The organism is Brucella pecoris, from assembly GCF_006376675.1.
GTDB lineage: Bacteria > Pseudomonadota > Alphaproteobacteria > Rhizobiales > Rhizobiaceae > Brucella > Brucella pecoris.
Genome location: NZ_VEWK01000001.1, coordinates 171521 through 229191 on the forward strand (window position 1 = coordinate 171521; position 57671 = coordinate 229191).

Below are 57671 nucleotides of genomic sequence, written 5' to 3' on the forward strand. Positions count from 1 at the left end.
ATGATCTATTTTTGTTATTTTCTTACATTATCGGCTTGATCGGTACTTTCAAGTGAAAAGTTTTGTTGCAAACTTACATTTTGACTTTTACGCTGGTGGGAATAAACAGGTGCAGAAAGCTGCCGCATAAAAGGGGAATAGCGTGGAGCAAGCAGGCGAATTTGCGGGAAAGTCGGTGCTGGTTACCGGGGCCGGTGGCGGTGTTGGAAGCGCGCTGGTCAAGCTGTTCTCTGAACGCGGCGCCCGCGTGATCGGTTGCGATACCACACTGGAGGCAATGACCGGCGATGATTTTCATGCGCGTCATGCCTTTGATCTGCTTGACCGTGAGGGACTGGAGCTGGCCGCAGAGCGGATCATAGCGGAATCGGGCCTGCCCGATATTGTCATCAACAATGCGGGCTGGACCCGTGCCGAGACCTTCGATGGGCTGGGGCAGGGCAATATCGACGCTGAGATCGACCTCAACCTGACTGCGGTTGCCGGATTTTCCAATGTCATGGCACAGGCCATGGCGGCGCGCGGACACGGCGTTTTTGTCTTCATTTCCTCGGTCAACGGTCTCCTGCATTTCGGAAACCCGGCTTATGCGGCTGCCAAAGCCGGAATCAATGCTTTTGCGCGCGGTATTGCGGTTGAGTTCGGAAGGAAGGGCGTGCGCGCCAATGTCGTCTGTCCGGGGTCGATAAGAACGCCTGCATGGGATCATCGTATCGCGCAGGATGTAAGCGTGCTGGACCGCCTGCAGCGCTTTTATCCGTTGGGGCGTATCGTTGACACGCGTGAAGTGGCGGAAACGGTCGCATTTTTGGCGTCGGATCGTGCTTCGGGCATTACCGGCGCGATCCTTCCGGTCGATGCCGGTCTGACTGCGGGCTGCCGTCCTTTCATCGAAGATATTCTCGGAGGCAACTGAGCGATGAAAGAGGTTTCGCTGCGCGGTATCACCAAAACCTTCGGACAATTGACCGTTCTCGACCGTGTCGATCTCGATATTCAAAGCGGGGAATTCCTTGTGCTGGTCGGTCCTTCCGGTTGCGGAAAATCCACGCTTTTACGGATGGTGGCCGGGCTTGAGCCCATTTCCGGCGGCGACCTTCTGATTGGTGGGGAACGCGCTAATGAGCTACCACCGCAAAAGCGCAATATCGCGATGGTGTTTCAATCCTATGCGCTGTTTCCGCATATGACGGCGCGTGAAAATATCGGTTTTGGCCCACGCATTCGCGGCGAGAAGTCGGAAGAAACAGCCGCGAAGGTCGACAGGGCGGCGTCCATCCTCAATCTCCATTCCTATCTTGATCGCTATCCGCGTCAGCTTTCGGGCGGGCAGCGCCAGCGCGTCGCCATGGGGCGTGCCATTGTTCGCGAACCATCGGTGTTTCTGTTCGACGAACCGCTTTCCAATCTCGATGCGCAGTTGCGTGTGCAGATGCGCACGGAGATCAAGGCCCTGCATCAGCGGCTGAAATCGACGGTGATCTATGTCACCCACGATCAGATCGAGGCCATGACCATGGCCGACCGGATCGTGGTTATGAACCAGGGCAAGATTCAACAGATCGGCGCACCGTTGGACATTTATGACCGCCCCGCCAACAAGTTTGTTGCAAGCTTTATCGGTTCACCGTCGATGAGCTTCATTCCCGGAACTGTGTCGGGAGGAATATTCCGCACAGGTGAAGGCGAAGAGATCGCCGTTTCAGCGGGGCCGTCAAATGCCCGGCAGGCGGAAGCGGGCATTCGGCCAGAAAACTTCACGGTCACGCAGGCTGGCAAGGGGCTGACGCTCACTGTGGAGGTGATCGAGCCGACAGGTCCCGAAACGCATATCTATGGCCGCATTGCGGGACAGCCCATACGAGCTGTGTTTCGCGAGCGCATTCACCTTGCGCCGGGCGAGCAAGTGCCTGTAACTGCAAAGAGCGAACATATACATCTTTTCGACAAGGATAGCGGTCTCCCGCTTTGAACTTCCCATGAGCAAGGTTGCCGACATCATCACGCGGCTGCATGTCGTGGCGCAGGACGGATCGAAATCCGACCGGCGGCTGGCGGCACTTGTGCTGGCCGATCCTGATTACGCCTCCAAGGCGGCAATCTCGGAAATCGCCGCCAGAGCCGGTGTCAGTGAACCCACTGTGACCCGCTTTTGTCGAGCACTCGGCTGTGATGGGATTCGTGATTTCAAGTTTTTTCTGGCGCAGGCGCTGGCCATTGGCGGCCAGTATCTGACAGCGGAAATTCCCGCTCGTGACGTTCGTGAGAGTCGTATAGCCACGGCTGTAACCGATGCGGCGGTTGCCGCTATCCAGCGTGCAAGCGACGGGCTCGATATGGGCGTATTGATGAAAGTGGCCGAACGACTTGCCGCCGGTGGTCCTGTTCTAAGCCTTGGGTCCGGCGGTATCTCGTCCATGCTGGCAACAGAGATGCAGAACCGTTTGTTCCGGCTGGGTATTCCGGTCAGCGCGCAAGTGGATGGGCAGTTGCAGCGCATGTATGCCGCCGTCACTACGCATGAAACGACGGTGATCGCTTTCTCAGTCTCCGGCTTCGCGCGTTCGGTGGTGGAGGCCGTGCTTGTCGCGCGGCAATATGGAGCGCAGACGGTAGCGATCACACCTGCCGGATCCGATCTCGCCAGGGCGACGGACGTACTCATTCCTTATCAGGCCAATGAAGATGGCAATATCTACAAGCCAACATCGTCGCGCTTTGCGCTGCTCGCCATTCTCGACATGATCGCCACGGCTACGGCGGAAGCGCGAGGGCCGAAGGTGTTGGAAAGCCTGCGTCGCATCAAGCATAGCCTCAATACGCTCACCATAGATGATCCGCGCTTGCCGCTGGGAGACTGATACATGACCAGACCGAAAACCGTGCACGAGGTGGATACACCCGCGATCCTCATCGACATTGATCGCGTGAAAGCGAACATCGCCAAGGCCCAAGCCCATGCGGATTCCGTGGGCGTGAAACTGCGCCCGCATATCAAGACGCATAAATTGCCATTCTTTGCCAAAATGCAGGTGGAAGCGGGCGCGACCGGGATTACTTGCCAGAAACTTGGTGAGGCGGAAGTCATGGCCGATGCGGGGCTGACGGACATTTTCCTGCCCTATAATATTCTGGGTCAGGAAAAGCTTGATCGCCTTCACGCCCTGCATCAACGCATCACGCTGTCGGTGACGGTTGATAATTCAACCTCCCTTGCAGGGCTTGCAGCGCGTTTCACCGATGAAAAACATCCGTTGAAAGTGCTTGTCGAATGCGACACCGGTATGGGGCGCTGTGGCGTGCAGACGCCAGCCGAAGCGTTGGAACTTGCACGGATTATCGATCAAAGTGCAGGGCTGCGTTTCGGCGGACTGATGACCTATCCCGCAGCGGGAAAACCGGACGAGGCTGAACAATGGCTTTGTTCGGCACGCGAACTGCTGGAAGCAAACGGTTTTCCGTGCGAGACGATTTCGAGCGGCGGTACGCCCGATATGTGGCGCAAACCCACTGACAGTGTTGTCACCGAGTATCGCCCTGGTACCTATATCTATTTCGACCGTTATCAGGTCGCCAAGGGAGCGGCGACAGTGGATGATTGCGCCTTGACGGTGCTTTCAACGGTCGTCAGTCACCCAACATCTGAGCGCGCAATCATTGATGCCGGTTCCAAGGCGCTATCCAGCGATACGTTGGGACTAAGCGATTATGGTGAGATAATGGGGCGTCCCGACGCCCGTCTGATCGGCTTGAGTGAGGAGCACGGCAAACTGACCGGCGACGTCGCCGACATGAAAGTTGGTGAGCGGGTCCGCGTTATTCCCGACCATGTCTGCGTCGTTTCCAATCTCTTCGACGAGGTTCATCTTGTTTCGGGCAAGGATGTCGTTGACATACTGCCGGTCGCCGCACGTGGAAAATTAGGATAATCAGGAGGATAGCATGAAAGGCGCGGTCAATCCGTTTGCTGGCGACAAGGATCGCGAACAGATTTGGGAAATGCTCGTGCGGCGCGATATCGAAGCTTTCGTGTCGCAAGACTGGTCCTTGGTGGCCGATGATTTCGACGAGTTGCGCTTCCTTGGCATTCATGCACACAATGATCGCGATCCCGACAAATGGGACGCGGGATTTCCGACGCTCATAAGTTATCGCGATGAATGGCTGCGGCAGGCGGCGGAAAGTGCGGCGGTTGAGTATGCCGAATCCTTGGCAGACGGTATCTTCCGTGCGACGAATCTGAGCGTGATCGATATTACCGGCGATGTCGCTTTTGCGCGGAAAAAATTCGATGGAACGATCGCAAAGAAGGACGGAACCGTCGATCGCCTCAACTGGCAGACGCTTTATTTTTGCCGTCGTGAAGGCGCGCGCTGGAAGATCACAGGCTTTGTCGGCTATATGGCTTACCGCTGAAAATCGAGACCTTTGAAACCTGTATATCACGGCGCGAATTGCTCAATTCGCGCCGTTTTTATGTATAGACTAGATAGTTTCAGCTTGCAGTATAATCACACTATTTTTCTGTAATTATAGTCGCTTTTATCATGAATTGTACTAATTCGGATGATGTCGCACCTGATAGCATATTTGTCGCAGGCCGTTCCGATAATTGACTGGAACGAGACTACTATTGCTTTCAGGCTGGTCGATTGTCTCCTGCTTTGAGCCGTGTCGATCAGCCCCCAAAACCCGCCGCGCAACCCTTCAAAAAAATCATTCAAGGGGACGGTTGCTGGACGGATCATTCAGATGAATTCACGGCTGTGGGTGGACATGTCGGGAAATGACCTATATAGAATCAGGAAATCTATCGATAATCATTCCATGCGGACCGTTCGCGGAACGCAGATCGCGTGTGAGCGATTTGCGTTGGAATGAAGTTCTATCATTGTAAAAAGGAGATTTAAGTCCGCCAGCACAGCGGGGTTAAACTTAATGCATGGTATTTTATACAAGGAAGAAAGTATGAAGTCGCCGGCTAAGACAAAAATAAGCTTGAAGAGCGTTTTTAAAGTCTTCGGCGATGACCCGCAGCGCGCAATGCAGGAACTGCGCGCAGGTAAGTCAAAAACCCAGATTCACAGCGAACTCGGCGCGACAATCGGCGTCGACAATGCCACCTTCGACATCTACGAAGGCGAAGTATTCGTTATTATGGGGCTCTCGGGCTCGGGCAAGTCTACGCTTCTGCGTCTGCTCAATCGCCTGATCGAACCGACTGCCGGTTCCATCGAAGTGGATGGTCGCGACATCGTCAAGATGAGCACGCGTGAGCTGATCGATCTTCGTCGCCGCGACATGAGCATGGTGTTCCAGTCTTTCGCCCTCCTGCCCAATCGTTCGGTCCTGAACAATGCCTCGTTCGGTCTTGAAGTGGCTGGAATGGGCGAAACTGAGCGCCATCAGAAAGCGCTGAATGCACTCGCTGCCGTCGGGCTTGAGCCTTATGCCCACAGCATGCCGGATCAGCTTTCCGGCGGCATGAAACAGCGTGTCGGGCTGGCACGTGCTCTGGCGAGCGAGCCGACCATTCTCCTGATGGACGAGGCTTTTTCCGCGCTCGATCCGCTGATCCGCACCGAAATGCAGGATGAACTCAAGCGGCTTCAGGCAGAACACACCCGAACGATCATTTTCGTCAGTCACGATCTGGACGAAGCCATGCGGATCGGCGACCGTATCTGCATCATGCAGCACGGCAAGGTCGTGCAGGTGGGAACGCCAAATGAAATCGTGTCCGCACCGGCCAACGATTATGTTCGTTCCTTCTTCCGCAATGTCGATGTGTCACGCGTTTTCAAGGCTGCCGATGTGGCTCGTGAGGATGAGCTGATCGTCTTCGAGCCCGAACAGCTTGCAACAGCGCTCGAACGTTTCGACGCGAGCGGCAAGACGTTTGGCGTATTGATCGATGCCGACCGCACTTATCGCGGAATGGTCAGCCGCGACGCGTTGGCAAAGGGTGCTGTAGCGCAAGATGGCGAGAGGCTGGATAGTGTTCCTGCTATCGAAGCCGAGGCGCCCCTTTCCGGATTGCTGACGCAGGTGGCGGAAAGCCCCTGGCCGGTTCCGGTTACTGACCGCCAGAACCGTTATGTCGGTGCCATCAGCAAATCGGCATTGCTCGAAACGCTTGGACGCGCGGGTTGAGACCAGCGCGCCAACGGACTTTTGCCCGATAAAGGCAGAATTGGTCCAATCCAGAAGAAATACGGAAATGGACGGTAAAACATGGATTTGAATTTTAGTGTCGGCGGATGGGCGGATGTTGTGGTCAATTACATTCTCGACCACTTTACGCCCGCGCTCGATATGATCGCAGCCGCCATCGGTTTTGTTACCGACGGCATCCAGAATGCTCTTCTTGTTGTTCCGCCGATAGGCGGGGTTGCAATTCTCACATTGCTCGCGCTGTGGCGTGTAGGGTGGAAATTCGCGATATTCGCGGCTCTTGCATTGGGACTCATCATCCACATGGAGTTGTGGACCGGTACGATGGAAAGCCTTTCTCTGGTGCTGGCATCTACGGTTATCGCTGTCGTGATCGGTATTCCGCTCGGCATCGCCATGGCGCGGAATGATACGGTCGCTTCGATCGTGCGTCCGGTGCTCGATCTCATGCAGACGATGCCCGCTTTTGTCTATCTCATTCCGGCAGCGATGTTTTTCGGCCTTGGCGCCGTGCCCGGAACGATTGCGACGGTGATCTTCGCCATGCCGCCGGTCGTGCGTCTGACCAATCTCGGTATCCGGCAGGTGCATGCGGAATTCGTCGAAGCCGGACTGGCCTTCGGCTGCACGTCGCGGCAGCTCCTGTTCAAGGTGCAGCTTCCGAACGCCATGCCCTCGATCATGGCCGGTATCAACCAGACAATCATGTTGTCGCTTTCGATGGTGGTTATCGCATCGATGATCGGCGCGGGCGGCCTCGGCAATACGGTTTTGACCGGCATTCAGCGCCTCAATGTGGGGCTTGGCTTCGAAGGTGGCCTTGCAGTGGTCATTCTGGCGGTCATTCTCGACCGCATTACCCAGAGCTTCGGCAAGGGCGGAGCGGGATTTTTCAAGAGGCTCGCATCTTTAAGAAAGGCGGCGGACAACCAGTCCGCCTCGTCCTTTCGCAAGCAGGAAGCATGAAGCAGACAAAAATAACTAAGAATAACCCAATAATAACCCAATAATAACAACGGGAACTGATACCAATCGAAAAGGAGAAACTATGTTAGGCAAACTAACCAAATTCGGTCTGGCGGCAGTTGTGGCGGGAACGATGAGCATGGGCGCAGCATTTGCGCAGGACGGCAAGCCGGTGAAAATCGGCTGGGCACCCTGGTCGGATGCTGAATTCGTCACCAAACTTGCCAAGAAGCTGATCGAAGACAATCTCGGCCAGAAGGTCGAGCTGGTTCAGACGGACGTGGCCCCACTCTACCAGGGCGTGAGCCGTGGCGACATCGATGCCATGATGATGGCCTGGCTGCCGGAAACGCATGCCGACTACTATGCGCGCGTGAAGGACAAGGTCGAAGATCTCGGCCCGCTCTATGAAGGCGCAAAGCTCGGCTGGATCGTTCCAGCTTACATCCCGGAAAGCGAGATCAGCTCTATTGAAGACCTGAAGAAGCCGGAAGTTCGCGAGAAGCTGAAGGGCGAAATTCAGGGCATCGACCCGGGTGCAGGCCTTACTCGCCTGTCACAGGAAGCGATCAAGAAATACGGGCTGGATTACAAGCTCAATATTTCGAGTGAAGCGGCTATGCTGACGACGGTCGACCGTGCTACGCGTTCTGACGGCTGGTTCGTGGCAACGTCGTGGAGCCCACACTGGATGTTCGGCAAGTACAAGCTGCGTTACATCGCCGATCCTGAAGGTGCTCTTGGCGGTGCAGAACATATCGACGCCATCGCACGCAAGGGCTTCAAGGAAGACAATCCGAAGGTCGCATCGCTGCTGACCAAGATGAGCATTCCGATCAGCGAGCTTGAAGCTGCGATGTTCGATGCGCAGGAGACGTCCTACGAGAAGGCCGTGGATAAATATATCGCGGACCATCCGGACCGCATCAAGGAATGGCTGGCCGAATAACTGGTTCCAGAAAAAATAAGCCCCGGTTATCCGGGGCTTTTTCATGTTCTAGCCTCTTCGAGCGATCAGAATACCTGATATCACGATGATGCCGCCCAGAGCCTGCAACATGCCGATAGGTTCCGATAAAATGGTCCAGGCAAGAAATGCCGCGACGACGGGTTGCAGAAGCAAGGTGAGCGACGAAAACGACGCTGGAAGATAGGCAAGGGCATAGGCAATCATGCTCTGACCTGCCGCGTGGGTTACCCATGCAAGACCTGCAAGAACAAGCCAGCCATAAAGCGTGGCAGGCAGGATCTGACCTTCCGTCACATAAGCGACAGGCAGCGAAAAGACAGCCGCAATTGCGCTGCTCCAAAGCATGATGCGCATAGTGGAAAAGCGGCTGCGCAAGCGTCCGACCGAAAGAATGTAACCGGCATAGAAGACTGCGGCCAAAAGGGCCATCGCATCGCCGGAGGATCGGGATTGGAGAAGCTCACCCGGTCCGCCCTTTAGAACAACAACGCCGATGACTGCGACGGCAAGCCCGACCATGAAGGAAGAGTTCACGCGCGACTTGAAAAGCAGCCATGCGCCGAGTGTAACGAAAATTGGTGCCATATTGGCAAGCAGCGTTGCATTGGCAACCGATGTCATGTGCAGCGACAAGTGCCAGGCACCCAGATCGAAAGCGATGAACAGGCCGGGCAGGGCGAGGCGCAGGCAGTCTGACAAAGTGAGTGGCGCTGCATCCTTCTCGTCGCGCCGCTCGCGGCCATCCATGAGCACCAGCGGTAAAACTGCCAGTGCAAGACGCCAGAAGCCTGTTGCCAGCGGACCTACCTCGGAAAGTCGGACGAAGATCGGCGAACTGCCGATAGCGATGCCGCCAACGATCAGGGCGGTCATCGCCAGACGTTGCGCATTGGTGGGGGCGGGGCTTGCGGCGGTGGTATGCGACATTTCCAAACTCAAAGTTACGCCGACATCGTTCTGCTACTCGCGCAATGCAGGCAGCTAAAGAGCGACAGTCGACTTTGGACTGAACTGGTCATGGAGAAAGTCGAGCACAATTCTTCCACTATCCACGTTCTGAATAATGTCTTTCATGTCGCAAAAGACTGGAAAAGGAGAAAATGTTGCCCGCGACATTGATATGACGCGGGCTTGCTTATTCCTCTTTGTGGAAGGCGTCCAGCATTGGGTTATGGCAGAAACCGAAAAATTCATCACGTTTCTGTTCAATACAACGCAAATTCCACGAAAAAAGCGCCCCGAAGGGCGCTTTTCCAATTATCAGCGAGAATAGGGCGAGTAGCATTGTTTGCGTGGCCCATTATAGGGCTGGAAGGTATTGTCCGAGGAGCGATAGGACCGATAACGGTTATAACACCACTGCACATGCGCGTTTGACATCCGCGGCGCGCGATAAACGGGGCGAGGCTGACTTATCGCGCCGCCAATGATCGCACCTGCGCCAAACGCCGCCAGTGGATACCACCACCCGTCGTTATGGCGACGATAGCCATGGCGATAATGACGATAGCCACGATGACCGTTCCAATGTCCTGGCCGGTTGGGTCTATGTCCATGATAGTGACGCGGCGGGCGGCGATGGTCACGCACCTGTTCGACGTTCTGATTGATGACAGGGCGTTCCAGATTCATAGGGGCAGCCATCGTCGGTGCGATGGAGGTTGCTCCAAAAATTACGGCGAACGCCCCGACACAGGTTTGTTTGAAGATATTCACGTGCAACCCTCCGTCTTAGATGATCAAAGTAAACGCTTGAAATATCGATTGGTTCCCATTTCTCTCCGGGCAAATATATGCTGGCAACTCAAGGTTTGCAGCTATGTGAAAATGCGTACAAAATGAAAGGGAGCAGGCTCCTCCCCAAGAACCCGCTCCCCAATGCATCGCCCCCCGCCATAGGTGGTGCGATGCTTACCTCTTATGGCCTTTGCCAAGCCTGAATTTAGCGTTTCAGACCTTACCTTCGAGTGCGGCATTTAGCAACTTCAACGCGCGTTCTTTTGTCAACTCAATTGGGTTGCCGCCAGCCGTCGGATCAACGATGGCCATCTCGGCAATCAGGTCCTTCCGGGTGTCGTTCATTTGGAGGCCTTTGATGAATTCAGGGAGTGTGTTGGGGACCCCCAGATCGCTGCGTAATTTCATGATGGCGGCCAAAAACCCATCAAAACCGCCCTTGATGCCGAGATAATCGGCAAGCCGTTCTATACGCTTTTCGACGGCGGATCGGTTCTGAAGCAGGACATAGGGCATGAAAACCGCATTCGTCATGCCATGATGGGTATCATAGAGGGCACCGATGGGATGCGACAGCGAATGAATCGCGCCAAGCCCTTTTTGGAAGGCTGTTGCACCCATCGCGGCCGCCGCCATCATGTTTGCCCGCGCTTCAATATTCTTGCCATCGGCATAGGCGGTGGGAAGGTTTTCAAAAACCAGACGGATACCTTCCACCGCGATGCCATCAGCCATCGGATGAAATCCCGGAGCGCAATAGGCTTCAAGGCAGTGCGCCAGCGCATCCATGCCTGTACCTGCGGTGATGAAAGGCGGCATTCCGGTGGAAAGCTCGGGATCGGCAATGACTGTGACCGGTAGCATCTTTGGGTGGAAAATGACCTTCTTGGTATGGGTCGCTTCGTTGGTTAAAACGCCCGCACGCCCCACTTCCGATCCGGTGCCAGCAGTGGTCGGTACGGCAATGATTGGCGCAATGGCATTGCTGTCGGCGCGGGTCCACCAGTCGCCGATGTCTTCGAAATCCCAAACCGGTCGTGTCTGCCCTGCCTGAAAGGCAATCAACTTGCCGAGGTCCAGCGCCGAACCGCCGCCGAAGGCGATCACGCCATCATGCTTACCGTTCTTGAAAACCTCAACGCCCGCATAGAGATTGCTTTCGACCGGGTTCGGTTTGACCTCGGAGAAAACACCGTATTCTACACCGGCTTCATCAAGAATAGCGAGCGTGGATGCCACAACAGGAAGCTTTGCCAGGCCGGGATCGGTCACAAAAAGCGGGTTCTGAATGCCAGCGCCTTTAAGGACGGCAGGCAATTCCTTGATACGGCCTGGGCCAAAAAGCACAGTGGTGGGGAAATTCCATTTGGCAGTCAAAGTGGTCATGTCGATTGCTTTCCAGAAACTCAAGTCAGATCAGATTTTCTCGCGCAGATGGAAGGATTTCGGTCGCGTGAGATTGCCGTAGCCGATGGGCGACAGGGCTGCGCCCTTGCCGGTGTCTTTCACCCCGGTCCAGACAAGGGCGGGATCAAGATAGTCGCAGCGGTTCATGAAAACCGTGCCCGTCTCGATGCGGTCGCCGAGTGCGGCGGCGTGGTCCGCGTCGGAGGCCCATAGCGATGCGGTGAGGCCATAGATGCTATCGTTCATGAGCGCGAGGGCTTCCTCGTCATTGCGTACTTTCATGATGCCGACGATGGGGCCGAAGCTCTCTTCGCGCATGACGCTCATCTGGTGATCGACATTGGTGAGGACTTCAGGCGCAACATAGGGGGAGCCCGCGCGGTCGTTCTCGACGCTCATATTGACATGAGCCTTCGCACCCTTGCGCAAAGCTTCAGCCTTCTGCTCGCGGATAAGATCGGCAAAACGCGCTTGCGCCATTGGTCCAAGCGTCGTTGAACTATCAAGCGGGTTGCCGACCACATATTGCTTAGTCAAGTCGATAAAACCATCAACGAAGCGATCATAGACAACTTCATGAACATAGATGCGTTCTATCCCGCAGCAGCACTGGCCGGAATTGAAGAATGCACCGTCAACCAGATTGGCGACGGCGTGTTCCAGATTGACATCGGGCAACACATAGGCCGGGTCCTTGCCACCAAGCTCTAGCCCCAACGTCATGAAGGTGCCTGCGGCAGCCTTCTCGATGGCGCGCCCGCCACCGACCGAGCCGGTGAAATTCACGTGGTCGATTGTCCCGGATGCCAGCAGCTTTTCCGTTGATGCGTGATCAAGAACGATGTTCTGGAAGACGCCCCTTGGCAGCCCGGCCTTCTCGAAGGCCTTTGCAAAACGCTCACCGGCCAGAAGCGTCTGTGTTGCGTGTTTGAGGATCACGGTGTTTCCGGCCATCAATGCCGGAATGATCGTGTTCACCGCCGTGAGATAAGGATAGTTCCATGGCGCAATCACCAGAACAACGCCGAGCGGAACGTGTTTGACATACCGGCGAAAGCCGTCCTTTTGTGCCGGTACATAAGGCTTCAGCGCTTCTTCGGCGATGTCGATCATATACTGGCCGCGTTCTTGAACGCCGCCATTTTCGCCACCATAGCGCGTTGGTCGTCCCATCTGCCACGCAATTTCCGGGATAATCTCATCCTGCATCGCAGCGAGAGCGTCGAGCGCGGCGCGGCAATAGCGGGCGCGTTCAGCGATGCTTGATTGAGCCCAACCTGTTTGCGCGTTGCGTGCGGCAGTCACCACCGAGGCGATTGCAGCCTCGTTCAAAAAGGGACGCTCGGCATAAACCGAGCCGTCTATCGGAGAGATGATCTTGGCCGTGCCGCTCATCTGTAATTTCCTCTGAAACCTGCTACTTCGTCATTCATTTCGGGATCGGTCACACGGGTCAATAGCGCTCGAAACCGCGATGTAGTTCCCAGTCGGTCACCCGCCGGTCGTACTCGATCTGCTCCCAATGGGCGGTATGGACATAATGATTGACTACAGCGTCTCCGAATGCCTCCTTGAGAAATGCAGAGTTCTTAAGTGCCTGTGCAGCCTCGCGCAGCGTGTAGGGAATTTCCTTGAGCTTGACCGCACTATAAGCATCGCCGACGAAGGGGTCTTCAAGTTCCAGTTGCTCGTCTATCCCTTTCAGGCCTGCTGCGATAAGCGCGGCAAAGGCCAGATATGGATTGAGGTCGGCACCGCCGATACGGCATTCAATGCGAATGCCTTTCGTGCCTTCGCCGCACAGGCGGAAGCCCGCAGTGCGGTTATCCGGACTCCACATGATTTTCGTCGGCGCAAAGGTACCTGCCTGAAAACGCTTGTAGGAATTGATGTAAGGTGCAAGGAAATAGGTGTAATCGGTGGCATATTTGAGCTGCCCCGCCACCCACGAACGCATCAGCGGCGTCATGGTATAAGGCGCTTTCGGATCGAAGAAGAGCGATTCCTTGCCGTCGGCACTCCAGATGGAATTGTGCACGTGACTTGAACTTCCAGCCTTGCCGTAATCGTATTTCGCCATGAAGGTGATGCACTTTCCATGTGCCTCGGCGATTTCCTTCATTGCGTTCTTCATGATGACATGGCGATCCGCCATTTCGAGAGCTTCGGCATAGCGCACATTCAGCTCTTCCTGTCCCGGACCCCATTCGCCCTTGGAGTTTTCTACCGGAATGTCTGCTGCCGCGAGCTGGTTGCGCATCGCGCGCAGGACTGGCTCTTCCTTGGTGGTCAGATGAATGACGTAATCCTGCACGTAAGGCGAGGCGGTTTCCATATCCTGCCAATGCTTGGTGCGAGCCGTCTTGTAGGTTTCGTCGAAAAGATAGAATTCAAGCTCGGATGCGAAGTAAGCGCGATAGCCGCGCTCATGCAGGCGTGCCAGTTGTTTCTTAAGAATAGCGCGCGGAGAGTGCGCTAGATCCTCGTGGTCGTGGTGATCGAGTATGTCACAGAGCACAATGGCCGTCTTTTCCAGCCAGGCGGCGACACGCAAGGTTGAAAGGTCCGGCTTGATGACAAAATCACCGTACCCCTTGTCCCAGCCAGCGGCCTCGTAGCCAGGCACCGGCTCCATATCGATATCGTCGGCGAGAAGATAATTGCAGCCGTGGGTCTCGTCATAACCAGATTCCACGAAAAATTGTCCATAGAAGCGCTTGCCGATCAAGCGTCCCTGCATGTCTACGAAACATGCGAGAACGGTATCGATTTCGTCATTTGCAACGGCTTTTTTCAATGCATCGAATGTCAGTTGTCCGGCCATTTAATTTGCTGTGCTCCCACGGAATGAAGTGAGAGGCGCCGCGCGAATGCACGGCGCCTTTGTTCGTCAGGCGTAGCGGTAAGGGGCGCCCGCACCTCGCATGGTTTCCTGATATTTTTTCAGGATTGCGACGACTTTTGCGTTGCGCTCGCTCTTCTGTGCGATGTCGTCCCAGAACTCCTGTGCAGCATCCTCGATCTGCTTCCATTCCGATTCCGGAATGGTGGTCAGTTCCAGTTTCCCACCGGTGGTGCGATAGTGAGCTTCGCCCCACCAGTACCAGTGCTGACGATAGTAATGCGATGAATCCATCGCCAGCTTGAACAGGGTCTTCAGGTGATCCGGCACGGCTTCCCATTTCTCGGTATTCGCGAAATAGGAGCCGGCCCATGCACCGTTGATGTTGTTGGTCAGATAGTACTTGTTGATGTCTGCCCAGCCGACCGTATAGGCCTCGGTCGCGCCACACCACGCGACGCCGTCGAGCTCGCCAGTCTGGATTGCGACTTCGATATCTTCCCATGGCAGCGTAACTGGCACGACGCCGAATTTGGTCAGGAAGCGCCCGCCGGTTGGGAAGGTGAAGACCCGAAGCCCCTGCAGGTCAGCGACGCTGCGGATCGGTTTGGTGGTCACGAAATTGCAGGGATCCCAGGAACCGGCGCTGAGCCAGGTAACACCGGGAATTTCCTTGTAGGCCTCTTCCCAGATTTCATTGAGTCCATACCAGTTGAACAGTGCTGGCACGTCAAGGCTGTAGCGTGATGCAAAGGGGAAATAAGCCCCAAACACAGCCACATCGACTGGCGATGCCATGGAGTCATCGTCGCTTTGCGCGGCGTCGATTGTGCCGGACTGAACGGCACGGAAAAGCTCGCCCTGCGGCACAAGCTGGTCGGCAGTATAAAGTTCGATCACCATGTCGCCGTTGGCCGCTTTGTTGAAAGCATCAATCGACGGCTTGATGACATGCTCGGCAAGGGCCGGGCCCGCATAGGTCTGGAGACGCCACTTGATCGGGCTTTGTGCCCTGACATAAGGCGTTGCAAGCGTGCTTGCACCCAGCGCACCAACGGTCGTTAACCCGGCTTTCTTGAGAAAATCGCGTTTGTTAAGCTTACTATTCTCACTCATGCCCATTCTCCCACTCTTGTTTGAGTTCACCCTTTATTTGTCCGGCCTGGCCCTTCGGGCTCTTGTTACCGACTTATGCGTATTCTCCTGTAATTATCGTCATCGTCCGGTGTACCAGTTTGGCAACCACATCGCGATCTGCGGGAAGATCATCAGGATGATAATGGTCAGCACCATGAGGAAGAAGAAAGGCACGATTGAACGATAGATGTCTATCAGTGTGACTTCTTTTGGTGCCAGCGCTCGCATCATGAACAGATTGTACCCGAAGGGCGGCGTGATATATGCGATCTGGCAGGTGATCGTGTAGAGTACACCAAACCAGATGGCGTTGAAGCCGAGGCTCTTTACCAGCGGTATGTAGAGCGGCGCTACGATGACCAGCATCGCCGTGTCATCAAGGAACATGCCCAATATGATGAACGAAAACAGCATCAGCACCAAAATTGTCCATGGCGACAGATCGAAAGTATGGAGCAATATGCTTTCGATGGCTTTTACCGCTCCAAGACCGTCATAGACCGACGAGAAGCAAAGCGCGGCCAGAATGATCCAGAGGAACATGCAGGTGACGGTAAGGCTGTTCCGTGTCGTGGTTTCCCAGACAGTCTTGTTGAGGCGTCCGGTGAAAAGCGCGGCAAGTGTCGCGAGTAGCGCGCCGACGGCGGAGCTTTCCACAAGGCTGGTAACGCCTGTGAGGAACAGTCCCATCATTGCGCCAAACACGACGAGCGGCAGAATTCCTGCGCGCAGAGTGACAAAACGATCGTGCCACGTGATTTTGTCCAGTTCTTCCTGCGGCAATGTCGGCCCGAGCTCGGGCTGGAAACGGCAACGTATATAGATGTAGATCGCAAAGAGCGCGGCCATGAGAAGGCCGGGGCCTATACCTGCAAGCCACAACTGTAAAACCGGCTGCCGGGCAATCATCGCATAGAGAACAAGCACCACGCTTGGCGGAATAAGGATGCCAAGCGAGCTGCCAGCCTGGATGACGCCCGTTACCATAACCTTGTTGTAGCCACGTTTCAGCAATTCGGGGAGTGCCACGGTGGCGCCGATTGCCATGCCCGCAACGCTCAGGCCGTTCATGCAGGAGATGATGACCATCAGGCCGATCGTTCCAAGCGCCAGACCGCCGCGAATGCCGCCGAACCACACGTGGAACATGCGATAGAGATTGCTGGCAATGCCGGACTCCGAGAGCATGTAGCCCATGAAGACGAAGAACGGCACCGTGATAAGCGGATACCAGTTCAACACCGCAAAGGTGGCGTTATACGGCATCTCAAATGAGCCCTTGCCCCAAAGCAGGAGCGCGGCGAGTGACCCGACGAAACCGATCACGCCGAATACGCGCTGCCCGGTCATGAGCAGTACCATCATGGTTGCAAACATGAAGAGCGTAATGAATTCCGAACTCATATGTGATGCCCTTCCTCAATGGCAGGACCCGCAATGGTGCTGATCGGCTTTCCACGCAGGGATGCCCAGTCCTTGAAGAAATTGGAGACGCATTGCAGCAGCAGAAGAAGAATGCCGACCGTCATGATGAGCTTGATCGGCCAAAGAAGTGGCGCCCAGGCGGTATAGTTCTTCTGGCTGTAAACGATTGCGTAATTGGTCGATGAAATGCCGCCCGCGACCATCACTCCAAGATAGAAGATAATGAACAGGATGGTGATCATGTCGGTAATCATTTTCCTGCGCGGGGAAAGGCGGTCGAAGAACAGGTCCATTCGTACGTGCGCGCCCTGCTGCATGGCATAAGCGCCGCCGAGCAGATAATAGGCGGAGAGCAGAAACTGGGACATTTCCAAGACCCAGTTGACCGGCACGCCGAGGACTACGCGCGAAAAAGTCGAATACAGAAGGCATGCGCCGAGCACGAAGAAAAGATACATCGCGAAGCGCCCGACATAGTAATTCAATGCATCAATGTATTTGACGAACAGTCTGATCGGTTTCGGCATTTCCGGCTCCTTCAGGCTTTCTGTTCCGTGTTGGGAAGACCGATTGCTTCCGCAATGTCCTTCAATATCGTTGCAAGCTTTTCGGCCCAGGCAGTTTGTGCCGGACCATCGGCAATCTCATCGTTGCGGAGTTCGATCATCACGCAGGGGGCGTTGCGAGGGCGTGCGTGTCGTTCGAGCGTGTAGTAGACGCGGTCGGCTGGCGAATAGGGTTCGTTGACGCCGACATTGAGGCTTACGTTTTCCCGCAGCGCGGCGATCAGTGGCCTCGCGATCCGGTCGTCCTCGTCATGTATGATTCCGATCTGCCAGGGTCGAGCGGCACCGCGATAGACTGGCGTAAAGGAATGGATCGTTACGATCCAGGATGGCAATCCGCGTCGTGTACGCTCTGCAATCACGTGTTCGACAGCAGTGTGGAATGGGCGGTGAGAAAGATCGATACGCGCCAGACGTTCGATGGAGTTGAGCGCGTGATTTCCGGGCACCACGGTCGTCTCGCTGATTTCCGGAATGAGGTCGTGGGCGTCGAGCGGGCGATTACAATCGATCAACAGTCGCGAAAGATGGCTTTCGACAAGAGGCGCATCGAGAGACGTAGCGAGATGTCTTGCGACTTCGATTGCACCGGGGTCCCAGGCGATATGTGCCTTCAGGGCATCAGCGTTCAAGCCGAGTCCCTGGAAAGTCTCGGGGATGAAATTGGATGCGTGTTCGCAGACAAAGAGATAGGGGCTTTCCCCATCCTTGTTGAAGACAGAAACAGACTCACACGAAGCCGTGCGATGTTCTCGCTCGTCCGTCATTCTATTCGTTCCCCGCGCTGTAACTTATGTTACGTTTTTTCCAATTATGCGCTATTGCGGATTATTTGATACGTCCTATGATTATTTGTCAAACACAATTTCGCCCAAATTCAAAAAGGGCCTGCTGAAACAGGAAGTGCTGTGCCGGTGCATGCAAGCGTTGCGGAACTGATCAATGAGCGGATCGATACGATGCCGGCGGGTGAGCGAAGTGCAGCGCAGACGCTGATCGCCAATTATCCGATGCTGGGCTTGAAAACCGTTGCGGAATTTTCCGGTTTGGCCGGTGTCAGTTCTCCGACGATCTTGCGCTTTGTCAACAGGCTTGGGTTTCAGAGCTATCCTGATTTTCAGGCGCGCTTGCAGGATGAGCTCGCAGCCCAGTTGCAGTCACCACACCATCGCAACGAGCAGCCGGGAACCGGACCAGACACTGCCTATCCGGCGGTGGAACATACGTTGGAGAATATCCGTGAGAGTTTCCGACATCTCGGCGAAAGGCAGTTGCGACAGGCTGTTTCGGCTTTGAGCGGCGCCAAGGGAAATGTCTACCTGATCGGTGGGCGTTTCACCGATCCCATTGCGCAATATATGGCGGCGCATATGACGGTCATTCGTCCGCATGTCTTTCATTTGGGCGGTCAGGAAAGTGTCTGGCGTGACCGCCTTCTCGATATGAGCAAGCGCGATGTGCTGGTGGTGTTCGATATTCGCCGCTATCAGGACAGCCTTCTGAAACTGGCTGAAAAGGCGCGGGCGCGTGGCGTGGAGGTTATCCTTGTTACCGACCAGTGGCTTTCACCAATCGCACGTGTGGCGAGGCATGTTTTGGCAGGACGTACCGCTGTGCCGTCAGCCTGGGATTCGTCGGCAGCGCTTTTTGTTCTGGCGGAAACGGTCATTCGCGAAATGACAAGAATGTTGGAAAAAGACAGCGCCGCGCGCATTGCGGAGCTTGAGGGGCTACGCTAACCGGAACGATGCCTTTTCGGGGCGCACTTTATTCCAGCCCACAGGCACGCAGAAATAGCGTCGAAACCTCTTTCTCGATCCGTTCAAGGTCGAGCGGCTCGTCCTTGTCGAGCTTCATCATGCTGCGGACCTGTGCTTCAAAGTCCGCATAATGCTGGGTAACCGCCCATATATGCATCTGGAATAACAACGGATCGACAGGCTTGATGCGACCGTCGTCCACCCAAGACTGGATGAGACGGACTGCATTCTGGGTTGCAGACTGATGTTTGGTCCAGTGGCGTCCGAGATAGGGCGCACCATTGGCGATTTCGGTGGTGAAAAGGCGCGAAGCCTTGGGGTTCTTCTGGCTGTATTCGAGCTTGGCACGGATATATTGGCGGATAACCTTGGCAGGGTCGTCCTCCGTATTGGCTCCGAGGAAAATGTCTTCCCATTCGTCGAGGATATAGACGATGATATCCTCGTAAAGCTCTTCCTTGCTCGAAATATAATAATGCAGTTGCGGCTTGGTGAGGCCAGCGCGGTGCGCAATGCCCTGCGTGGATGCCCCCACAAGGCCTTTTTCGGCAAATTCGTCAATCGCGGCAGCTCGTATTGCGCCGAGAATGCGCCGCCTGCGTCCGAGAACCTTGTCCCGTCCGGTCAGTTCGGTGTCGTCATTCTCGTCGCCGTTGCTCATCTGTACCTGCCGCGATTGAGGAGGGGTTATTGGCCCAGCTTCTTCTTGATGTCGAGCCCCACGCCCTTGTTTACGAAGGCATCGGTCGCGACCTTGGTCATGTCGAGTTCGTCACCGCTGACGATCCCGGCCTTGCGGGCGAGTTCGTAAAACGCCTTGACGCGATCCATCGAGATTGCGCCAATTCCCTTTTCAAGCGTATCGCCGCTGTCGATGAGCTGAAGGTTCTTGATCCGCTCCAGTTCCGCATCGAGCGTTTCCTTGCTCATGTCCGGGTTATCTTTCAGGATCAATTCGTAGGCTTTGCTGCGGTTACCGTAGAGGAAATTGGTCCAGCCTTCGATGGAAGCACTGACGAAGCGCTGTACCAGATCGGGGTTCTTTTCGATCAGATCCTGGCGGGTTTCGATCGTGTTGCCGTAAGTGCTGTAGCCATAATCGGCGAGAAGATAGGTCGTGACCTTTGCACCTTCCTTTTCGGCATAGATTGGTTCGGCGGTCGCATAGGCTTGCTGCACGGCCTTCTTGTCGTTGAGGAACTGGGCGAGGCTATAGCCATAAGGGCGCAGTTGTTCGTCCTTGAAACCAAAGTCCTTGACGAGCCAAGGCCAGAACGAGAACTGACCGTCCTTCGAAATCAGGATTGTGTCGGCATTGGTCAGATCTTTGAAATCCTTGTACGCGCCCTCGTGCGCCATCAGTGCCTGCGGGTCCTTCTGGTAGAAAGCGGCAACAACCGTTGTCGGCACGCCGTTAGCGACGTTATTGAACGACAGAAGCAGATTTCCGGTCAGCAGGAAGTCGAGGCGGCCAGCGGCCAGCATCGGGCGATTGTTGACCTGTGGTCCGCCCATTTCAATTTGCACATCGAGGCCGTATTTCTCGTAGGTGCCGTCGGCAACAGCTTGATAGAAACCGCCGTGACCGGCTTGCGCCAGCCAGTTGGTGCCGAGCGTCACCTTGTCGAGCGCATAGGCCATCTGTGCGGAAAGGCCCATGGAAAGCGCAGCCAGAGCCGCAACCAGTGTCTTTTTCATTTTTGGTTCCCCTTGTTTTAATCGGTCAAAGCCATGTCGGCGGTCCAGCCGCGCGTTTTACCCGGATTGAGCAGGCCATATGGGTCGGCTTGCTTCTTGAATTCGATCTGCACGCTATCGATCTCCTTCATCCCGCCATCCTCGATGGTGTAGGCATGCGGATCGTAGATATCGCAGCCGTCAATCTGCTCCAGTTCCTTGATCAGCCGGTACATCTCGTCGCGACCTTCAAAACGCACAAGCGGAAGCGCGAAAATCTGCACTTCGCCTTCAAGGCGCGCCATTTCGTGATGCATATATTGCGTTTCGCCATAGCGCTCGATCTGGCGTGTAACGACATCGACATTGAACGGACGCGGATAAGCGACCTGAAGATAGGTCCAGCCTTCCTCGGCTTTCAGCGCCTGCAAGGTTGTATGGTTCCAGCCGCATTCATAAGCAGGCTGCAGTCCGCTTTTGTGCAATTCATCTAGCGTCATGGCGAAGGAAACCTTGCCGCCAAATTCGGTGGCGAGCGTTTCGAAACGGGCCATTTCTTCCGGTGCGATCATAGCAAAAACCGCATCCTTATCGGATGGGAAAAGATTGCCGAACTTGGTGTAAAAGCGTGCAAAACGGCGATCAACTGTGGTCAACAGATAGCAGTCGAGGCTCTCTTCCAGCGCCTTGAGGCAAAAATTGAGCGTTGCCTCGTAACTATCGAAAAGCGCTGCGGTATGTATCCAGTCTGTCGCCTTGGTGAGACCGATTTCCAGCTCCAGAATGATACCATTGGTACCATAAGCGTGCTGGACCTTATGAATGTCACGGCCTGTCAGCTCGATGATCTTCGGTTCCGGTTCGACGGTCAGAACCTTGACCGAATAGACATTACCATCATCGCGCAACATGCCGTGACGCAGTGAGCCAATGCCGCCGGAGCCACCGGAGAAAAAGCCGCCAATGGTGGCGATCCGTCGGGTCGACGGATACATCAACAGTTCCTGGCCGGTTTCACGTACGGCATCGTCAAGACGTGAAATGCGTGCGCCACCTTCCACGCGCACCTTGCCGGGCTCGATGGAAATGATGCGATCGATCTTGGTCATGTCGAGAATGACGCCGCCTTCAAGCGGAACGCATTGGCCGTAATTGCCGGTACCTCCACCGCGAACAGTGATCGGAATACGCAATTTTGCGGCGGCTGCCGCCACGCGACGCACCTCATCCTGATCTTTCGGGATGACGACGAGGTCGCCGACATAATGGCCGATATCTTCGGTCAGGATCGGGCTGTACCAGAAATAATCGCGGGACCGCAGCTCGACCTGCTTTGGGTCGTCATAGATGCGGATGCCTTCGATTTCGGCGCGAAACGCGGCCCAGTCATAGATGCGCTGTGGTGCGGCAGAATTCATGGGGTTCTCCGATTAACTTTTTTACCATCGCGCCAGACGACGCGACGCGCCTGCGGGCGGCTGATGAGATCGTTCAGGTCTATTGCGTCGTGCCAGACAAAACTGGCCACGCCACTTGCCTGTGGTTGCTGCACGCATTTGCTGCCAATAAGGCGGGCGGGCAGGGTGGTGATGCTGTCGAGCCAGTCCTGCGGCTCGATATGGCAAACAGGCGCTGCGAGACGAAGAATGGCGAGCGGGTCATAATCGCCATAAGGGTAGAATGCATCGCGGACATTGTCGGAAGCGAGCATGACATTCATGCCTGCTGCGCGCGCTTCTTTCAGCGGCGCAACGCTGCGAAGGCGTGGGGATTTGCCGCCAAGCCTGTCCTGAAGATAGAGGTTTGTTGTGGGCAGCGAAACGAGCGCGGTGCCTGCATCTGCAGCAGCATGAAGAATGCGCTGCAGTTCGTCCGGCTTGCGCAGTGACAGTGAGCAGGCATGACCGCACAATACCCGGCCCGCCATGCCATGGCGTTTGGTTGCCGATACGATCAGCGAGAACCCGTCCGCTTCGACATCCAGACCTTCATCGACATGGAAGTCGAGGTTGAGATCATGCTGCACGGCGAGGCAGAACATCTCTTCGATCTTGGCTTCAAGATCGGCATTGCGATAGAAAAATGCCCCGAGCACGCCGCCGTCTTTTGCAACGCGGACCGCTATTTGCCTGCCTGCTTCGAGCACAAGATCACCGTGGACAAGCGCTGCAAGCTGAAGGTCGATCCGGCCTTTCCATTCCTCGCGCAATTCATTGAGAACGGGCCAGGCAGTCGGCACTTCCGGCGCTGTCCAGTCGATATGGCTGCGCATTGCGCCGACGCCCTGTTCGAATGCAGCCTCAAGTCCTTTGCTTGCACGGGTGCGGATATCTTCCGCACTCCAGTTCTTCCGGTCCGTGCCCATCAGGTCTATGGCGTCGAACAAGCAATCCACTCTGGCGCTGCCATTTTCTGCAATACGCTGGATCGTGAAGGTCTTGTCGAGATGAACATGGACGTCCGTGAAAAGCGGAGTGACAAGTCCGACATCCGCTGTCTGCGACGGCACAAGCGAGGCGATGCGGTCGCCTTCGATCTTGATGTCGTAGTGTCCGGAAAGTCCGGCTATGGCCACGCCAGTCAGCATCTTAGCGCTCGCGACGGATTTCGCTTTCGTGCCAACGCCCGAGGACGAGGCGCGACAGCCAGCTCGTGATGAGGAAGATCACAATGCCGAGCAGCGAGACGAGGAAAAGTGCCGCAAACATGCGCGGAATTTCGTTGCGGAAGCTCGATTCCAGAATACGTGAGGCAAGACCTGTGCTTTGGCCTGCTGTACCGGCAACGAACTCAGCCACGACTGCACCGATCAGTGACAGGCCACCGGCGATTTTCAGCGCGGCCATGAAATAGGGCAATGCGCTCGGTGCCAGCAGATAGCGCAGGCGCTGCCATGGAGAAGCGCGGTAGAGCTTGAACAGGTCGCGCAGATTGTGGTCGGCGCTGCGCAATCCAATTACCGTGTTGGAGAGGATCGGGAAGAACGCCACGATCCATGCACAGATCAACAGGGCTGAAAATGTATCGCGCACATAGATCAGGATCAGTGGTGCAATAGCGATGACCGGCGTGACCTGAAGAATAACGGCGAAGGGAAAGAACGCCATTTCTATCGGGCGTGACAAGGCGAAGACCATGCCGAGCAGAACGCCGCCAATAATGGCACAGGCGAGCGAGATCAGGGTCAGCTTTACCGTAAACCACATGGACGCCATCAGGGACGGGCCATCTTTGAAAAGCGTTTCGGCAATGAGCGATGGCGCGGGGATCAGGTAGTGCGGCACCTGATAGTAGCGGACGAGACCTTCCCATATGCCAAGTGCGATGATGATTGCCAGTGTCGGCATGACGATACGCAAGGTGCGCTCACGCCGGGCGAGGCGGTCCTGTTCGGAATTGAGAACGGGCAGTTCGTTTTGCATCTGGTTCATTTGCATGTCCTCAGTGATCTATATCTTCAGAGGAAAGCGTCGCGGTCAGTGCATCGGAAACCTTGGCGCAATATTTCGCGTAAGCATCCGTCGTGCGGTAGTTTTCAGCACGGGGATATGAGCCGATGATCGGTATATCGGCAACGACGCGCCCCGGTCTTGCCGCCATGACGATGACACGGTTCGACAGATAGACCGACTCGTAAACACTGTGGGTGACGAAGATCACCGTCAGGCCATGTTCCTGCCAAAGACGCAGAACGTCATTGTTGAGCTTGAAGCGCGTCATCTCGTCGAGCGCTGCAAAAGGTTCATCCATCAAGAGAAGACGTGGACGTGTAACCAGCGCGCGAGCGATGGAGACGCGCATTTTCATCCCGCCAGACAGCTCCCGTGGAAATGCCTTGGCAAAGCGTGACAGGCCGACCTGTGCCAGAGCTTCTTCAACACGTGGGGTTGCTTCCTTGCGGGAAATTGCAGAAAGACGCAGCGGCAAATAGACATTGTCGAAAACGCTGGCCCACGGCATCAGCGTCGGTTCCTGAAAAACGAAACCGATATCCTGTGCGCCGACCGGACCCTTGCCAGGAGCATGGCCGTTGACGCGGATATCACCGGCAGAAATCGATTCCAGACCGGCGATCATGCGTAGCGCCGTACTCTTGCCGCAGCCCGAAGGGCCGAGAAAACTGACGAACTGGCCTTGTTCAATCTTGAGCGACATATCGCTCACAGCCATCACACCAGTGCCATATTGCTTGTAGACGCCGTCGATCGCGATCAGAGAGGACGGAACTTGCGAGTTGGGGGCCACGCTCATTGTCCTTATCAGGCGGGTTGCCAAGCGGGTTGATTGTCGAGCCAGGAAAGCGGCGCTCGTTCGATCTCCGCCAGCACTTCGACCAAGCGCTCGGCGGCAAAATCGATGGTCGCTCGACCTTTTTCGGCCGTCGCGAGCGTGGCGTCGCCAGCGGCGCCATAAGGATTGATATCCTGAATCTGCCAGGCAGGCTTTGCGCCGCCGCTCAGTGAAAGATGCTTGAAATCACGTGCAAAAGTTTCCGTAAGGGTACGGAAATCCTGTGCTTTCGACATGTCGACAAGATCGGGATGCATTTCCAGCATCACCGAGGTTTCCATGTCACCGGCGTGAATGCCGTGCTTGGCGTCGTGGTCGCTGTAGACGCCCTCCGGCATTCCAAGGCCGAACCAGTTGATACTCACCACCATCATATTGTGACGAATGCGAAGTTCGCGCGCCACGATATCCATGACGCTTATCTGGCCGCCATGGCTGTTGAGAAGCGCCATCTTGCGAACGCCGCTTGCTGCCACGCATGCGCCGATTTCGCACCACATGCGAATAATTGTCTCTGCCGAGAACGTCAGCGTGCCCGGATAAAGACTGTGCTCGTTGCTCTTGCCGATGGCCTGCGTCGGCAGGAAAAGCGCGTGGCTTGTTTGAGGCAGGCGGGCGATTGTTTCCTTCACCATGCCGTCGACAATGGCGGCATCGACCGCCAGCGGCAGGTGGGGTCCGTGCTGTTCAATTGCGCCGACGGGCAGAACCGCCACGAGCTTTTCACGCTCGAGGCGGGAGAATGCCTCGCTCGTATAATCGGACCAATATCGTTTCAAGATTGCAACTCCTACACGCTCGGGCCAAGGGCGTTAGAGCGCATCCCGAAAGTGTGAGACGGTTTTCGGAACAAGATGCGCGTCAAACCAGATTTGATGCATCCTACTAAACAATCTGACCGATCGGTCAAACTAAATGTTTTAAATATTCGAGTTGCGTGTAATTAAGGTGTGAATCCGTGGCTATTTGGCAACGCGGCGGGCCGCGACACGTTTATGATGTGCGGAAATTTCCGGAGGTCCTATGGACGACAGATGCATTATTATTGGGGCTGGTCATGCCGGCTCGCAGGCCGCTATCAGTCTTCGGCAGGAAGGCTATGCAGGCGAAATCGTTCTCATCAACGATGAAGCCGACATTCCCTATCATAAGCCGCCGCTCTCCAAATCTTATCTGAAAGCTCCAGAAGGCGGCGGTCTGGTGCTTCGCCCGGAAGCAACCTATCGCGATAACAATATCGAGATGCTGTTCGGCCATCACGTCGATGCCGTATCGATTGCCGACAAGACAGTTGCGCTTGATGACGGGCGCGTGCTGAACTGGTCTGAACTGATCTTCGCGACCGGCGCACGTGCGCGTATTCCCAATGTGCCGGGTGTCGGGCTTGACGGTGTCTTTACGCTACGCCGGATGGAAGATGCACGCCGCATCGCAGCGGCAATGCCGAATGTCGAAAATGTCGTCATTATCGGCGGCGGGTTCATCGGTCTCGAAATGGCCCACAGCGCAATCGCACTTGGCAAGAAGACGGTTTTGATAGAAGCCGCGCCTCGTGTGCTGGGCCGTTCTGTTGCAACGCATATCTCCGCCCATGTGGAAGCGCGCAGCCGTGCCGCTAATATCACACTTTTAACCGGCCTCGGCGTGACGGCCATCGAGGGTGAAGGTGGTCATGTGACCGGAGTAAAGGCCGCAGACAGGACGGTGTTCCCGGCGGATATGGTGGTGATCGGCACTGGTGCGGTGCCGAACGTGGAGCTTGCAGTCGCAGCGGGGCTTGCGATCGACAACGGGATTGTTGTGGACGAACATCTGCGTACGTCTGCCAGCCACGTCTACGCTATTGGCGATTGCGTGAGCTATGATCATTTTCACGCCGGTCGCCGGGTTCGGTTGGAATCCGTGCAGAACGCGACCGATCAGGCAAAGCATGTGGCGCGCACCATTGTCGGCCGCGAAGTACCGTTTCGGGAGGTCGCCTGGTTCTGGTCCGATCAGGGCGATATGAAGTTGCAGACGGCGGGCCTTTCCTTCGATGCGGACCGGCATATCCTTTCAGGAAATCCGGAAGAGAACGCATTCTCCATCTTCCACTTTGCCGGTGACAGGCTTTTGGCTGTCGATTCCATCAATCGCCCGGCGGATCATATGATCGCGCGTCGCCTTCTGGCGGCCGGGATCAATCCGACCGAGGCCGATATTGCTGCCGGGGCAGTACGGCTGAAAGAAATGTTGGCTGCCGCACCGAAACCTTGAGGATCCACGATGGTTATTCTGAAACATCTGCTACCCGCTGACATGGCAGCGCCGTTTGCCGCCTACAGTCATGGCGTCAAGGTAGAAGCCGGTGCTGAAATGATTTTCTGCTCCGGTCAGCTCGGTATCGCGTCCGATGCCAGCGTGCCGGAAGACGCAGGCGCTCAGGCCGAACTCTGCTTCGAGAATATTCGCCGTATCCTGCGCGATGGCGGCATGGAGCTTTCTGATGTCGTGCGCATCAACGCTTACGTCACTGACCGGGCATATATGCGTCCTTATATGGACGTCCGCGACAGGCTGTTCCCGCAGCCGGCGCCAGCCTCGACGCTGATGATCGTTTCCGGCTTCACGCGCGAGGAATTCAAGGTCGAGATCGAGCTGGTTGCGGCCAAATAATCTGTTATCGCCGCGCCGTCTAAGCATGCAACAATGCGTATCGCCATTGCCTGAAAGGAATGGTAGGGTTGTCCGACATCCTCCATTCTCTTCAGGCTCATTCATGTCAGAAATTCTGCCTTCGGCTTCATCGCCGGAAACTTCGCCACGTTCGTCTATACGACTGGCGGAGCTAGCGCTTGCCATCGGTGGCTTTGGTATCGGCACCGGTGAATTCGCCATTATGGCGCTGCTGCCCGATATCGCTCGCGACCTCAATGTGACTATACCGCAAGGCGGACACCTCATCAGTTCCTACGCGCTTGGTGTTTTGATTGGTGCTCCGGTGCTGGCTGTGATCGGTGCAAGGCTGGACCGTCGTAAGCTTCTCTTTCTGCTTATGGGTCTGTTCGCCTTTGGCAATCTCGCAAGCGCATTCATGCAGAACTATGCCGGTCTTTATATGATGCGGTTTGTCGCCGGTTTCCCGCATGGGGCTTACTTCGGTGTGGCTTCGCTTGTCGCTGCATCATTGGCGGAGCCGGGCAAACGTGCGCAGGCAGTGGGGCGGGTGATGATGGGACTGACCGTCGCCACATTGTGTGGGACGCCGCTTGCGACTTCTCTCGGTCAGATCGCCGGATGGCGGGCAATGTTTGGCGCGGTCGGCTTGATTGCAATTCTAACTATGGTGCTGGTCGCGATCTATGTGCCCAAACAGCCTGCGGGCGCGGGAGCGTCACCCTTGCGCGAACTGGGAGCATTTCGCCGCAAGCAGGTCTGGCTGACGCTCGGAATCGGTGCCATCGGCACGGGCGGCTTGTTTTCCGTCTTTACCTATGTTGCGGCGACCGTCACCGAGGTTTCGCATATTGATGTGAAATGGATGCCTTTCGTGTTCGCCATGTTCGGTTTGGGCATGGTGCTTGGCAATATAGTGGGGTCGCGACTGACGGATCGCTCGGTCATGGGAACGGTTGGCTTGGTGCTGCTCTATGATATGGCAGTCATGCTGGTATTCCCCATCCTCATGCAGCATCCGGTGACAGCATTTTTGAACGTGCTTCTGGTCGGAGGCGGATTTGCGCTCGTCCCTGCCTTGCAGACGCGCCTGATGGATGTGGCGGCGGACGCACAGACGCTGGCCGCAGCCCTCAACCATTCCGCACTTAATCTTGCCAACGCATTGGGAGCATGGCTCGGCGGGCTGGCGGTTGCATGGGGTTATGGCTGGACATCGACGGGTACAGTCGGTGCGTTGCTTGCATTGTCTGGCCTGGTGGTCTTCGCAATCTCGGTTGCGTTCGACAGGCGCGGTGCGGCGAGGCTCGCCTCGCAAGAAGTTTAAAACCCCACAAACGAAAATACCCGTCGCGGGAGGAGGCGACGGGCATTTTATGGGTAAGACCGGACTTGGGAGGAGGACATCCGGTCTTGAATCACCGAGGAAATGGGAGGAGGAGAAACCCCGGTGATATTCTGGAAACTGTAGGACCGCGCGGTTATGGGGACTCGCGATCCTTGGAGAAGGCCAATGCCTTCCGAAGGCGCTATTAGCGAGCAGCGGCCTTGCGTGCAACGAACGGAATTTCCGAAGCAAGAATGCCAAGGTCGTTCAGTTCGCGTGGGCTCAGGCGGCTCAGTTCGTTTACCGTGTTACGGTAGCGGCGCCAGTTGTTGTACGAGCGGATCAGGTTCATTTCTCTCACCTAGTAAAATCTTATCTCTTTGTTGCAAACAGCATATAGGCTTGAAGCATTACGAATTGGAGAGACAGATTTGCATAGCTGCAATGCGTTAAAGCTTGTCAATTGCACGCCTTTTACGCAACTCGGCCATCATGCCATCACAATCATCTGTCCAAGTGGGGAAATCGCCAGAATTCAGGCTGCTTCGGCGGCTAAGTGGTTAAAACTTCTTTAAAAATTTGCGTGCCGAGAAGATCTCTACAAAATGTGGAGAACAGAGAAACTCGTGAAGTTGTCGGGCAGGGTGGTCATGCGGCCTCGTCGGTGACGTAATATGCATGTATTATAGAGTATAAATCTGAACCTCCCGTCAGCTTTAGATTTTGTCGCAAAAGTCCGGGATATAGTCGGTTAGAGACAACAATTCCACATGACTTGCGCGCCGGATTGGGTTAAGGGAGTTTCGTCGGGTGCCGGGACATCATGCTGAATGATGTTCTTGCACTGTCTGTCTGCGGGAGAGCGCCAACTGGCCGCCGAAGGGGAAATAGCCCGAAATCTCTCAGGTACAAGGAACCGCAGACGGGTAAGACAACTCTGGAAAGTCGGGGGAAACCCTGCGCCGAAGGTGTAAGTGTAGCTTTCAGCTATGCGAGTCTCTCAGGCCTGAGACAGAGGGGCACGAAGCAACCGCATTTTGCGGAGGCACACGTGCGACTCTGGAGTTGTTATGGGCGATACCGCACACTTGAATACCCTGCCATTGCAGGATCTGCATGAAGAAGCTGGCGCGCGCTTCGGTGGCTTTGCCGGCTGGAACATGCCGATCACCTATCCGCTGGGCGTGATGAAGGAACATCTTCACACGCGCGAGCATGTTGGCCTCTTCGATATTTCACATATGAAGCTGATCGACGTTTCGGGCGCAGATGCAATCGCACTGCTGAGCGAAACCTGTCCGCTTGATCCGTCGGTTCTGAAAACCGGTCAGTCGAAATACACATTCTTTCTCAATGACAAGGGCGGTGTTCTTGACGATCTTATCGTCACGCGTCTTGGCGAAGACCGTTTCATGGTTGTCGCCAATGCTGGCAATGCCGATGCCGATATCGAGCATCTCAATGAAGCAGCATCTGGCAAGGATGTAACGGTCAATCCACTGGATCGCGTTTTTCTGGCTATTCAGGGTCCGGAAGCCGAAAGCGTCATTAATGATGCAGGTTTGGCTGGCGCAGAACTGAGCTTTATGAGCGGCTTTGAGCCCAAAGCTGGTTGGTTCATGACCCGTTCGGGCTATACCGGCGAAGACGGTTTTGAAATCGGCCTGCCTGCTGATGAAGCGCGCGCACTTGCAACCAAGCTTCTGGCCGACGAACGCGTCAAATGGATCGGCCTTGCTGCCCGCGATAGTCTGCGCCTTGAAGCCGGTCTCTGCCTGCACGGTCAGGACATAACGCCGGAAACCGATCCTGTTTCGGCGGGTCTCACGTGGGCGATCACCAAACCCGTGCGCGAAAAGGCCGCGTTCAACGGCGCAAAGGCCGTTCTGGACGCAATTGCAAAGGGCGCCGCAGCCAAGCGCGTTGGCCTCAAAGCGGAAGGCCGCCAGCCAGTACGCGGTGGAGCTGACCTTTTTGATGAGTCCGGTCGCCAGATTGGCACCGTTACTTCCGGTGGTTTTGGTCCATCGGCAGGTTTTCCTGTTGCCATGGGTTATGTCGAGGCAAGCCTCGCAGTCCCAGGCACCCGCATTTTCGCTGACGTTCGCGGCAACAAGGTTCCCGTAGACGTGTCGGCACTTCCCTTCACACCGCATCGCTATCGCAAAGGATGATATCCATGGCCAATATCCTGTTCACCGAAGATCATGAGTGGATCAGCGTCGAAGGTGGCGTTGCCACTGTCGGCATTACGATCCACGCACAGGAACAGCTCGGCGACCTCGTATTCGTAGATTTGCCGGAAGTCGGTCGCACCGTTTCCAAGGGCGAAGGCATTGTGGTTGTGGAGTCGGTCAAGGCCGCTTCCGATGTTTACGCTCCAGTCGATGGGGAAGTGGTTGAAGTTAACGAAGCCGTTTCGGGCGATCCGGCTCTCATCAATCAGGCTGCTGAAGGCGAAGGCTGGCTGTTCAAGCTGAAGCTTTCCGATGAAGGCCAGCTTTCGGGACTTCTCGACAAGGCTGGTTACGACAAACTCGTAGGATAAAGAAATGACGCAACAGGTTCTTCCCTTTGTTGCCCGTCATATCGGGCCAAGAGTTGAAGACGAGCGCGCAATGCTTGCAGCGCTCGGTCTTCCTTCCATGGAAACACTGATCACACAGGCTGTTCCGGCGTCCATCCGCCTCAACCGTGCGCTCGATCTGCCAGCAGCTTTGAGCGAACATGCAGCACTTGCCGAGCTCAATGAAATCATGGGCCGCAATGTGGTGAAGAAGAGCTTCATCGGTGCGGGCTATCATGGTGTGCAGACGCCACCCGTCATCCAGCGCAACCTGTTTGAAAATCCGGCCTGGTACACGGCTTACACGCCTTACCAGTCGGAAATCAGCCAGGGTCGTCTGGAGCTTCTGTTCCACTTCCAGACGCTCGTTGCCGAGCTTTCCGGTCTGCCGGTCGCTTGCGCGTCGCTGCTGGATGAAGCAACGGCTGTTGCTGAAGCTGTGGGCGTTGCCGTCCGTCATCATCGCGACAAGCGCAGCCGTGTTCTGCTTGCAGGTGAGCTGCATCCGCAGAGTGTTGACGTGATCAACACCCGCGCGGAGCCGCTTGGCTGGCAGGTTGAAGCCGGAAGCACGGTTGACGACAATACCGCAGCCATCATCGTTCCATGGCCGGATACACGCGGCGTTTATGGCGACTTCACCGCTGTCATCGCCGATGCCAAGGCCAAGGGCGCGCTGGTTATCGCTGTTGCCGACCCGCTGGCGCTGACCATTATGGAGGCTCCTGCAAAGTGGGGTGCGGACATGGCTGTCGGCTCCATGCAGCGCTATGGTGTTCCAATGGGCTTTGGCGGCCCGCATGCTGCCTATCTGGCAGTATCCGAGCCACTGACGCGTATCATTCCGGGTCGTATCGTTGGCCAGTCGGTCGATGCGCATGGCCGTGCGGCCTACCGTCTGGCGCTCCAGACGCGTGAGCAGCATATCCGCCGCGACAAGGCGACGTCCAACATCTGCACCGCACAGGCATTGCTTGCCAATATGGCTGCATCCTTTGCTATTTGGCATGGTCCTGCTGGTTTGCAGGCTATTGCAACGCGTGTTGCTGGTCTTGCGGCGCGTTTTGCGACAGGCCTCAAGGCTGCAGGCGTCGAAGTAGCTGGCGACAGTCTGTTCGACACAGTTAGCATCAAGGTTTCCGGCAAGGCGCAAGCCTTTGCGGACGAAGCCGACAAGGGCGGTCGTCTGCTCCGCATCATCGATGCGGATACAGTTGGCGTTACCTTCGATGAAACCTCCACCGAAGACGATCTTGCCGCGCTCGCGGTGCTATTCGGTGCCAAGCCGGTTGACGACGACAAGGTTCTGGTTCCGGGCAACGGACGCGGTGAAGGCTTCCTGACCCAGGATGTGTTCCATTCGCATCGGTCGGAAACCGAGATGATGCGCTTTCTGCGTCGTCTAGCCGACAAGGATCTGGCGCTTGACCGTGCAATGATCCCGCTTGGCTCCTGCACGATGAAGCTCAATGCGGCAGCAGAAATGATGCCGGTGAGCTGGAATACGGTTGCAAACCTGCATCCGTTCGCACCTGCGGCCCAGACCGAAGGCTATGCCAAGATGACCTCGGATGTCGAAGCATGGCTTTGCGAAGTCACCGGCTTTGCAGGTGTATCGTTGCAGCCAAATGCTGGTAGTCAGGGCGAATATGCGGGTCTTCTCGCAATCCGCCATTATCACCAGTCACGCGGTGAAGGCCATCGCAACATCTGCCTTATTCCATCGTCCGCTCATGGCACCAATCCTGCCAGCGCATCGATGGCTGGTATGAGCGTTGTGGTCGTCAATTGCCGTCCGGACGGCGATATCGACGTTGATGATCTGAAAGCCAAGGCTGAAAAGCACCGCGATAATCTTGCGGCGTTCATGATCACCTATCCATCGACCTATGGCGTGTTTGAAGAAGGCATCAAGGCATTCTGCGAAATCGTCCATGACAATGGCGGTCAGGTCTATTTCGACGGTGCGAACCTCAATGCGCTCGTTGGTCTTGCTCGTCCTTGCGATATTGGCGCGGACGTCTGCCACATGAACCTGCACAAGACCTTCTGCATTCCGCATGGCGGCGGCGGTCCGGGTGTTGGTCCGATTGGTGTGGCCAAGCATCTGGTGCCTTACCTGCCGGGTCATGTTGATCTCGGTTCCAAGCACGCTGTTTCAGCGGCACCGTTTGGCAGTGCATCCATTCTGGTCATTACGTGGATGTATATCCGCATGATGGGCGGCGCGGGTCTCAAGAAGGCAACCGAGGCTGCAATCCTCAACGCCAACTACATCGCGCATCGTCTGAAGGACGCATATCCGATCCTTTATACCGGCGCACATGATCGTGTGGCGCATGAGTGCATCGTGGATACGCGTGTTCTCAAGGATAGCGCAGGCATCACCGTGGAAGATGTGGCCAAGCGCCTGATCGATTACGGTTTCCATGCACCGACCATGTCGTGGCCGGTTGCCGGAACGCTGATGATCGAGCCAACCGAGTCTGAGCCAAAGTCGGAAATTGATCGTCTTTGCGATGCAATGATTGCCATTGCAGGCGAAGCAAAGAAGGTTGCCGATGGTGTCTGGCCTGCGGATGACAATCCGCTTGCCAATGCTCCGCACACGGCTGGCGATACGCTGGCAACGGAATGGACGCATCCTTACACGCGTGAGGAAGCGGTGTTCCCGGCGAGCTCGCTTGATGGCGACTTTGATGCGACAGCAAAATACTGGCCGCCGGTCAGCCGCGTCGACAATGTCGGCGGCGACAGAAATCTCATCTGTTCTTGCCCGCCTGTGGCAGCATACGGGTGAGATGAACTGTACATTTGTTAATGACAAGCGCCGCGGTAACGCGGCGTTTTTTTTGCTGACGCTTACCGGGTTTAGCATATTAACTGGAATTCAGTTAATAGGATGGCAGGTGATTATAATGAAGATAAAGTATTCCGATTAATCTTTTTAAAACAAAGAGTTGTAGCGTTTTTACGGTCCCGGCGAAACGAACAGAAATCAGGATTTTAGGTAAAAAAAGAGCCGGACTGAAAAGTCCGGCTAAGTTATGAAGGTGCCACTTGGGCAAACCTCCAGAGGGGAACACTTACCGCGCGCAATGGGAGGAGGCACAGCGGTAAGTGACTGTGATATGGATCAGCTCGCTCCAATCTTCAACCCCTAAAGTGCAAAAATTTTTGACCATTTCGGAAAATTTTGAAATTTCGACCGGTTCAGCACAAAGAGCGCGCATAGGCTGCAAATGATACGTTTCATTTCGGTACGGGAATTGCGACAAAATCCCGAATTATTTCCGAGAGATAAGATGCAAAATTGAGTTATGTGGATTGAGTGTTTGCGACCGTGACTAAAGAGTTGTGACCTAAACGCATGAAATCATTAGAACAATTCTAAAACATTCCAATGAATGTCAAGCTCATTTGGCTTGCAGCGCTGGCTGTGCGGATATAAAAGATGACCAAATGACGAAGGCTTCATGCCGGGCTTGAAGAGAAGCGACCGAATGACAGGCCGATTTCTCTGTCTTTTGGATAGTTGGAATGCTCGTACCTTTTCTAATCATGTTTCGCGAAGGCGTGGAAGCAGCGCTGATCGTCGGCATTATAGCCAGTTATCTTCATCAGACCGGCCGTAGCGCGTGGATGCCTGTGGTGTGGATCGGCATCTTGCTGGCACTAGCTATGTCACTCGCCGTTGGCGCCATCCTGCAGCTTCTCAGCGCAGAGTTTCCGCAGAAAGCACAGGAACTGTTCGAAGCCATTATTGGTCTGATCGCTGTGTTTGTATTGACCTCGATGGTTTTCTGGATGCGCAAGGCTGCACGTTCCATCAAGGCGGAACTGCATCACTCCATCGATGCGGCGTTTCAAACACCAACGCATAAGGGCTTCGGCCTCATTCTGATGGTCTTCTTTGCCGTGGCGCGTGAGGGGCTAGAATCGGTTTTCTTTCTGCTGGCCGCTTTCCAGCAGAGCGAGGGCGCTGCTGCACCGCTTGGTGCGCTTCTTGGCGTATTGCTCGCTGCCGTCGTTGGCTATGGCATCTATAAAGGTGGTCTGAGGCTGAACCTTCGTCGCTTTTTCCGCTGGACCGGCGTTTTCATTCTGATCATTGCGGCGGGCATTCTCGCCAATTCAGTCATGGCACTGCACGAAGCCGGTGTCTGGAATCATTTCCAGACGGTCGTGTTCGATGCGAGCGATATTCTTCCGCTCGACAGCACGCTTGGTTCAGTTCTGGCTGGCATTTTCGGTTACATCGCAACACCGACTGTCAGTGAAGTGATCGCTTATGTCGCCTTTCTCGCTCCGGCGCTCATTCTGTTCCTGATGCCAGCAAGAGCATCGGCAACGGCAAACCAGATTAAAACAAGCGCACAGTAAAAGAGATTTTCATGACGAACCCGAAATCTGCAGAACCCATGTCGCGCAATCTGGTCCGCATAGGACTGGCCCTTGCTGTACTAATGCTGCTCGCGGCTGGCGCCGCGTTCTATTATGCATCTCGTATATCGGATAAAGCACGCCACGCCGAAGCCGGCGACAGAATACAGGTTGCGATCAACGGTAAGAGTTGTGACCCGAACGAACTGACAGTTCCGGCAGGGCGCTCGGTATTCGAAATCATCAACCAGTCCGACCGTACGGTGGAGTGGGAAATCCTTGATGGCGTGATGGTTCTCGAGGAGCGTGAAAATATTGCACCGGGATTCAAGCAGACACTCACCGCCAAGCTGACACCCGGCGAGTACCAGATCACCTGCGGGCTTCTGTCCAATCCGCGCGGGAAGTTGATCGTGACTGCGACCGCTGCCAGTGAAGCAGAAAAGGGTAAGCTCCCGCTCACGGCTTTCATCGGTGCACTGGCCGAATATCAGATTTATCTCACCACTGAAGTAACCGAATTCCAGGAGGCGGTTGCGGAGCTCTCCGCTGCAATAGCGAGCGGTAATCTTGAAGCTGCGCAGGCCGCGTATGGTCCGGCGCGTGGAGCTTATGCACGCATTGCTCCGGTTTCGGAAGCATTCTCCGATCTCGACACCGCTATCAACGCCCGTGCCGACTATTTTGAAAAGCGTGAGCAGGATCCGGCTTTCGGTGGCCTGCACCGCATTGAGTACGGTCTTTTCGAGCAGAAATCCGTCGATGGACTTACGACTGTTGCCGGTAAGCTTGAGCAGGATGCCGCCGCATTGAAAGAGCGCATTCGGGGACTTCGTATCTCACCGGATCGCATGTTGGCAGGCACGGCTTCCGCTTTGAACCGCTTTGCTTCGACTGCGTCGGATGCGGGCGAAGATCGCTATGCCCATACCGATCTGCAAGCTTTGTCTGGGCTTCTCGAAGGCTCCGGCAAGACAGCCAGCGTCCTGCGTCCGATCGTTGAAAAGGTCGATCCGAAGGCATTTGAAGACATCGACAAGGATGCTGTTTCGATCAAGGCGCTGCTCGATGCAGATGCCGAAGGCAATGGCTACAAGACATTCGATGCTCTCTCTTCTGACGAAAAGGCAAAAATAAAGGATGGCGCATCTGCGCTCGCCGCACAGTTTACGAAACTCCGTGATCAGCTTGGGGTAGAATGATGACCAAAAAATTTTTCAAAACAGATAAGATAATCACTGAAGAGCCTGCTTCTGCCAGTCGGCGCGCATTGCTGCTGGGGGCCGGAGCAACCGGTGTTGCGGGAGCCGTTGCCGGTGTGCTTGCGCCGCAGGCGGCCCATGCGCTTTCTTCTGAAAGTGTAACCAATGCGCCGGAAAGCGATAAGATACACGAGAAGCAGCCATTTTACGGGAAGCATCAGCCGGGCATCGTTACGCCCCGCCCCGCTGCCGGTCTTATCGCCTCATTCGATGTGCTGGCGCGCGATCGCGCCGAACTGGAACGTATGTTCAAGATGCTCACTGAGCGGGCCGAATTTTTGATGAAGGGCGGGGAGCCACCGGAGTTAGACGCGAAGTTTCCGCCGTCCGATTCCGGCATTCTTGGACCTGTGGTCACGCCGGATAATCTCACGGTTACGGTCGCGCTTGGCGCATCACTGTTCGATGATCGTTTCGGCCTGAAGCCGTTGAAGCCAAAACTTCTACAACGCATGACCGGTTTCCCCAATGATGCCTTGCAGAAGGATATCTGCCATGGGGATCTGGTTCTGCAGTTCTGTTCGAATACGCCAGACACGAACATCCATGCTCTGCGCGACATCATGAAGAACATGCCCGATCTTCTGATGGTGCGGTGGAAGCAGGAGGGGACGGTTCCTGTACAGCCGCCGCACTCGCCCAAGGCGAAGGAAAGCGCCCGGAATTTCCTCGGCTTCCGTGATGGATCCGCCAATCCGGATTCCTCTGATGAGGCACTGATGAACCGCATTTTGTGGGTGCAGAAGCAAAACGAAGAACCGGATTGGGCAACCAATGGCAGCTATATGGCTGTTCGCATCATTCGTAATTTCGTCGAACGCTGGGACCGCACGCCGCTGCAGGAGCAGGAAGCCATTTTCGGACGCCTCAAGAACAGCGGGGCACCATTCGACGGTAAGACCGAAGCCGATGTTCCCAATTACACGAAGGATGTCGATGGCAAGGTGACGCCTTTGGACTCGCATATTCGCTTGGCAAATCCGCGTGACGCCAGTGCTGAACAGCACCTTATTTTGCGTCGGCCATTCAATTATTCCAACGGTGTCAGCAAGTCAGGCCAGCTTGATATGGGCCTGCTCTTCATCGCCTATCAGGCCGATCTGGAGAAGGGTTTCATCACTGTCCAGAACCGGCTCAATGGGGAACCGCTGGAAGAATATCTGAAACCCATCGGAGGCGGGTATTTCTTCGCGCTGCCGGGTGTTCAGGATCACAAGGACTACTACGCGCGTGCGCTTTTAGAGGCCAGCGGTCCGCAGAATGCCCGCGGGTGAGGATCGCATCTCAAGTTTGGATTTAACGCGCATTCCCGCAATGCGCCCTATATGGAGAGGCAAAATATGAAGTATCGTCTGCCATTGTTGGCATCGGCATGTGCCGTTGCACTCACGCTGAGCTTTGGCGCAGCCAAGGCTGAAGTTTCACCGCTGGACCTTGTCCAGCCGATTGCGGATTACAAGGTCTATGTGCAGGAAAACCTCGATATCCTGGTAAAGGATACGAAGGCTTTTACCGATGCAGTCAAGGCAGGCGATCTGGAGAAAGCGAAGGAGCTATATCCTTCTTCACGCGTTTCCTACGAAAAGATCGAACCGATTGCCGAACTTTTCGCCGATCTTGATGCTTCAATCGACAGTCGTGCCGATGATCACGAAAATGGCGAAAAATCGGAAGATTTCACTGGATTTCACCGTATCGAATATGGCTTGTTCGCACAGAATTCGACCGAAGGACTCGCCCCGGTTGCAGACAGGCTTTACGCCGATGTACTGGAACTTCAGAAGCGCGTGAAAGACCTCACCGTTCCGCCGGAAAAGGTGGTCGGTGGTGCTGCTGCCTTGCTTGAAGAAGTGGCGGCAACCAAGATTTCTGGTGAGGAAGATCGCTACAGCCACACCGATCTTTGGGATTTCAAGGCCAATGTTGACGGCGCCCAGAAAATTGTCGAGCTTTTCAAGCCGCTGTTGGAAAAAGAGAATCCGGACCTCGTGAAGAAGGTGGAAGCCAATTTCAAGACGGTCGACGACATTCTTGCCAAGTACAAGAAGGGTGACGGTTATGAATCCTATGACAAGCTGTCGGATGATGATCGCAAAGCGCTTGCCGGTCCGGTGACTACGTTGGCTGAGGATCTTTCCACGCTGCGCGGTACGCTTGGTTTGAACTAAAGAAATGAAAATGGCGGGGTGACCCGCCATTTTCATGCGCTCATGCGCAGTTTGATTTCGGCATTGAGGAGAATGCGCTGTGTTTCCGGAAGCTCCAGCCGGCCATCCACCGTCTCACCCAACGTTCTGAACAAAAGCTCAATCGCCAGCCGTCCGATTTCATTGTAATCCTGTGCCACGGTAGTAAGCGGCGGACACGTATATTCCGATAGCGGATTGTTATCGTGACCGGCAACACGGACGTCGCAATCCTTGAGCCTGCCGATTTTCAGACCAGCCTGCCAGAGTGCGCTGGTTACGCCAAAGGCGATACGGTCGTTGGAACACAGCACCGTGCTTGTTGGGAGACGGCCCTTTTCGCGCAAAATGCGCGCGGTTTGCTCGAATGCATATTGTTCGAAATCCCAGCTTCGGCTTCGTTCGAGATCAATGATACGCGGTTCATAACCGAGCTTCTCCATTGCCTGTTGATAGGCATCCTGCCGCTTGATCGCGTTGTTATTGACCATCGGCATCGAAAAATAGCAGGGCTCGCTGCCTGAACGGCATAGATAATCGACAATCAGATGAAAGGATTTGAGATTATCCGTGCCGACAAAAGGCGAAGTGCTGTCAAGGGGAGAGTCGACATAGACAATAGGAACGTCGTCGGCGAGACGTGCCAGCGTCGAATGTTGCGACTCTTCGCCAAGCGGCGCAATGATTGCGCCCGCGACATTAAGCGAACGCAGAGTTTCAATTGCCTGCTTTTCCAACTCAGGTTTGCCATCGGATGACAGCACGATCGCAAGGTAGCCACGTTGCTCTGCAAGCGATTGCAGGCGCTTCGTCATCGCCATGTAGAAATGATCGAGCTGATTGGGAATTATTATACCCAGGATTGTTGTGCGACGCCGATTGAGATTCACCGCGAAAAGATTTGGACGAAAGCCGGATTGCTTGATCGCCGCTTCGATCAGTTCCCGGGTCTTGGGACGGACAGAAGAAGGATCGCTAAAATATTTTGAGACCGTCGGGCGGGAGAGCCCTACGAATGTCGAGAAATCTTCCATGGTGCGTATCGTCTTGCGCACGTCTTTAAGTCCTGTTTGTCAGTCGCCGCGAACTTGTTCCACGTGGCAATGCTGTTTCTTGCGAAGCCGCCATATAAACTGAAATGTGCCGATTTCTCAGGACAATGTCTGGCTCCTGTTGCCGCTTCCTCAACGATTTCAGGATGTTCCTCCAGCTCTGATCGCCTTTGTTCTCCTTCAGGCGAAATGCAGCCAAACTGTCAAAGGCCGGGTCAAACGTCAAGCAGGCAAATGTGTTTGCAGAGAATGATGCGGTGAATACCTATATGTGCTAAAACATTAGTTCGTGAATTTGGCAGGTGGAAATATCCGTGATTTCAGCCTTGAGAACTGTTCACAAAACGGTCGTTTCTCCTCGCAACGCATAATCGAAAACCGTGCTTGACAAGCTACGGATAGCCGCGTCATAAATTTTACATATGTAAGAATTTTGCTATGCATTCGTAAAGGAGGAGACGAAATGCGGACCAAAACTTATGTGACAGGGCTTATTGCGTCTGCCGCTGGCGTCGCGATGCTGGCCGGTTCGGCGTGGGCGGAGGAACTCACGATCGCAACGGTCAACAATGCCGATATGATCATCATGCAGAAGCTTTCGCCGGAATGGGAAAAGGCCACTGGCAACAAGCTCAACTGGGTGGTGCTCGAAGAAAACGTGCTGCGCCAGCGTGTTACCACTGACATCGCAACCAAGAGCGGCCAGTTCGACATCATGACCATCGGCGGTTACGAAACGCCAATATGGGGCAAGGCCGGGTGGCTCCTTGCGGTCGATGATCTTGGCGACGATTACGATTATGACGATCTCATCAAACCGGTTCGCGCTGGTCTGACCGTCGATGGCAAGCTTTATGCGGTGCCATTCTACGCGGAAAGCTCGTTTACCCTTTATCGCAAGGATCTGTTCGAAGCTGCTGGCCTGAAAATGCCGGATGCGCCGACCTATGCCGAGATCAAGGAATTTGCGACCAAGCTTACCGATAAATCGAAAGAACAGTACGGTCTCTGTCTGCGCGGCAAGCCGGGCTGGGGCGAAAACATGGCCTATCTTTCGACGCTGGTGAACACGTTCGGCGGTAGCTGGTTCGATGAGAGCTGGAAGCCGCAGATGAGCTCCGATACCTGGAAAAAGGCCATCAATTTCTACGTCGATCTGATGAAGGAAGCAGGCCCTCCCGGAATCACCTCGAATGGCTTCAATGAAAATCAGGCGCTGTTCTCCACCGGCCATTGCGCCATGTGGATCGATGCCACCTCGGCTGCGGGCCGCATCTACGATCCGAAGCAGAGCCAGGTTGCCGACAAGGTCGCCTTCACCAAGGCTCCCGTCGAAGTGACGCCGAATGGCTCTTCATGGGCATGGTCGTGGAACCTCGCCATCCCGGCATCGACTAAGAAGGCGGAAGCCGCAAAGTCGTTCCTGAAATGGGCGACCTCGAAGGACTATGTCGAACTGGTCGGCAAGTCGGAAGGCTGGGTTGCCGTTCCGCCAGGTACGCGTCAGTCGACCTACGCGAACGAAGAGTACAAGAAGGCCGCACCTTTCGCCGAGACGGTTCTCAAGGCGATTGAATCGGCCGACCCAACCAAGCCGACCAAGGACCCGGTCCCCTATACCGGTATCCAGTTCGTGGCGATCCCTGAATTCCAGGCGATTGGTACGATTGTCGGTCAGGCGATCTCTTCGGCTGTTGCCGGTCAGCAAAGCGTCGATGCGGCGCTCGATGGCGCACAGAAACAAGCCGAGCAGATTATGACGCAGGCCGGTTACATCAAGTAATCCGGTTACCATCAGCCTGCCGCGCTCTTGAGAGGGCGCGGCAGGCTCGAATTTCGCGCGATCCGCTGAACCCTTTTCGGGCGTGGCGGATGTCGAAGCGGGAAGGGGAGGAACGTCAGACATGCCAGCAAACCCAGCCTTGGCCACAGGCGCTAAATCGCGCTTTGCCGCAAAGTCGCGCCGCAGCGTCCGCACCGGACCCTTGCTTGCACCGGCTGTCATCCTGCTTTTGCTATGGATGATCGTCCCGCTGGCGATGACGATCTGGTTCTCGTTTCAGTATTACAATCTCATCAATCCGTTCGTGACCGGCTTTGCGGGTTTCTCTAACTACAAGTTCTTGCTGTCCGATCCTGGCCTTTGGTCGGCAATCGTCAAGACTCTTGTTCTATTGGGTTCTGTTCTTACGATTTCCGTCGTTTTTGGCGTTCTGTTCGCCGTGATTTTCGATCAGGATTTCTGGGGCAAGAACATCGCGCGGCTTCTCGTCATCGCGCCGTTCTTCGTCATGCCGACGGTATCGGCGCTGATCTGGAAGAACCTTCTGATGCACCCGGTCAACGGGTTGTTCGCCTTTATCTCGCGCAGTCTCGGCCTGCCTGTTATAGACTGGTTTGCGCAATTCCCCATGGGGTCGATCATCATGATCGTGTCCTGGCAGTGGGTGCCCTTCGCAACGCTGATCCTGATGACCGCGATGCAGTCGCTCGACCGCGAGCAGATGGAAGCGGCGCGCCTTGACGGCGCCAAAGGCCCGGTAATGTTCTATTATATCGTGCTGCCGCATCTGCTGCGCCCGATCTCAGTCGTCATCATGATCGAAACGATCTTTCTTCTGTCGGTCTTCGCGGAAATTCTCGTCACCACCTCCGGTGGGCCGGGTATCGCCACGACGACGCTGACCTATTTCATCTATCTGAAGGCGCTCCTTCAGTGGGATATCGGGGGTGCTTCGGCCGCCGGTGTCATCGCCATCATCCTCGCCAATATCGTTGCCGCGTTCCTGATCCGAACCGTGGCGCGCAATCTGGACAATTAGGGGAGACGAAACGATGGTTGCAAAACGCAGGCTCAACAAAGCTGCACTCTCCGCCGGTATTATTGGCTGGATTGTAGCGCTTCTCATGTTTTTCCCTATCCTCTGGATGCTGCTTGCGGCATTCAAGACTGAGATCGATGCGGTGGCCCCGCCAAAGCTGTTCTTTGAGCCAACGCTGGAAAATTTTGTGGCGGTCAATCAGCGGGCCGACTATTTCCGCTACGCAATGAACAGCGTAATCGAAAGCCTTGGCGCAACGATCCTCTCTTTGCTGATCGCTGTTCCGGCAGCTTATGCGGCGGCTTTCTTTCCGGGAAAGCGTACCAAGGATTTGCTGTTGTGGATGCTCTCCACCAAGATGCTACCTGCGGTGGGCGTTCTGGTGCCGATCTATCTTCTGGCGCGCGACACCGGGCTTCTCGATACGCGCACCGGGCTGATCATCATCTTCACCCTTTCCAACCTGCCTATCGTTGTCTGGATGCTCTATTCCTTCTTCAAGGAAGTGCCGCATGAAATTCTTGAAGCCAGCCGCATGGACGGGGCGAAGGTCGGCCAGCAGATACGCTATCTGCTCCTGCCACTGAGCCTGCCCGGCATTGCATCGACGGCGCTTCTTTCCATCATCCTGTGCTGGAATGAAGCCTTCTGGAGCCTCAATCTCACGGCCTCGCAGGCCGGACCACTCACAGCATTCATCGCGTCCTTCTCGTCACCGGAGGGGCTTTTCTGGGCAAAACTCTCGGCAGCGTCCACGCTCGCCATCGCGCCAATCCTCGTTTTCGGTTGGGTTACGCAGCGCCAGTTGGTGCGCGGTCTCACCTTCGGCGCCGTGAAATAAAGGGAACCCCATGGCCACGCTTTCTTTTCATAACGCCACCAAGTCCTTCGGCAATATCGATGTCATCAAGGGTGTGAACCTCAACATCGAAGACCGCGAATTCGTGGTCTTCGTCGGGCCGTCCGGTTCGGGTAAATCTACGCTTCTGCGGATGATCGCGGGGCTGGAAGAAATCACCAGCGGTGATCTGCTGATTGATGGGCAGCAATGCAACGATACGCCGCCGGATGAACGCGGACTTGCCATGGTGTTCCAGACCTATGCGCTCTATCCGCATATGAATGTGCGCGACAATATGGGTTTCGCGCTCAAGCTTGCAGGGATCTCCAAAGCCGAGCGCGACCGCAAGGTGGAAGATGTCGCCAAGACATTGCAGCTCGACAAATTGCTGGATCGTAAACCGAAACAGCTTTCGGGCGGTCAGCGCCAGCGTGTCGCCATCGGGCGTGCCATGGTTCGGGAACCGAAGATCTTCCTGTTCGACGAACCACTGTCCAATCTCGATGCGGCGCTGCGCGTGCAAATGCGTATCGAGCTGGCGCGTCTGCATGACCGGCTCAATGCGACGATGATTTATGTCACGCATGATCAGGTTGAAGCCATGACGCTGGCCGACAAGATTGTCGTGCTGCGCGATGGCAAGCTGGAACAGGTCGGGTCGCCGCTTGAGCTTTATCACCACCCGGTCAATCGTTTCGTGGCGGGCTTCATCGGATCGCCGACCATGAACTTCATCGAGGTCAAGGCGAGTGCGGTCGATAGCGACGGCGCGACGGTACAGCTTGCCGATGGACGTTCGGTCAAGGTGCCGGTCGCAGCAGTTGGCGTCAGCGCTGGTGCGCCCCTTGTGCTCGGGGTACGCCCGGAACATCTGCATCCGGCAGATGACGGCATCCTTGAAGGCGAGATCATGGTGGTCGAGCGCCTTGGCGGCGAGACCTATCTCTATGTGCAAAACGATGCCGCTTCCGGTCTGATTGTTGCGGAAGCTGGCGGCAACAGCACGGCGCGCGCGCATGAGGCGGCCAAGCTCGGTTTCGATGCCGCCGACGCTCATCTCTTCACGCCAGATGGCTTGGCGCTGCAACGGCGTGACCGCCATCCGATGATCCTGTCTGAAAAGAAGACGCTTCTTTAAGGAAGCATTTCCAGCAAAAATGCGAAGCGGTTTTGCGTAGGATAATGCGTAAAAACAAACGGTTATACTAAAAGCATTACATCACTGGAGAAAGTCCATGAGACTGAAAGACAAGGTTGCCCTCATCACCGGCGCTGCGCGTGGCATCGGGCTTGGCTTTGCGGCGGCCTATGCGCAAGAGGGTGCAAAGGTCATCATCGCCGATATCAATATCGAGCGGGCGGAAGAAGCGGCGCGTGGTATCGGTCCGTCGGTCAAGGCAGTGAAGCTGGACGTGACGGATCTGGGCGCAATCGACGAGGTGGTGGCTGCCATCGATGCCGAATATGGCGGCATCGATATTCTGGTCAATAATGCCGCGATCTTCGATATGGCGCCGATCAATGAGCTGACCGAAGAGAGCTATGAACGCGTGCTCGGCATCAATCTCAAGGGCCCGCTTTTCATGATGAAGGCGGTGTCGACTGTGATGATCAAGCGCGGGCGCGGCGGCAAGATCATCAATATGGCGAGCCAGGCAGGTCGTCGCGGCGAGGCTCTGGTAACACTCTATTGTGCATCCAAGGCGGCGATCATTTCCGCCACGCAGTCGGCGGCTCTCGCTCTGGTCAAGCATGGCATCAACGTGAACGCGATTGCGCCGGGTGTGGTCGATGGCGAACATTGGGACGTCGTGGATGCGAATTTCGCCAAATGGGAAGGCTTGAAGCCGGGCGAGAAAAAAGCAGCCGTTGCAAAGTCGGTGCCGATCGGTCGCTTCGCGACACCGGAGGATATTACCGGCATGGCCGTGTTCCTTGCTTCTTCAGACAGCGACTACATCCTCGCCCAGACCTTCGGCGTCGACGGCGGCAACTGGATGGCTTGAGCGAGGCCGGGACATACAATGAAAGCAATCTATTTTACCGGTCATGGCGAAGCAGGTCTGGCCGATCTGCCGGAACCGGCATTGCAGCCCGGGCACGCCCTGATCGACGTCAAGGCGTCGGGTCTTTGTCACACCGATATTGATGTACTGCATGGCCGCTATGGGTCCAGCGCTTTTCCGCTGGTGCCGGGGCATGAATATGCGGGCACTGTCGTGGCGGTGGCCGAAGACGTGACCAATGTGAAGGTGGGGGACCGCGTTGCTGTCGACCCGAATATTCCATGTGGTCATTGCCGCGCCTGCCTCAAGGGGCTGACCAATCTCTGCTCCGATCTGAAAGCCTATGGTGTCACTCACAATGGCGGCTTCGCGGGCATGAGCCTCGTCAATGCCAGCCACCTCCATTCCATTGGCGATCTGCCTTATGATGTTGCAGCCCTTGCCGAACCGTTGGCCTGTGTGCTGAACGGGCTTGGCGCGGCAGAGTTGAAAACAACCGGCCCGCACGGCACTGAAAACGCGCTGGTGTTCGGGGCAGGCCCCATCGGGCTGTTGCTGGCCCTGTCGCTGAAGGCGCAGGGTGTGCCGCAGGTCGCCGTCGCTGATATCAACGAACACCGTCTGGCCTTCGTTGAAAGCCTTGGGCTTGAGCCGGTCCTGTCCGGCTCGCAAGCGCTGGACAAGCGCCAGCGCAGTTTCGATTTTGTCGCCGACGCCACCGGCATAGCCAAAGTGGCGGAAAGCATGGTCGGTTTCACCGCCGATGGCGGAACCGTTCTGGTGTTCGGCGTCTGCGCACCCGACGCACGGATTTCGGTGGCACCCTTCGAGATTTTCCGCCGCCAGATCAGGATTGCCGGTTCGCATTCGCTGAACCGTAATATTCCGCAGGCATTGGATATATTGAAACAGGACTTTTACGGCGCAAATGGCGGCTCAATGGCGCGGCTCGTTTCCCACCGGCTACCGCTGGAGGAAATGCTGCCGTTCTTCACCAAGCATGGTGGCGACCCTGCTACCATGAAAGTCCAGTTCGTACCCGCTTGAATAAAGGATACTGTCATGACCAAGCTATCGCGCGCAACGCTTCAAAGCTTCGATAAAGTGCATAAGCCCGGCTACGATCCTGCCGGGCTGAAGCCGGGTATCGTGCATTTCGGCGTCGGCAATTTTCATCGCGCGCATCAGGCTGTCTATCTGGACGATCTGTTCGCGACCGGCGAGGGGCATGACTGGGCGCTGGTGGGTGCGGGCGTACGCGCGAGCGACGATGCCATGCGCGATACGCTCAAGGCGCAGGACTGGCTGACGACGGTTGTCGAACAGGAAGCCGATCATGCGGGCGCGCGCATCACCGCATCAATGATCGACTATGTCACCATTTCGACCGAGGAAGGGCGCAAGGCCCTGATGGCCTATCTGACTTCAGTGGATACGCGTATCGTTGCGATGACCATTACCGAGGGCGGCTACTATATCGATCCGGCCAGCCAGACTTTCGATCCCGCGCATCCAGATATTGTGGCGGATGCCACGCATCCTGACCATCCGAAGACCGTGTTCGGCCTGATCGTGCAGGCGCTGAAGCTGCGCAAGGCGGCAGGCGTCCAGCCTTTCACTGTCATGTCCTGTGATAATATTCCGGGCAACGGTCATGTGACGGAAGACGCCGTGACGGGGCTGGCCAAGCTGAGCGACCCGACCTTTGCCGACTGGATTTCCGCCAATGTCGCTTTCCCGAATTCCATGGTGGATCGCATCACGCCAGCCACCGGCGCGCGTGAACGCGAAATTGCTGCGAAGGAATTCGGCGTCGATGACGGTTGGCCGGTCTTTTGCGAAGTTTTCAAGCAGTGGGTGATGGAGGATAATTTCCCGACCGGGCGCCCGGCTCTGGAAAAAGTGGGCGTTACCTTCACCGATCAGGTTGCCGCTTATGAGTTGATGAAAATCCGCATCCTGAATGGCGGCCATGCGGCCATCGCCTATCCGGGCGGCTTGCTCGACATTCATTTCGTGCATGAGGCTATGGAGCATCCGCTGATCCGACGTTATCTGGAAAAGCTGACCAAGGATGAGATCATCCCGGAAATACCGCCCGTGCCGGATACAGATTTGGAAGCCTATCGCGTTCTGATCGACAAGCGTTTCGCCAATCCAAGCATCGGCGACACCATCCGCCGCCTTTGTCTGGATGGCTCCAACCGCCAGCCGAAATTCATTCTGCCCACTGCCTCCGACCGCGTGACGAAGGGCCATTTCGTAACCGGACTGGCACTCGTCTCGGCTTTCTGGTGTCGCTATTGTTATGGTACGATGGACAGCGGTGCTGTCATCGAGCCGAATGATCCGTCATGGGATCGCCTGATCAAGCAGGCAGCGCTCGCCAAAGCCGACCCGGCTGCATGGCTTGCGATGGAGGATATCTTTGGCTCACTCGCTTCGAATCCAGTCTATGTAGCGGCTTTCTCATCCGCGCTTCTGCGCATCTGGCAGGACGGGACCGTCAAGACACTTGAGCGTTATCTGGCTGGCGAACCGTTATAAACGGAGATTGGAGCGCATCTCGAAAAGTGTGAAACGGTTTTCGGACAAGATGCGCGTCAAAATAAACAGTTGAGACGCGCCGATCTGATCCAATCAGATCGAAACGCGCTCTAAAGCGCGCCCGGATAAACCCTGACCGGGCGATTGTCCTTGACCGACTCCATCACCACAAAGGTGGATGTGCTTGCCACATTGGGCAGGCTCGAAATTTTTTCGCCCAGCACCTCGCGGTAACGCCGGATGTTGGGCGTTCGCACTTTCAGAAGATAGTCGAAAGAGCTTGCGATCATATGGCATTCTTCGACTTCGCGTATCTTGCGCACTGCTGTGTTGAACGCTTCAAGTGCGGCTTCGCGTGTGTCGGATAGTTTGACCGTCGTAAAGGCGATATGATCGAGACCAAGTTTCTCGGGGTCTATGGCTGCGCGAAAGCCGACAATATAACCTTCATCGACCAGCCTTTTCAGTCTTGCCTGACAGGGAGTCTTGGAAAGGCCGACTTTTTTCGAGAGTTCGGTGACCGGAATGCGTCCGTCTTCGCTCAATACTTCCAGAATACGACGATCGAACTGATCCAAATCGTCTACAGAATCTATTTTACGCATCCTTTTAGCCTTCTATAGATCGCATAATAAGATCGATGTTCCCTCATATGGAGTAAATGAAGGCAGAATGCAATTTGTACAAATGATAGTGTCCGCCCACATAAAGCAGAGCTAAACTGGGCCGATACGCTCGGGGCTGTTTTCAATTGCGAGCATTACACCATGACCGACACCATACCCGCTCCTACCAATCCGGTTTTCCAGAATTTCGCGCCGCCGATCCGCGAGCAAAGCCCGCTCAGGCAGGCGATTACCACCGCTTATCGCCGCCCCGAAGCCGAGTGCGTTTCGACATTGGCCACACAGGCCACCTTGCCGGAAGAAACGGCCAAGCAAGTCCGTTCCACGGCTCGCAAGTTGATCGAAGCACTACGCGCCAAGCATAAAGGCACGGGTGTTGAAGGTCTGGTGCATGAATATTCTCTGTCAAGCCAGGAAGGCGTGGCACTTATGTGCCTCGCCGAAGCGTTGCTGCGCATTCCGGATATGGCAACACGTGATGCGCTGATCCGCGACAAGATTTCGAATGGCGACTGGAAATCCCACATTGGCGGCGGCCGATCGCTCTTCGTCAACGCTGCGACCTGGGGACTTGTCGTCACCGGCAAACTGACCAACACCGTCAATGATCGCGGCCTGTCGGCCGCCCTGACGCGCCTGATCGCTCGTTGCGGCGAACCTGTCATTCGTCGCGGCGTCGACATGGCTATGCGCATGATGGGTGAACAGTTTGTCACGGGCGAAACCATTGATGAAGCTTTGAAGCGCGCCAAGCCGCTGGAAGAACGCGGCTTCCGCTATTCCTATGACATGCTGGGTGAGGCCGCGACCACTGCTGCCGACGCCGAGCGTTATTACAAGGATTACGAAACCGCCATTCACGCCATTGGCCGCGCTTCCGCTGGTCGCGGCATTTATGACGGTCCCGGTATTTCCATCAAATTGTCTGCCCTGCACCCGCGTTATGTCCGCGCGCAGAGCGAACGGGTTATGAACGAATTGCTGCCTAAGGTGAAGGCGCTGGCTGCCATCGCCAAGTCCTACAATATTGGCCTCAACATCGACGCTGAAGAAGCTGACCGTCTCGAGCTGTCGCTCGATCTGTTGCAGAGCCTGATTGAAGATCCGGATCTGGCAGATTGGGAAGGCATTGGCTTCGTGGTGCAGGCTTATGGCAAGCGTTGTCCGTTCGTGCTCGATTTTATCATTGATCTGGCCCGTCAGAACAAGCGTCGCGTCATGGTTCGTCTGGTGAAGGGTGCTTATTGGGACGCCGAGATCAAACGCGCGCAGGTGGACGGGTTGGAAGATTTTCCGGTCTACACCCGTAAGGTTCACACCGACGTTTCCTATATTGCCTGCGCACGTAAGTTGCTTGCGGCGACCGATGTGATTTTCCCGCAGTTCGCAACACATAACGCCCAGACACTGGCCACAATCTATCATATGGCTGGCCCGGACTTCAAAACGGGAAAATTTGAGTTCCAGTGCCTGCATGGCATGGGTGAGCCGCTCTATGATGAAGTCGTTGGTCCTGAAAAACTAGGTCGCCCGGCACGCATTTACGCGCCGGTCGGTACACATGAGACACTTCTGGCTTATCTTGTTCGCAGACTTCTCGAAAACGGTGCGAACTCGTCCTTCGTCAATCGCATTGGCGATGAAAGTGTCTCAGTCGATGAGTTGATCGCAGATCCGGTGGATGTTGTTCGCTCGATGGCCGTTGTCGGCGCGCGTCACGATCAGATTGCCCTACCGGAAAATCTCTATGGCGCCCGCAAGAATTCCGATGGTTTTGACCTGTCGAACGAAGTCACGCTCGCTGAACTCAGCAAGATTCTGAAAGACAGTGCTGACCGGGTCTGGACATCCGAACCGCAAGTTGCCGGAGCCAAGGTGAAGGGCGTCAGCCGTTCAGTCTTCAATCCCGGCGACCGGCACGACGTGGTCGGTACGGTGACTGAGATCGCCGAGGCCGATGTAGCGAAGGCCATGAAGACGGCGCAGAAGGCAACGGCAAGCTGGTCGGCGGTTGCGCCTGTCGAGCGTGCAGCCTGTCTCGAGCGCGCAGCGGACATCATGCAGCGCGACATGCCGGTTCTACTCGGTCTCATCATGCGCGAAGCTGGCAAATCCATGCCGAATGCGATTGCCGAGGTACGCGAAGCCATCGATTTCCTGCGTTATTATGCAGAGCAGACCCGCCGTACGCTGGGCGTCGGTCACAAGGCGCTCGGACCCATCGTATGCATCAGTCCGTGGAACTTCCCGCTGGCGATCTTTACCGGCCAGATTGCAGCAGCACTTGTCGCAGGCAATCCGGTCTTGGCGAAGCCTGCCGAAGAGACCCCGCTTATTGCAGCACAGGGTGTTCGTATCCTGCACGAGGCTGGCATTCCAGCCGATGCGCTTCAGCTTCTGCCCGGCGACGGTCGTATCGGGGCCGCGCTTGTGGCTGCAGAAGAGACATGCGGTGTAATGTTCACAGGTTCCACCGAAGTAGCGCGCCTCATACAGGCTCAGCTTGCCTCACGTCTGCTGCCAAACGGAAAGCCGATCCCACTGATTGCTGAAACCGGTGGTCAGAATGCAATGATTGTGGATTCATCAGCGCTGGCGGAGCAAGTCGTGTTCGACGTTATTGCATCGGCATTCGACAGTGCCGGTCAGCGTTGTTCGGCGCTGCGCGTTCTTTGCCTGCAGGAAGATGTCGCGGACCGTATTCTGACAATGCTCAAGGGTGCCCTCCGGGAACTGTCCATCGGTCGCACCGACAGGCTGAAGGTTGATATCGGCCCGGTCATCACCGATGAAGCCAAGAATGTCATTGAAAAGCACGTTCAGGCCATGCGTGACCTCGGTCGCAAGGTCGAGCAGCTTCCGCTCGGTCCCGAAACCCAGAATGGAACTTTCGTTGCACCGACCATCATCGAGATCAATTCGCTTCGCGATCTGAAGCGGGAAGTCTTTGGTCCGGTTCTGCATGTCGTGCGCTACAAGCGTGACGATATGGAGCGTTTGATCGATGATATCAATGCGACCGGCTACGGGCTTACTTTTGGCTTGCATACGCGCCTTGACGAGACGATCGCCAATGTTGCGGATCGTATCCGTGTCGGCAACCTCTATATCAACCGCAACGTTATCGGCGCGATCGTCGGCGTGCAGCCATTCGGTGGGCGCGGTCTTTCTGGAACTGGCCCGAAGGCAGGCGGCCCGCTCTATCTCGGACGTCTCGTGGAAACAGCTCCGATACCACCGCGCCATAGCTCTGTTCACACCGATCCGGCACTCAAGGATTTTGCCAAGTGGCTTGGCCAACGGGGCATGAACGATCTGGCCCAGGCTGCTCGCGATACTGGTAGCGCTTCTGCACTTGGTCTTGATCTTGAATTGCCGGGCCCGGTCGGTGAGCGCAATCTTTATGCGCTGCATCCGCGAGGAAATATCCTGCTGGTTCCGCAGACAGAAACAGGCCTTTATCGCCAGATGATGGCCGCTCTTGCCACCGGCAATACCGTATATATCGACGAAGCTTCAGAGTTGCGGAATGTGTTGAAGGATATTCCCGCTTCGGTGGCAGTGCGCACGGTCTGGACGAAAAACTGGGAAGTCGACGCACCGTTTGCCGGTGCGTTGGTGGAAGGGGGCGCTGAACGCATCGTAGAGATCAACAAGAAGCTCGCGATGCTTCCCGGACCGTTGGTTCTCACACAGGCCGCTTCCACGGAGGAGCTGGCAAACAACCCGGATGCCTACTGCCTCAATTGGCTTCTGGAAGAGGTTTCGACCTCGATCAACACAACAGCGGCAGGTGGCAATGCCAGCCTGATGGCGATTGGTTGATCCCATATGGGACTGGAAAGAACAAAAAGGCGGCTTTGGCCGCCTTTTTTTATCGCTATGATCCTTGCATCGCTGTGCAAGTGGCGCCCAAAACAGAATGATTGAATTATTTTTTATGATTTCAGAATAAAATTTACAAAGGCATTGACAGGCTTTCGTAAAAGGCAAAGACTATGCACACGCTTGCAAAAGCGTCGGCGTGGAGGCGCCGTATAAAGGGAGGAAAACAATGCGTTCGGCATTTCTGGTTGCGGCGCTTGCCGCTGGCGTATCTTCATTTGCATTTTCTGCGCAGGCCGCAGGTAATCTCAATCTCATCTGTTCTGCGGACGTGGTCATCTGTGAGCAGATGAAGAACATGTTCGAGAAGGATACGGGCATCAAGGTCAACATGGTCCGGCTATCTTCCGGTGAAACCTATGCCAAGGTGCGGGCCGAGGCGCGCAATCCGAAGACTGATATCTGGTGGGCTGGTACGGGCGATCCGCATCTTCAGGCCGCCGCCGAAGGACTGACGCTCGAATATAAATCACCGATGCTCGACCAACTGAATGACTGGGCCAAGAAGCAGGCCGAAAGCTCCGGCTTTCGTACGGTTGGCGTTTACGCCGGTGCACTGGGCTGGGGTTACAATACCGATATTCTCGCTAAGAAGAATCTGAAGGAGCCGAAATGTTGGGCTGATCTGCTGGATGCGTCCTATAAGGGCGAAATCCAGATGGCTAATCCGAATTCTTCCGGCACTGCCTATACGGCGCTGGCAACATTGGTCCAGATCATGGGTGAAGACAAAGCTTATGATTATCTGAAGAAGCTCAACGAAAATGTATCGCAGTATACCAAGTCCGGCTCGGCTCCCGTCAAGTCTGCTGCGCGTGGTGAAACAGGCATTGGCATCGTCTTTATGCATGATGCGGTGTCGATGACGGCAGAAGGCTTTCCGATCAAGTCGGTCGCACCGTGCGAAGGTACCGGTTACGAAATTGGCTCCATGTCGATCATTAAGGGCGCCAAGAACCTCGAAAATGCCAAGAAGTGGTACGACTGGGCGCTGGCCGCGGAAGTACAGTCGCATATGAAAGATGCGAAGTCCTTCCAGCTTCCGTCGAACAAGTCTGCGGAGGTTCCGAGAGAATCCCCGCGTTTCGAGGATATCAAGCTCATTGATTACGATTTCAAGACCTATGGCGAACCGGCCAAGCGCAAGGAATTGCTCGAACGCTGGGACAAGGAAATCGGTGCGCACGCCAACTGATCTTTCATTGGCTTGAAGTTCAGGTGCGTCGTTCGCTTGTATGCGACGCACCTGTCCTGAATGGCAGGGCAAGGGAACAGCATTCCTGAAATATTCAGGAATGCTGAAGCCCTTGGCCATCCCTCAGAAATTCCTGATCCGGAGGGACGCGGACATCCATGAAACAGCATAATCGCAGACTGGATATTGTTCTGGCGTTGGCGCTGGCGGCATTTGTTTTACTGCCGTGGTATCGCATAGAAGATGGTTTTCTGAGTTTCGGCTGGCTGGCTGGAATGTTCGGCGATGGCGCAACTGCGCCTGGCATTTGGCAGATCGTCTTCTTCGGGCGCCCGTGGCTTGGCGCTGTCGCTATATTCATGTTGCTTTGTGCTGCTGCCCGCTTCCTATTGCCTGTCGAGCGTCGTAGCGGGCTTATGATCTGGGGAAGCCTCCTCGGTGTGATTTTCCTGGCCCTGCAAGGATTGGCTATCGGTTTTTCCGGTTGGAACTGGACGATCAGCGAAAACCTGTTCGGTGCACTTGCCGATGGTCAGCCGGCTTTCGGTGCAGGGGCGATACTAACGGGGCTCTGCTTCTTGCTGATTTTCTCGTTTGGCCTCGCGGAACGCGGCGTGATGAAAGGGGACGCTTTCGTCGTTTCGTCCATTACCTTGCTTGTCGCATTGGTGGGCGTTTTCGTCTTTTACCCCGTTATCATCATGTTTGTCGGGTCGGTGCAGGATTTCGACGGCTCGTTCAAGCCTGAAGGCTTCATCGGCAACATTCAGGATTCCTCCATCTGGAGCCTGGCATGCGTAGTCGGTGAAGGGCGATGCGGCGTTGCGTGGCGCACATTGTGGCTGGCTTTGATGACTGCGACGGGGGCCACGGTGCTGGGGCTTGCCTTTGCGCTTGTTGCGACCCGCACAAATTTCCCTTTCAAGAAAGGCCTCCGTCTTCTCACCATACTGCCGATCATCACGCCACCATTCGTTGTTGGTCTTGCATTGACGCTGCTCTTTGGTCGCGCGGGCGTGGTGACCGAACAGATCTCCAATATATTCGGTGTCGAACCCGGTCGGTGGCTTTATGGCCTCACCGGAATATGGATTGCGCAGGTTCTATCCTTCACGCCGATATCCTTCCTCGTGCTTATCGGTGTTGTCGAAGGTGTGTCGCCGTCTATGGAAGAGGCATCGCAAACTTTGCGTGCCGATCGCTGGCGCACGTTTCGCAGAGTTTCACTGCCACTGATGGCGCCGGGCCTTGCCAATGCATTTCTCATCGCTTTTATCGAAAGCATGGCGGATTTCGGCAATCCGATGGTGCTCGGAGGCAGCAATGGTGTACTTTCGACTGAAATATTCTTTGCAGTGGTGGGTGCGCAGAACGATCCATCACGTGCGGCGGTCCTTGCTATCGTGCTGCTCTGTTTCACACTGACCGCATTTCTTATCCAGCGTGTATGGCTCTCGGGCAAGAACTTCGCGACCGTGACCGGCAAGGGTGATTCCGGCATGCATGCCGGGTTGCCACGCGGGCTGAAGATCGGCGTTTATGCCCTTGTCATTCCGTGGATGATTTTCACCATTGTCGTTTATGCGATGATCCTTATCGGCGGCTTTGTGCGGCAGTGGGGGCTCGACAATACACTGACGGTTGAACACTACGCGCGCGCGTTTTCCATCAACTGGACCGAAAGCGGCATTGCGTGGACCGGCGTGGCATGGAACTCGTTCTGGACGACTATGGAAATTTCGCTGATTTCGGCACCGCTGACTGCGGCAGTCGGTTTGCTGACGGCTTATCTGATCGTTCGTCAGCGTTTCGTCGGGCGGAATGTCTTCGAATTTGCCCTGATGTTGAGCTTCGCCATTCCCGGAACAGTCATTGGCGTCAGCTACATCATGGCCTTCAATTTGCCACCGCTTGAAATGACCGGTACTGCGCTGATCCTGATCGCATGTTTCGTGTTCCGCAACATGCCGGTGGGTGTGCGTGGTGGCATCGCAGCCATGAGCCAGCTCGACAAGAGTCTCGATGAAGCCTCCCTGACGTTGCGGGCGAACAGTTTCCGCACGATCCGGAAGGTCATTCTGCCATTACTGCGCCCGGCGATCACGGCAGCATTGGTCTATTCATTCGTGCGAGCCATCACCTCCATCAGCGCGGTCATTTTCCTCGTTTCGGCGCAGTACAACATGGCAACTTCCTACATTGTCGGGCTCGTTGAAAACGGTGAGTTCGGTGTTGCAATTGCATATTCATCGATGCTGATTGTCGTGATGATCATCGTCATTACAGGTTTCCAGCTTCTCGTGGGGGAACGAAAGCTCAGACGCGAAAACCGCGTCGCTGCTGTCACGTCCATCAAAACCGCTCGTCAGGAGAAAACCGCATGACTGCGATCCGTCCCGGCTCCGTTACATTTGAAAACGTCACCAAAAAGTTCGGCAATTTCACCGCCTTGCCCGATCTTTCCCTGACTGTCGAGCCGGGAACTCTGGTGACGCTGCTTGGACCGTCCGGTTGCGGTAAGACGACGACATTGCGGTTGCTGGCGGGGCTTGAACACCCGACGGCGGGCCGCATCCTGATTGGCGGCAAGGACGTGACCAATCTGCCAGCCAATGAGCGTGATGTATCGATGGTTTTCCAGTCCTATGCGCTCTTTCCGCATATGAACTCGCTCGACAATGTGGCCTATGGGTTGGAATCCTCGGGCTTGAAAAAGGCGGAAGCGCGGGAACGTGCTGAAGAGGGTTTGAAGCTTGTCGGTCTTGCCGGAATGGGGCATCGCCTTCCGGCTGAACTTTCGGGTGGCCAGCAACAACGCGTGGCGGTGGCTCGCGCTCTGGTGCTGGAGCCGCAGGTTTTGCTTCTGGACGAACCGCTTTCGAACCTCGACGCGCGCCTGCGCCGTCGGGTGCGTACAGAAATTCGCGAGCTGCAACAGCGGCTCGGGTTTACTGCCGTTTATGTGACACACGATCAGGACGAGGCGCTCGCAGTCTCCGATACGATCATCGTCATGAAGGAGGGCAATATCGCACAGAAGGGCAGCCCGCGCGATCTCTATGAAACACCCGCCTCGGCCTTCATCGCGGATTTCATGGGGGAAGCGAATGTTGTGCCGTGTGAGGTGATGACGGCTGACGGTGGCGAAGCCGTTATTCGCGTCGGTAGCCTGACGCACCGTGTCGCCGCGCGCAATGCCCGACCGGGACCGGCACAACTTGCGATCCGTCCGAATGCAGTGACGTTGCAGCCAAAGGCAGATGGTGGTTTTCCTGGACGTATCGCGCATTCAGCCTATCTAGGCGATCATATCGAGTATGAAATCGAAACCGAGCACGGCAAGCTTTTCATTGTCGATCCGGCGGTC

The 57671-nt window shown here is 55.7% G+C and carries 50 protein-coding genes and 1 riboswitch (1 of these 51 cut by a window edge); of the genes, 31 read left to right on the top strand and 19 right to left on the bottom strand.

Going from position 1 to position 57671, the window contains the following annotated elements; all coding sequences use genetic code 11:
• The first annotated feature begins 142 nt into the window (after window positions 1-142).
• The 8 genes from FIB18_RS00805 to FIB18_RS00845 all read left to right on the top strand — a co-directional run bounded on the left by FIB18_RS00805 (window position 143) and on the right by FIB18_RS00845 (window position 8089).
• Entirely contained in the window at window positions 143-916 is a 774-nt protein-coding gene (locus tag FIB18_RS00805; RefSeq protein ID WP_140018942.1) for an SDR family oxidoreductase, read from the top strand.
• A 3-nt stretch (window positions 917-919) separates the two neighbouring features.
• Window positions 920-1972, top strand: coding sequence for an ABC transporter ATP-binding protein (locus tag FIB18_RS00810; RefSeq protein ID WP_140018943.1), 1053 nt, complete (start codon window positions 920-922; stop codon window positions 1970-1972).
• 7 nt (window positions 1973-1979) lie between these two features.
• The gene (locus tag FIB18_RS00815) at window positions 1980-2861 is read left to right on the top strand and encodes a MurR/RpiR family transcriptional regulator (protein ID WP_140018944.1); all 882 of its coding nucleotides are present in this window, start codon (window positions 1980-1982) and stop codon (window positions 2859-2861) included.
• A 3-nt stretch (window positions 2862-2864) separates the two neighbouring features.
• On the top strand, window positions 2865-3929 hold the full coding sequence (locus tag FIB18_RS00820) for a D-TA family PLP-dependent enzyme (RefSeq protein WP_140018945.1): 1065 nt from the start codon (window positions 2865-2867) through the stop codon (window positions 3927-3929).
• Window positions 3930-3942: 13 nt separating this feature from the next.
• On the top strand, window positions 3943-4416 hold the full coding sequence (locus FIB18_RS00825; protein ID WP_140018946.1) for a hypothetical protein: 474 nt from the start codon (window positions 3943-3945) through the stop codon (window positions 4414-4416).
• A gap of 552 nt (window positions 4417-4968) precedes the next feature.
• Entirely contained in the window at window positions 4969-6153 is a 1185-nt protein-coding gene (proV, locus tag FIB18_RS00835) for a glycine betaine/L-proline ABC transporter ATP-binding protein ProV (RefSeq protein ID WP_140018947.1), read from the top strand.
• Window positions 6154-6234: 81 nt separating this feature from the next.
• Window positions 6235-7140, top strand: a complete 906-nt coding sequence (locus FIB18_RS00840) for an ABC transporter permease (protein ID WP_140018948.1) — start codon at window positions 6235-6237, stop codon at window positions 7138-7140.
• An 82-nt stretch (window positions 7141-7222) separates the two neighbouring features.
• Window positions 7223-8089: a glycine betaine ABC transporter substrate-binding protein gene (locus FIB18_RS00845; RefSeq protein ID WP_140018949.1), complete on the top strand. Its 867-nt coding sequence runs from the start codon at window positions 7223-7225 to the stop codon at window positions 8087-8089.
• A 48-nt stretch (window positions 8090-8137) separates the two neighbouring features.
• On the opposite strand, the gene FIB18_RS00850 is transcribed toward FIB18_RS00845, so the two are convergent.
• A complete protein-coding gene (locus FIB18_RS00850; RefSeq protein ID WP_140018950.1) occupies window positions 8138-9037 on the bottom strand; it encodes a DMT family transporter in 900 nt (299 codons plus the stop codon).
• A 145-nt stretch (window positions 9038-9182) separates the two neighbouring features.
• Here FIB18_RS00850 and FIB18_RS24920 point away from each other — a divergent pair, with 145 nt between their 5' ends.
• Window positions 9183-9383: a hypothetical protein gene (locus tag FIB18_RS24920; RefSeq protein ID WP_174977369.1), complete on the top strand. Its 201-nt coding sequence runs from the start codon at window positions 9183-9185 to the stop codon at window positions 9381-9383.
• Here the strand turns inward: FIB18_RS24920 and FIB18_RS00860 are convergent.
• The 8 genes from FIB18_RS00860 to FIB18_RS00895 all read right to left on the bottom strand — a co-directional run bounded on the left by FIB18_RS00860 (window position 9371) and on the right by FIB18_RS00895 (window position 17991).
• Entirely contained in the window at window positions 9371-9826 is a 456-nt protein-coding gene (locus FIB18_RS00860; RefSeq protein WP_140018952.1) for a BA14K family protein, read from the bottom strand. The genes FIB18_RS24920 and FIB18_RS00860 overlap by 13 nt on opposite strands.
• 234 nt (window positions 9827-10060) lie before the next feature.
• Window positions 10061-11233: an iron-containing alcohol dehydrogenase gene (locus tag FIB18_RS00865; protein WP_140018953.1), complete on the bottom strand. Its 1173-nt coding sequence runs from the start codon at window positions 11231-11233 to the stop codon at window positions 10061-10063.
• A 30-nt stretch (window positions 11234-11263) separates the two neighbouring features.
• Entirely contained in the window at window positions 11264-12649 is a 1386-nt protein-coding gene (locus FIB18_RS00870; protein ID WP_140018954.1) for an aldehyde dehydrogenase family protein, read from the bottom strand.
• A 58-nt stretch (window positions 12650-12707) separates the two neighbouring features.
• The gene (locus tag FIB18_RS00875) at window positions 12708-14078 is read right to left on the bottom strand and encodes a glutamine synthetase family protein (protein ID WP_140018955.1); all 1371 of its coding nucleotides are present in this window, start codon (window positions 14076-14078) and stop codon (window positions 12708-12710) included.
• A 66-nt stretch (window positions 14079-14144) separates the two neighbouring features.
• A complete protein-coding gene (locus tag FIB18_RS00880) occupies window positions 14145-15212 on the bottom strand; it encodes a TRAP transporter substrate-binding protein (RefSeq protein ID WP_061346993.1) in 1068 nt (355 codons plus the stop codon).
• 99 nt (window positions 15213-15311) lie between these two features.
• On the bottom strand, window positions 15312-16637 hold the full coding sequence (locus FIB18_RS00885; RefSeq protein ID WP_140018956.1) for a TRAP transporter large permease: 1326 nt from the start codon (window positions 16635-16637) through the stop codon (window positions 15312-15314).
• Window positions 16634-17185, bottom strand: coding sequence for a TRAP transporter small permease subunit (locus FIB18_RS00890; protein ID WP_140018957.1), 552 nt, complete (start codon window positions 17183-17185; stop codon window positions 16634-16636). Before FIB18_RS00890 ends, FIB18_RS00885 begins: the two co-directional genes overlap by 4 nt.
• Before the next feature lie 11 nt (window positions 17186-17196).
• Window positions 17197-17991 (bottom strand): N-formylglutamate amidohydrolase, encoded by a 795-nt coding sequence (locus FIB18_RS00895; protein WP_140018958.1) that lies wholly within the window; start codon window positions 17989-17991, stop codon window positions 17197-17199.
• A 192-nt stretch (window positions 17992-18183) separates the two neighbouring features.
• Between FIB18_RS00895 and FIB18_RS00900 the strand changes: the two genes are divergently transcribed.
• Entirely contained in the window at window positions 18184-18963 is a 780-nt protein-coding gene (locus FIB18_RS00900; protein ID WP_235894816.1) for a MurR/RpiR family transcriptional regulator, read from the top strand.
• Between the two features lie 28 nt (window positions 18964-18991).
• Here the strand turns inward: FIB18_RS00900 and FIB18_RS00905 are convergent, their stop codons facing one another.
• Genes FIB18_RS00905 through FIB18_RS00935 form a run of 7 tightly spaced genes read right to left on the bottom strand, consistent with a single transcriptional unit; the run spans window position 18992 to window position 25730 of the window.
• Window positions 18992-19645, bottom strand: coding sequence for a TetR family transcriptional regulator C-terminal domain-containing protein (locus tag FIB18_RS00905; protein WP_140018959.1), 654 nt, complete (start codon window positions 19643-19645; stop codon window positions 18992-18994).
• A gap of 26 nt (window positions 19646-19671) precedes the next feature.
• On the bottom strand, window positions 19672-20682 hold the full coding sequence (locus FIB18_RS00910; protein WP_140018960.1) for an ABC transporter substrate-binding protein: 1011 nt from the start codon (window positions 20680-20682) through the stop codon (window positions 19672-19674).
• Between the two features lie 17 nt (window positions 20683-20699).
• Window positions 20700-22079, bottom strand: a complete 1380-nt coding sequence (locus FIB18_RS00915; protein ID WP_140018961.1) for an FAD-binding oxidoreductase — start codon at window positions 22077-22079, stop codon at window positions 20700-20702.
• Window positions 22076-23248, bottom strand: a complete 1173-nt coding sequence (locus tag FIB18_RS00920; RefSeq protein ID WP_140018962.1) for an amidohydrolase family protein — start codon at window positions 23246-23248, stop codon at window positions 22076-22078. Before FIB18_RS00920 ends, FIB18_RS00915 begins: the two co-directional genes overlap by 4 nt.
• 1 nt (window position 23249) lies before the next feature.
• Complete coding sequence (locus FIB18_RS00925) at window positions 23250-24092, bottom strand: ABC transporter permease (RefSeq protein WP_174977372.1); 843 nt, start codon at window positions 24090-24092, stop codon at window positions 23250-23252.
• A 10-nt stretch (window positions 24093-24102) separates the two neighbouring features.
• Complete coding sequence (locus tag FIB18_RS00930) at window positions 24103-24912, bottom strand: ABC transporter ATP-binding protein (protein WP_140018963.1); 810 nt, start codon at window positions 24910-24912, stop codon at window positions 24103-24105.
• A gap of 8 nt (window positions 24913-24920) precedes the next feature.
• Window positions 24921-25730, bottom strand: coding sequence for a creatininase family protein (locus FIB18_RS00935; RefSeq protein ID WP_140018964.1), 810 nt, complete (start codon window positions 25728-25730; stop codon window positions 24921-24923).
• 244 nt (window positions 25731-25974) lie between these two features.
• Here FIB18_RS00935 and FIB18_RS00940 point away from each other — a divergent pair, with 244 nt between their 5' ends.
• From FIB18_RS00940 to FIB18_RS00950, 3 genes are all read left to right on the top strand, one after another.
• Entirely contained in the window at window positions 25975-27207 is a 1233-nt protein-coding gene (locus FIB18_RS00940; protein ID WP_140018965.1) for an NAD(P)/FAD-dependent oxidoreductase, read from the top strand.
• Between the two features lie 9 nt (window positions 27208-27216).
• Entirely contained in the window at window positions 27217-27606 is a 390-nt protein-coding gene (locus FIB18_RS00945) for a RidA family protein (RefSeq protein WP_140018966.1), read from the top strand.
• Between the two features lie 103 nt (window positions 27607-27709).
• Window positions 27710-28933 (top strand): MFS transporter, encoded by a 1224-nt coding sequence (locus FIB18_RS00950; protein WP_140018967.1) that lies wholly within the window; start codon window positions 27710-27712, stop codon window positions 28931-28933.
• 205 nt (window positions 28934-29138) lie between these two features.
• On the opposite strand, the gene FIB18_RS00955 is transcribed toward FIB18_RS00950, so the two are convergent.
• Window positions 29139-29285 (bottom strand): DUF1127 domain-containing protein, encoded by a 147-nt coding sequence (locus tag FIB18_RS00955; protein WP_007879540.1) that lies wholly within the window; start codon window positions 29283-29285, stop codon window positions 29139-29141.
• Window positions 29286-29778: 493 nt separating this feature from the next.
• Window positions 29779-29862: riboswitch (glycine riboswitch) on the top strand.
• Between the two features lie 141 nt (window positions 29863-30003).
• Here FIB18_RS00955 and gcvT point away from each other — a divergent pair.
• The 7 genes from gcvT to efeO (FIB18_RS00990) all read left to right on the top strand — a co-directional run bounded on the left by gcvT (window position 30004) and on the right by efeO (FIB18_RS00990) (window position 39312).
• Window positions 30004-31107, top strand: a complete 1104-nt coding sequence (gene gcvT, locus FIB18_RS00960) for a glycine cleavage system aminomethyltransferase GcvT (protein WP_140018968.1) — start codon at window positions 30004-30006, stop codon at window positions 31105-31107.
• A 5-nt stretch (window positions 31108-31112) separates the two neighbouring features.
• Window positions 31113-31481: a glycine cleavage system protein GcvH gene (gene gcvH / locus FIB18_RS00965; RefSeq protein WP_140018969.1), complete on the top strand. Its 369-nt coding sequence runs from the start codon at window positions 31113-31115 to the stop codon at window positions 31479-31481.
• A gap of 4 nt (window positions 31482-31485) precedes the next feature.
• Entirely contained in the window at window positions 31486-34299 is a 2814-nt protein-coding gene (gene gcvP / locus FIB18_RS00970) for an aminomethyl-transferring glycine dehydrogenase (protein WP_140018970.1), read from the top strand.
• Window positions 34300-35039: 740 nt separating this feature from the next.
• Window positions 35040-35882 (top strand): iron uptake transporter permease EfeU, encoded by an 843-nt coding sequence (gene efeU / locus FIB18_RS00975; protein WP_140018971.1) that lies wholly within the window; start codon window positions 35040-35042, stop codon window positions 35880-35882.
• 11 nt (window positions 35883-35893) lie between these two features.
• Window positions 35894-37084: an iron uptake system protein EfeO gene (gene efeO / locus FIB18_RS00980; RefSeq protein ID WP_140018972.1), complete on the top strand. Its 1191-nt coding sequence runs from the start codon at window positions 35894-35896 to the stop codon at window positions 37082-37084.
• Complete coding sequence (gene efeB / locus FIB18_RS00985) at window positions 37084-38418, top strand: iron uptake transporter deferrochelatase/peroxidase subunit (protein WP_140018973.1); 1335 nt, start codon at window positions 37084-37086, stop codon at window positions 38416-38418. Before efeO (FIB18_RS00980) ends, efeB begins: the two co-directional genes overlap by 1 nt.
• Window positions 38419-38484: 66 nt before the next feature.
• Complete coding sequence (gene efeO, locus FIB18_RS00990) at window positions 38485-39312, top strand: iron uptake system protein EfeO (protein ID WP_140018974.1); 828 nt, start codon at window positions 38485-38487, stop codon at window positions 39310-39312.
• A 32-nt stretch (window positions 39313-39344) separates the two neighbouring features.
• Here efeO (FIB18_RS00990) and FIB18_RS00995 read toward each other — a convergent pair whose 3' ends face one another.
• Window positions 39345-40364 (bottom strand): LacI family DNA-binding transcriptional regulator, encoded by a 1020-nt coding sequence (locus FIB18_RS00995; RefSeq protein ID WP_140019379.1) that lies wholly within the window; start codon window positions 40362-40364, stop codon window positions 39345-39347.
• A 481-nt stretch (window positions 40365-40845) separates the two neighbouring features.
• Here FIB18_RS00995 and FIB18_RS01000 point away from each other — a divergent pair, with 481 nt between their 5' ends.
• The 7 genes from FIB18_RS01000 (at window position 40846) to FIB18_RS01030 (ending at window position 48598) form a co-directional block, all read left to right on the top strand.
• Window positions 40846-42165 carry an ABC transporter substrate-binding protein gene (locus FIB18_RS01000; protein WP_168436739.1) on the top strand — a complete coding sequence of 440 codons (1320 nt, stop codon included), beginning with the start codon at window positions 40846-40848 and terminating at the stop codon, window positions 42163-42165.
• A gap of 121 nt (window positions 42166-42286) precedes the next feature.
• Window positions 42287-43204 (top strand): carbohydrate ABC transporter permease, encoded by a 918-nt coding sequence (locus FIB18_RS01005; RefSeq protein WP_140018975.1) that lies wholly within the window; start codon window positions 42287-42289, stop codon window positions 43202-43204.
• Window positions 43205-43217: 13 nt separating this feature from the next.
• Entirely contained in the window at window positions 43218-44045 is an 828-nt protein-coding gene (locus FIB18_RS01010; RefSeq protein WP_140018976.1) for a carbohydrate ABC transporter permease, read from the top strand.
• 10 nt (window positions 44046-44055) lie between these two features.
• The gene (locus tag FIB18_RS01015; RefSeq protein ID WP_140018977.1) at window positions 44056-45183 is read left to right on the top strand and encodes an ABC transporter ATP-binding protein; all 1128 of its coding nucleotides are present in this window, start codon (window positions 44056-44058) and stop codon (window positions 45181-45183) included.
• Between the two features lie 97 nt (window positions 45184-45280).
• Window positions 45281-46051, top strand: a complete 771-nt coding sequence (locus FIB18_RS01020; protein ID WP_140018978.1) for an L-iditol 2-dehydrogenase — start codon at window positions 45281-45283, stop codon at window positions 46049-46051.
• 18 nt (window positions 46052-46069) lie between these two features.
• Window positions 46070-47098, top strand: a complete 1029-nt coding sequence (locus FIB18_RS01025; RefSeq protein ID WP_140018979.1) for a zinc-dependent alcohol dehydrogenase family protein — start codon at window positions 46070-46072, stop codon at window positions 47096-47098.
• A gap of 15 nt (window positions 47099-47113) precedes the next feature.
• Window positions 47114-48598, top strand: a complete 1485-nt coding sequence (locus tag FIB18_RS01030) for a mannitol dehydrogenase family protein (RefSeq protein WP_140018980.1) — start codon at window positions 47114-47116, stop codon at window positions 48596-48598.
• Window positions 48599-48708: 110 nt separating this feature from the next.
• Here FIB18_RS01030 and FIB18_RS01035 read toward each other — a convergent pair whose 3' ends face one another.
• Entirely contained in the window at window positions 48709-49203 is a 495-nt protein-coding gene (locus FIB18_RS01035) for an Lrp/AsnC family transcriptional regulator (RefSeq protein WP_010659033.1), read from the bottom strand.
• A gap of 162 nt (window positions 49204-49365) precedes the next feature.
• Between FIB18_RS01035 and putA the strand changes: the two genes are divergently transcribed.
• The 4 genes from putA to FIB18_RS01055 form a co-directional block, all read left to right on the top strand.
• Window positions 49366-53049 carry a trifunctional transcriptional regulator/proline dehydrogenase/L-glutamate gamma-semialdehyde dehydrogenase gene (putA, locus tag FIB18_RS01040; protein WP_140018981.1) on the top strand — a complete coding sequence of 1228 codons (3684 nt, stop codon included), beginning with the start codon at window positions 49366-49368 and terminating at the stop codon, window positions 53047-53049.
• Window positions 53050-53278: 229 nt separating this feature from the next.
• The gene (locus FIB18_RS01045; RefSeq protein WP_140018982.1) at window positions 53279-54304 is read left to right on the top strand and encodes an ABC transporter substrate-binding protein; all 1026 of its coding nucleotides are present in this window, start codon (window positions 53279-53281) and stop codon (window positions 54302-54304) included.
• Between the two features lie 158 nt (window positions 54305-54462).
• Window positions 54463-56688, top strand: a complete 2226-nt coding sequence (locus tag FIB18_RS01050; protein WP_140018983.1) for an ABC transporter permease — start codon at window positions 54463-54465, stop codon at window positions 56686-56688.
• Window positions 56685-57671, top strand: partial view of an ABC transporter ATP-binding protein gene (locus tag FIB18_RS01055; RefSeq protein WP_140018984.1) — the 5' portion only. Its footprint extends 75 nt past the window's final position; 987 of the gene's 1062 nt are visible here — the first part of the coding sequence; the start codon lies at window positions 56685-56687; its stop codon lies beyond the right edge, outside the window. Before FIB18_RS01050 ends, FIB18_RS01055 begins: the two co-directional genes overlap by 4 nt.

What these genes read in the sequence shown, in the direction of transcription:
- FIB18_RS00895 (WP_140018958.1), bottom strand. Translation starts at nt 17,991, where the DNA reads ATGACGGACGAGCGAGAACATCGCACGGCTTCGTGTGAGTCTGTTTCT.
- FIB18_RS00810 (WP_140018943.1), top strand. Translation starts at nt 920, where the DNA reads ATGAAAGAGGTTTCGCTGCGCGGTATCACCAAAACCTTCGGACAATTG.
- gcvT (WP_140018968.1), top strand. Translation starts at nt 30,004, where the DNA reads ATGGGCGATACCGCACACTTGAATACCCTGCCATTGCAGGATCTGCAT.
- FIB18_RS00925 (WP_174977372.1), bottom strand. Translation starts at nt 24,092, where the DNA reads ATGAACCAGATGCAAAACGAACTGCCCGTTCTCAATTCCGAACAGGAC.
- putA (WP_140018981.1), top strand. Translation starts at nt 49,366, where the DNA reads ATGACCGACACCATACCCGCTCCTACCAATCCGGTTTTCCAGAATTTC.
- FIB18_RS00930 (WP_140018963.1), bottom strand. Translation starts at nt 24,912, where the DNA reads ATGAGCGTGGCCCCCAACTCGCAAGTTCCGTCCTCTCTGATCGCGATC.
- FIB18_RS00890 (WP_140018957.1), bottom strand. Translation starts at nt 17,185, where the DNA reads ATGCCGAAACCGATCAGACTGTTCGTCAAATACATTGATGCATTGAAT.
- FIB18_RS01000 (WP_168436739.1), top strand. Translation starts at nt 40,846, where the DNA reads ATGCGGACCAAAACTTATGTGACAGGGCTTATTGCGTCTGCCGCTGGC.
- FIB18_RS24920 (WP_174977369.1), top strand. Translation starts at nt 9,183, where the DNA reads ATGTCGCAAAAGACTGGAAAAGGAGAAAATGTTGCCCGCGACATTGAT.
- FIB18_RS01030 (WP_140018980.1), top strand. Translation starts at nt 47,114, where the DNA reads ATGACCAAGCTATCGCGCGCAACGCTTCAAAGCTTCGATAAAGTGCAT.
- FIB18_RS01025 (WP_140018979.1), top strand. Translation starts at nt 46,070, where the DNA reads ATGAAAGCAATCTATTTTACCGGTCATGGCGAAGCAGGTCTGGCCGAT.
- FIB18_RS00915 (WP_140018961.1), bottom strand. Translation starts at nt 22,079, where the DNA reads ATGAATTCTGCCGCACCACAGCGCATCTATGACTGGGCCGCGTTTCGC.
- FIB18_RS00920 (WP_140018962.1), bottom strand. Translation starts at nt 23,248, where the DNA reads ATGCTGACTGGCGTGGCCATAGCCGGACTTTCCGGACACTACGACATC.
- FIB18_RS01050 (WP_140018983.1), top strand. Translation starts at nt 54,463, where the DNA reads ATGAAACAGCATAATCGCAGACTGGATATTGTTCTGGCGTTGGCGCTG.
- gcvH (WP_140018969.1), top strand. Translation starts at nt 31,113, where the DNA reads ATGGCCAATATCCTGTTCACCGAAGATCATGAGTGGATCAGCGTCGAA.
- FIB18_RS00845 (WP_140018949.1), top strand. Translation starts at nt 7,223, where the DNA reads ATGTTAGGCAAACTAACCAAATTCGGTCTGGCGGCAGTTGTGGCGGGA.
- FIB18_RS00840 (WP_140018948.1), top strand. Translation starts at nt 6,235, where the DNA reads ATGGATTTGAATTTTAGTGTCGGCGGATGGGCGGATGTTGTGGTCAAT.
- FIB18_RS00955 (WP_007879540.1), bottom strand. Translation starts at nt 29,285, where the DNA reads ATGAACCTGATCCGCTCGTACAACAACTGGCGCCGCTACCGTAACACG.
- FIB18_RS00815 (WP_140018944.1), top strand. Translation starts at nt 1,980, where the DNA reads ATGAGCAAGGTTGCCGACATCATCACGCGGCTGCATGTCGTGGCGCAG.
- FIB18_RS00995 (WP_140019379.1), bottom strand. Translation starts at nt 40,364, where the DNA reads ATGGAAGATTTCTCGACATTCGTAGGGCTCTCCCGCCCGACGGTCTCA.
- FIB18_RS00950 (WP_140018967.1), top strand. Translation starts at nt 27,710, where the DNA reads ATGTCAGAAATTCTGCCTTCGGCTTCATCGCCGGAAACTTCGCCACGT.
- FIB18_RS00850 (WP_140018950.1), bottom strand. Translation starts at nt 9,037, where the DNA reads ATGTCGCATACCACCGCCGCAAGCCCCGCCCCCACCAATGCGCAACGT.
- FIB18_RS00870 (WP_140018954.1), bottom strand. Translation starts at nt 12,649, where the DNA reads ATGAGCGGCACGGCCAAGATCATCTCTCCGATAGACGGCTCGGTTTAT.
- proV (WP_140018947.1), top strand. Translation starts at nt 4,969, where the DNA reads ATGAAGTCGCCGGCTAAGACAAAAATAAGCTTGAAGAGCGTTTTTAAA.
- FIB18_RS00880 (WP_061346993.1), bottom strand. Translation starts at nt 15,212, where the DNA reads ATGAGTGAGAATAGTAAGCTTAACAAACGCGATTTTCTCAAGAAAGCC.
- FIB18_RS01010 (WP_140018976.1), top strand. Translation starts at nt 43,218, where the DNA reads ATGGTTGCAAAACGCAGGCTCAACAAAGCTGCACTCTCCGCCGGTATT.
- FIB18_RS01035 (WP_010659033.1), bottom strand. Translation starts at nt 49,203, where the DNA reads ATGCGTAAAATAGATTCTGTAGACGATTTGGATCAGTTCGATCGTCGT.
- gcvP (WP_140018970.1), top strand. Translation starts at nt 31,486, where the DNA reads ATGACGCAACAGGTTCTTCCCTTTGTTGCCCGTCATATCGGGCCAAGA.
- FIB18_RS00905 (WP_140018959.1), bottom strand. Translation starts at nt 19,645, where the DNA reads ATGAGCAACGGCGACGAGAATGACGACACCGAACTGACCGGACGGGAC.
- FIB18_RS00910 (WP_140018960.1), bottom strand. Translation starts at nt 20,682, where the DNA reads ATGAAAAAGACACTGGTTGCGGCTCTGGCTGCGCTTTCCATGGGCCTT.
- FIB18_RS00940 (WP_140018965.1), top strand. Translation starts at nt 25,975, where the DNA reads ATGGACGACAGATGCATTATTATTGGGGCTGGTCATGCCGGCTCGCAG.
- efeU (WP_140018971.1), top strand. Translation starts at nt 35,040, where the DNA reads ATGCTCGTACCTTTTCTAATCATGTTTCGCGAAGGCGTGGAAGCAGCG.
- FIB18_RS00875 (WP_140018955.1), bottom strand. Translation starts at nt 14,078, where the DNA reads ATGGCCGGACAACTGACATTCGATGCATTGAAAAAAGCCGTTGCAAAT.
- efeO (WP_140018972.1), top strand. Translation starts at nt 35,894, where the DNA reads ATGACGAACCCGAAATCTGCAGAACCCATGTCGCGCAATCTGGTCCGC.
- efeB (WP_140018973.1), top strand. Translation starts at nt 37,084, where the DNA reads ATGACCAAAAAATTTTTCAAAACAGATAAGATAATCACTGAAGAGCCT.
- FIB18_RS01020 (WP_140018978.1), top strand. Translation starts at nt 45,281, where the DNA reads ATGAGACTGAAAGACAAGGTTGCCCTCATCACCGGCGCTGCGCGTGGC.
- FIB18_RS01015 (WP_140018977.1), top strand. Translation starts at nt 44,056, where the DNA reads ATGGCCACGCTTTCTTTTCATAACGCCACCAAGTCCTTCGGCAATATC.
- FIB18_RS01005 (WP_140018975.1), top strand. Translation starts at nt 42,287, where the DNA reads ATGCCAGCAAACCCAGCCTTGGCCACAGGCGCTAAATCGCGCTTTGCC.
- efeO (WP_140018974.1), top strand. Translation starts at nt 38,485, where the DNA reads ATGAAGTATCGTCTGCCATTGTTGGCATCGGCATGTGCCGTTGCACTC.
- FIB18_RS00865 (WP_140018953.1), bottom strand. Translation starts at nt 11,233, where the DNA reads ATGACCACTTTGACTGCCAAATGGAATTTCCCCACCACTGTGCTTTTT.
- FIB18_RS00900 (WP_235894816.1), top strand. Translation starts at nt 18,184, where the DNA reads ATGCCGGCGGGTGAGCGAAGTGCAGCGCAGACGCTGATCGCCAATTAT.
- FIB18_RS00820 (WP_140018945.1), top strand. Translation starts at nt 2,865, where the DNA reads ATGACCAGACCGAAAACCGTGCACGAGGTGGATACACCCGCGATCCTC.
- FIB18_RS01045 (WP_140018982.1), top strand. Translation starts at nt 53,279, where the DNA reads ATGCGTTCGGCATTTCTGGTTGCGGCGCTTGCCGCTGGCGTATCTTCA.
- FIB18_RS00825 (WP_140018946.1), top strand. Translation starts at nt 3,943, where the DNA reads ATGAAAGGCGCGGTCAATCCGTTTGCTGGCGACAAGGATCGCGAACAG.
- FIB18_RS00945 (WP_140018966.1), top strand. Translation starts at nt 27,217, where the DNA reads ATGGTTATTCTGAAACATCTGCTACCCGCTGACATGGCAGCGCCGTTT.
- FIB18_RS00885 (WP_140018956.1), bottom strand. Translation starts at nt 16,637, where the DNA reads ATGAGTTCGGAATTCATTACGCTCTTCATGTTTGCAACCATGATGGTA.